The sequence below is a fragment of the Streptomyces piniterrae genome, assembly GCF_005048155.1.
Lineage (GTDB): Bacteria > Actinomycetota > Actinomycetes > Streptomycetales > Streptomycetaceae > Streptomyces > Streptomyces piniterrae.
In genome coordinates, this window is sequence record NZ_SUMB01000004.1 from 575,528 (window position 1) to 631,120 (window position 55,593).

A 55,593-nucleotide genomic window follows, 5' to 3' on the forward strand; every position below is an offset into this window, starting at 1 on the left:
CTCAAGGGCCTGTTTGAGTTCATAACCGTGTGCGGGGCCGCTGGTCAGCAGCGCCAGGAGTGCCAGCCGCACGCTCTCCCTCTCCCTCCCCGCGGTACCCGTCGGTTAACTGAACTCGTCCGGGTGTGACCCGGTTCGCCGTCGTATCTTCCTGAGACATCTAGTATCCCGCATGCCTAACAGGTATACAGGGGTCGGCCGTCGGGCCAGTGTCAAGGTCGACGCCTGTACGAGGAGGAGCCATGCGGTGGAAGCGTGCCGCGGGACGACTCCTGCTCGTCTGCTCGCTGCTGTTCGCCGGCCATGCCGGCACACAGACCGCGCAGCCTACCGCCGACCCGGACGGCAGGGGCCCGATCACCCTGGTGACCGGCGGCGATCTCACCGGCTATCTGCGCGGTGTCCTGGACGGCTGGAACGACAGCCATCCCCGGGAGAAGGTGACCCTGGTCGAGCTGCCGGACGCGGCCGACGAGGTGCGCGCGCAGCTGGTCAGCGAGCTGCGTTCCGGCAGTGACCGCTTCGATGTACTGAACATCGATGTGGCGTGGACGTCGGAGTTCGCGGCCGCGGGCTGGATCACCCCGGTGGACGGCCGACGGTTCCCACTGAACCGCTTCCTGCCTTCCGTGGTGGACACGGCGACCTTCCGTGGCCGGCTCTACGCCGTCCCTTATGTCACCAATGCCGGACTTCTCTACTACCGCAAGGACATCCTCGACCGCGAGGGCGCACGGCCGCCGCGCACCTGGGCCGAGCTGGAGCACCTGGCCAAGACGGTGGCGCCCAAGTACGGCCTGGACGGTTACGCGGGCCAGCTCCTGCCGTACGAGGGACTGACCGCCAACGTCGGCGAGGCCGTCCAGTCGGCGGGCGGCTCGCTGCTCGCGGGCGAGGGCACCCGCGTCACCGCGGACTCCCCCGAGGTGCGCCGCGGCCTGTCGTTCCTCCTCGACGGAGTGCGCGAGGGGTGGATCCCCAAGCGGGCGCTGACCTTCAAGGAGGAGGAGTCCCGCAAGGCCTTCGAGGACGGCCGGCTGCTGTTCCTGCGGAATTGGCCGTACGCCTACAAACTCGCCAACACGCCCCCCTCGAAGGTGGCGGGCAAGTTCGGCGCGGTGCCGCTACCGGGCCCCGACGGGCCGGGTTCCAGCGCGCTCGGCGGCTCCAACCTGGCGGTCAACGCGCACTCGCGGCACCAGAAGTCGGCCGCCGAGCTGATCTCCTACCTGACGAGCAAGTCGGTCCAGCGGCAGGTGCTCACCAAGGGGGGCCTGCCGCCGGTGTGGGCGGACCTGTACGCGGATCCGCGGCTGGTGCGGCAGTTCCCGTACCTCTCGACGCTCAAGCAGAGCCTGCTGACGGCCAGACCGCGCCTCAAGAGCCCGCAGTACGACCAGGTGAGCCTGGCGATCCAGGCCGTCATGCATGACGCGCTCACCCACCGGCGGAGCACCGACGCGACCGTCGCCCGGCTCACCCGAGAGCTCCGGGCCATCGTCGGCCGCGGCTGACCAACCGGCGCCGACCGACATCACTTCACCCTGCGCACTACTTACTTGTTAAGTACAGCCGAGCCTCAAACAGCTTCGCAATACCATACAAATTCGGGCATCTGGCAACCAGTTTCGGCCTTTTCGTTGACACCCAAAAGACACGCCTACTTAACATGCATGCATAACAGCGACCCGCAGGCCGCACGGCATGCCCCAGGTAAGAACGGGATCACGGCAGATGTACATCGCCACCGCAGGAGACGGCCACACGGCCAGCGCCGCGAGCGCCACCTCCCTCCCCTCCAGCCCGGCCTCGGCCATCCCGCCCCGACCGGCACAGCACTGGTGGCGGGACGCGGTCATCTACCAGGTCTACGTCCGCAGCTTCCTCGACAGCACCGGCGACGGCATCGGCGACCTGGCCGGCGTCCGCACCGGACTGCCCTACCTCCGCAAGCTCGGCGTGGATGGCATCTGGCTCAGCCCCTTCTACCCGTCCCCGCAGCACGACCACGGCTACGACGTCGCGGACTACCGCAACGTCGACCCCGTCTACGGCGACCTCGCCGAATTCGACCTCCTGGTGGCCGACGCACACCGACTGGGCCTCAAGGTCCTCCTCGACATCGTGCCCAACCACTGCTCCAGCGATCACCCCTGGTTCCGCGCCGCTCTGGAGGACGTACCGGGCGGCCCGTCCCGGGCGCTGTTCCACTTCGCCGACGGACGCGGCGACAACGGCGAACTGCCGCCCAACAACTGGCGCGCCATGTTCGGCGGCCCCGCCTGGTCCCGGATCAAGGAGGCGGACGGCACCGACGGCCAGTGGTACCTCCACATGTTCACGCCCGAGCAGCCCGACCTGAACTGGCGCAACCCCGCGGTCCCCGCCGACTTCGACAAGGTGCTCCGCTTCTGGCTGGACCGCGGCGTCGACGGCTTCCGCATCGACGTCGCCGCGGGCCTGTACAAGCACCCCGAACTCCCCGACTCCCCCGACCCGACGGCCGACGAGCGCACCCGCGACTCGGTCAACCCGCTGGCCTGGAACCAGCCCGAGGTCCACCAGGTCTGGCGCGACTGGCGGGCGCTGTGCGAGGAGTACACGGCCCGCGACGGCAACGACCGGCTGCTGGTCGGCGAGGTCTCCGTACGCACACCGAGCGAGCAGGCCGCCTACGTACGGCCCGACGAACTGCACCAGGCGTTCTTCTTCCACCTGCTGACCGCCCGCTGGGACGTCGACGTCTTCCGCAAGGTGATCTCCGAGGCGCTGACCGACATCGCGGCCACCGGCTCCACCGTCACCTGGGTGCTCAACAACCACGACCAGGTCAGGACCGTCACCCGGTACGCGTCCGGCCCGCACGGCGAGGGCGGCGGGGTGGGCCCGGCACGCGCCCGCGCCGCCGCGCTGCTGATGCTGGCGCTGCCCGGCGCCGCGTACGTCTACCAGGGCGAGGAGCTGGGCCTGCCCGAGGTCGTCGACCTGCCGGACGAGGTCCTCACCGACCCGATCTTCCACCGCACGGGCAGCCGGCAGCACATCCGCGACGGCTGCCGGGTGCCGCTGCCCTGGTCCGGGCACGCCTCCCCGTTCGGCTTCACACAGGGCACGGACGCGGCGCGGCCCTGGCTGCCGCAGCCCGAGTGGTTCGCCGAACACGCCACGGACCGCGCGCTGACCGACACCCGGTCGTTCTGGCACCTCTACCGCGAGGGGCTGCATCTGCGCCGCAGCCTCCCGCAGCTCGGCGAGGGCGCCCTGCGCTGGCTGGACACCCCGCCGCAGGTGCTCGCCTTCGTCCGCGGCGACGGCCTGGTCTGCGCCGTCAACTTCGGCACCGAACCGGTGCCGGCCCCCGTACCCGGCAGCCCCCTGCTCGCCAGCGGCGACTGCCCCGCCGGGACCCTCCCCGGCTCCACCGCCGCCTGGTGGATGCACGCTGCCGACCCCGGCACCGACCTCCGATAAGCCCCACCGAAGGGATTTCCGCCATGAGACACACCGCACGACACACCAGAATCGCCATATCCGTCGCGGCCGTGGCCGGCCTGGCGCTCACCGCGACCGCATGCGGCGGCGGAGTCTCCGCCGGGGGCGGCAACCAGGAGCTCAACGGCCAGACGATCACCGTCGCCGGCGTCTGGACCGGCGTGGAGCAGCAGAACTTCAAGAAGGTCCTGGACGCGTTCTCCGAGAAGACCGGCGCCAAGGTCACCTTCGCCTCCACCGGCGACAACGTCTCGACCGTCGTCGGCAGCCAGATCGAAGGCGGCAACGCCCCCGACGTGGTGATGGTCCCGCAGGTCGGCGTGCTCCAGCAGTTCGCCGAGAAGGGCTGGCTCGCGCCCCTGTCGAAGGAGATCAACGCCAACGCGAAGGCCAACTTCGCGAAGGTGTGGAAGGACTACGGCACGGTCGGCGGCACCTACTACGGCCTGTACTTCAAGGCGTCCCACAAGTCGACGGTCTGGTACAGCCCGGAAGCCTTCGACCAGGCCGGGGTCCAGCCCGCGAAGACGTACAAGGACCTGCTGAAGAACGGCCGTACGCTCTCCGACTCGGGCGTACCGGCGTTCTCCGTCGCCGGCGAGGCCGGCTGGCCGCTCACCGACTGGTTCGAGAACGTCTACCTCTCCCAGGCGGGCCAGGAGAACTACGACAAGCTCGCCGCCCACAAGATCAAGTGGACCGACCCCACCGTCGTCAAGGCGCTCACTACGCTCGGCGAGCTGTTCGGCGACAAGAACCTGGTGTCCGGCGGCGGCGCCGGCGCACTGCGCACCGACTTCCCCGAGTCCGTCCAGAATGTCTTCGGCCCCGACCCGAAGGCGGCCATGGTCTACGAGGGTGACTTCGTCAGCGCCCTGGTCACCGACGAGCTCCACAAGAAGGTCGGCACGGACGCCAAGTTCTTCCCGTTCCCCACGGTCGACGACGGCAAGGCGCCGGTCGTCAGCGGTGGTGACGCCGCGGTGGTCCTCAAGGCCGGCAAGAACAAGAAGGCCGCGATGGAGCTGGTGAAGTACCTCTCCACGCCCGACGCGTCCGCCGTCTGGGCCAAGGCCGGCGGCTACATCTCGCCGAACAAGAACGTGCCCGCCGGCGCGTACCACGACGAGATCACCCGGGGCGCGGCCAAGTCGCTGACCGACGCCGGGAACTCCGTCCGGTTCGACATGTCCGACCAGGCCCCCGCGGCCTTCGGCGGCACCCAGGGCGCCGGCGAATGGAAGCTGCTGCAGGACTTCCTGCGCGACCCGTCCGACCCGAAGGGCACGGCCGCCAAGCTCGAGGCCGCCGCGGCCAAGGCGTTCACGAAGTAAGGCCTGGCTCTCCCCCACCGCCCACCTCAAGAGGCCCCACTCATGCCTGTGACCACCACCGAGGTGCCGCCCGCGACCGCGGGCGGCACCCCGCCCCCCTCGCCGCCCGGCGCGTCCAGCCGGCCCGGCGACCCCCGGCGGCACGCCGTGAGGCGCCGCCGCCTCATCGCCGCCCTGTTCGCCTTCCCCGCACTGCTGCTGCTGGGCGCGCTCGTCGCGTACCCGATCGTCTTCTCGGTCATCCGCAGCCTCTACGACGCCACCGGCAACACCTTCGTCGGCGCCGACAACTACACCGAGATGTTCCAGGACCCGGCGACGCTCCGGGCCATCCGGAACAGCGCCATCTGGGTCGTCTTCGCCCCCGCACTGCTGACCGGGCTCGGCCTGGTCCTCGCCGTGCTGACCGAGAAGATCCGCTGGAAGACCGCGTTCAAGCTGCTGATGTTCATGCCCATGGCGATCTCCTTCCTCGCCGCCGGCATCATCTTCCGCCTCGCCTACGAGCAGGACCCGCAGCGCGGTGTGCTCAACGCCGTCACCGTCGGCATCCACGACAGCGTCGACGGCGAAGCCACCTCCTACCCGACCGCCAAGTCCCGCATCGGCGACAAGCAGCTCACCAAGGGCAAGGACGGCGGCTATCGCACCGCCGACCTGACCAGCCCGGGGAACACCGCCAACCTCGGCCTGGTCGGCGTCGCCCCCAAGGACATGCCCAAGACGGCCAAGCCCGCCGCGCCGGCCGCCAAGACCCCGGCCGCGAAGGACGAGCTGCGGGGCGTCGTCTACATCGACTTCACGCCCGGCGGTGGCGGCAAGCCCGGCAAGGTGGACCGCACCGAACGCGGCCTGCCGAAGCTCACCGTCGAGGCGGTCGACGCACACGGCAAGGTCGCCGCCAAGGCCACCACCGGACCCGACGGCTCCTACCGCCTGGCCGGTCTGCGCGAAGGCTCGTACGCCGTCCAGCTCCCCGCCAAGGACTTCGCCCCGCCGTACGAGGGCATCTCCTGGCTCGGCCCGGCCCTGATCACCCCCGCCATCATCGGCGCCTACATGTGGATCTGGACCGGCTTCGCCCTCGTCCTCATCGGCGCGGGACTCTCCGCGATGCCCCGGGACGTCCTGGAGGCGGCCCGGATGGACGGCGCGAACGAGTGGCAGGTCTTCCGCCGGATCACCGTGCCGCTGCTCGGGCCCGTCCTGGGCGTGGTGTTCGTGACCATGGTGATCAACGTGATGAAGGTCTTCGACCTCGTCTACATCATCGCCCCCGGCCCCGTGCAGCAGGACGCCAATGTGCTGGCTCTGCAGATGTGGCTGGTCTCCTTCGGAGGCGGCAACAACCAGGGACTGGGCAGCGCCCTCGGTGTCCTGCTGCTGCTCCTGGTGGTCCCGGCCATGGCCTTCAACATCCGACGTTTCCGCAGGAGCCAGTCATGACCACCATTCAGGATGCCGCCGTGTCCCGGAGGCGGGCCAAGCCACGGCCCGGGAAGATACGGCCCGGGAAGATACGGCCCGCGAAGACACCGCCGACCAAGCGGGTCGGCCGCACCGTGATCCAGGCGTTCCTGCTGATCGTCGGCCTGGTCTGGCTCACCCCGGCCGCCGGCCTCTTCCTCTCCTCCCTCCGTACGGAGGAGGCGAACGCGAGCAGCGGCTGGTGGCAGGCGCTCACCGCGCCCGGTCAGCTGTCCTTCGACAACTACACGGCGCTGCTCAAGGATTCCGGCATCACCCAGGCGTTCTGGAACACGGTGCTGATCTCCGTGCCCACCACCATCGCCGTCGTGGTGATCGCCGCCCTGGCCGGATACGCCTTCGCCTGGCTGGAGTTCCCCGGACGGGACTGGATCTTCCTGCTGGTCGTCGCCATGCTGGTGGTCCCGGTCCAGATCGGTCTGCTGCCGGTGGCCAAACTGTTCGGCGCGCTCGGGCTGTTCGGCTCCATCCCCGGCGTGGTGCTCTTCCACACCGCCTACGGCCTGCCGTTCGCCATCTTCCTGCTCCGCAACTACTTCGCGGAGATCCCCAAGGAAATGCTGGAGGCCGCGCGGATGGACGGCGGCGGGGAGTGGCGGATCTTCTCCCAGCTGGTGCTGCCGCTGGGCCGGCCGGCCATCGCGAGCCTGGCCATCTTCCAGTTCCTGTGGGTGTGGAACGACATGCTGGTGGCGCTGCTCTTCGCCGACAACGCGTCACAGCCGCTGACGGTGGCCCTCCAGTCCCAGATGCGGCAGTTCGGCAGCAACATCGGCGTGCTGGCACCCGGGGCGTTTCTGTCCCTCATCGTGCCGCTGATCGTGTTCTTCGCGTTCCAACGGCACTTTGTGCAGGGCGTCATGGCAGGGTCGGTGAAGTAAGGGCAGGGTCGTTGAAGTAACCGGCTCGGTGATCCGGGCGGCGGCGTCCGGACGGGTCCGGTGCCGCCGCCGGTCCGTCAATGGGCGTCGTAGATCCCCCGGTAGTTCCCCAGCGCGGTCTCCCGCACCTTGCGATCGCTCCAGTGGTCGAAGCGCCCGGGAGCCAGCCGGCCGGGGTCCACAACGGGCTCGCCGGCCTCCAGGAGCAGGTGCGCCAGATGCCGGCCCACGCCGGCGGCGTGCGTGACCCAGCCGGCCTCCGCCAGCCACAGCCCCGGCAGACCGGCCGCCGGGCCCACCAGCGGCAGCTCGTCCGGGGTCAGCGCGAAGACACCGTTGAGCCGGCGCCCCTGCGGAGCCTCCCGGAAGGCCGGTACGAGCTGCCGAGCCTCGCCGAGAGCGGTACCGAAATCCCCTTCGCAGTAAGGGAGTTCGGCCCCTCCGAGGGCGGCGGACGGCTCCAGCGGCAGCGGGCTGTGCGCATAGCTGCCCAGGCCGTAACGGCGACCGTGCCGGCGGGTGTACACGGTGTGGTCGGGGTAGCGCACGATCGGCATGTCGATGGGCGTGTCGTCGAGTTCGGGCCGCTCGTCGGTGAAGAGATACGGATGCTGGACGTCCACCATGGGCAGCCGCACGCCGGCAGCGGCGGCCAGCACCGGACCCCAGATCCCGGTGGCGAGCACCACCCGGCCCGCCCGCACCAGTTCTCCCGCCCCGTCTCCCGCTCCCGCCGTCCGCACCCCGATGACCCGGCCGCGGTCCACTTCCAGTGCCTGCACGGGCGTACGCCAGCGGAATCGGGCGCCGGCCCCGCTCCGCGGCGGCCACCAGGGCGCCGGTCAGCCGCACCGGGTCGGCGGCGCCGTCGGAGGGGATGTGCAGCGCGCCCAGCGCCCGTTCGCCGTCGACCAGCGCGGGGGCCAGCGCGGCCGCGGCCGCCGCATCGATCACCCGCGCCTCGATGCCGAGCCCACGGCCGTGCCCGACATCCGCATGGGCCTGCTCCACACGCGCCTGAGTGGTGGCCACTTCGAGACAGCCCACCTGCCAGAAGGCCGGCTCGTCCGCGGCATCGGAGAGCTGCCCCGACAACCAGCACCTCATCCGTAGCCATACGTCTCCCCCACTCGTCCGGCCCGCTGGATCCACTGAATGCCCTGAGTGCCCTGGACCCCCTGGATCCACGTCACCGTAACGTCCGCCGGTCCACGGCATCGTGACGTCCCGGAATGCGAGCAGGCATGTAACGCTGTGACACATGGCCGAAGAGACCCCTTACGACGACTGCCGCGCCAAATACTCACGGCGGGGGCTGACCCGCCTCGTTCTCAGCGACCACGCCGCCGGCGGCAGTTCGTGGGCCGACATGGCGCAGTATCCGGGCATCGACGCCGCCCAGGCCGAGGAACGCTTCGGCCCCGACATCGACCGCCGGCACACGGCGTTCGAGGTCCCGTACCGCCTCGACGAGACCGGCCGCAAACGCATTCACCAACTGCCCACCGCCGCATACCACCCCTGCTCGGCGGCCCGACGTCTGGACCGCTGGGCCAATAGCCACGTCACCCTGCTCGACGACGACCACCCCGTGAGCGGGCACCTGACGGTCGAGGAGAGCACATGACCACACCGCCACGGCTCGTCTGGTACGCGGCCTACGGCTCCAACATGCATCTCGACCGGCTGGACTACTACCTCGCCGGGGGCCGTCCGCCCGGCGGCCGGCGCGCCTACCCCGGCTGCCGGGACTCCCGCCGGCCCGCGCGCTCGGTGCCGTTCATGCTGCCGGGGCTGATGTACTTCGCCACCGAGTCGCAGGTGTGGACGGGCGGCAGAGCCTTCTACGACCCGGACGGCGAGGGCCAACTTCCCGCCCGCGCCCATCTCTTGACGCTCGGTCAGTTCTCCGACATCACGGCGCAGGAGATGTACCGGGAGCCGGGAGAAGACCTCGACCTGACGGAGGTACTCGCGCACGGACGGGCCCGGTTGGGGCCGGGACGGTACGAGACCCTGGTGTACGCCGGGCGGCTGGACGGCCATCCGGTACTGACGTTCACGGCCCCCTGGCGCAGGGAGGACGTCCCGGTCAACCCGCCCGCCGCGGCCTATCTACGGCACTTCCTCGCGGGAATCGTCGCGGCACACGGATGGAGCACCCTGCGGGCCGCCGAATATCTGGCCTCCTGCCCGGGCGCCGAGGGCCATTGGACACCAACGGAAATCGCGGGCCTGGCCGCCGACTAGGCGCAATTGGCCACCTGGCCTGAGACCAGCTGCGCTGGGAGTTCAGCCGCATCAGCTGCATAACCTGCATGAGCTGCATGAGCTGCATCAACCCGCCTGCCCACATGAGGCCGGCTCTCGGCCCTGAGTCCTAGTTCCGCTGACGGATGTGGTGCAGTGCCTCACGCCATAACCTCGTTCCATGACGTCAGTTGATCCTCCACACGGTCCCCGCAGCCCGGAGCAGCGCAAGCGCGAGGCGCTGGAACGACTCGCACGGGACAACGATGTGTGGGTCGCCACGGCCGACGCCGCCGGCGAGCCGTGCCTCGTTCCGCTTGCCTTCTGGTGGGACGGCGAGGCCGTGTGGCTGGCCACCCGCGTCACCAACCCGACCGGGCGCAACCTGTCCGCCACAGGACGGGTCCGCCTGAGCTTCGGCCACACCAGGGACGTGGTCTCGGTACACGGCACCGCGCGCATGCTGACCCGCGAGGAACTTCCGGCCGAGGTGGGCGATGCCTTCGCGGCCAAGGACGGCTGGGATCCTCGGAAGGATCACCCCTCTTATGTCTTCTTCCAGGTCATCCCGGAGTTTCTGCAGGCGTGGGGAACGGTTCCCGAGATGAAGGGACGGACTCTTATGCGTGAGGGGAAGTGGCTGGTTTAAATGGTCCGCACTGTGGCCGTGGCAGCGACGACGGCGTGATGCCGCCGGGACCGAGCACCTTTCTGGTGGGTCTGGCACTGATCGGTGGCGCTGCGCTCACTCTCATGGTCAATGAGTTCATCCCGGGGATCGGCCCGGGATGGCTGCGGTTGGTGGGGATGTACGGCCTGGCCGTGGTTCTGCTCGCCCGTGGCCTGGGTGGGTACTTCATGAACTCCGGAGCCGCCCCCGAATTCCAGCGACTGAACACTTTCCTGTACTCGCCGTTGTGTGTGGCACTCGCCGCCCTCAGCGGCATCGTCGCCGTAGCCGCGAGCAGGCGTTAGGGGGCTGTTTCGATCACCCCCCTCCCCCTCGTTCCAGAAGCGCCGGGAGGTCGGCGAAGGAGTCGAGCACGTGGTCGGGGGTGCCGGTGGCCGCGTCCAGCGCCTCGGGGAGGAATTTGCCGGTCTTGACGAGTACGCCGGTGATACCGCAGCGCTGGGCCGCCAACACATCGGATTCGATGTCGTCGCCGACCATCAGCGTTTCGGCGGGCGTGGCGTCGAGCTGCGCGAGCGCGCCGGCGAAGAACGCCTCCGCGGGCTTGCCGGTGATTTCCGCTTCGACGCGGGCGGCCCGTTCCAGTCCCAGGAGGAAGGCCCCGGTGTCGAGGTCGAGGCCGCCCGCGGTACGCCAGTACAGATTGCGGTGCATGGCGACCAGCGGGACACCGCGTTGCAGATGGCGGAAGGCGGCGTTGAGCGCCGGGTAGCCGAAGGCGTCGCCCGCGCCGCCGAAGACGATCACGTCCGGTGCGGCGGCGTCACCGTCCGCGGCCGTCTCCGCCACGTCCACGAGCGTGACGCCGGTCAGGTCGTCGCCGACGTCGCCGGTGTTGAGCAGCAGACAGCGCGCCCCCGGGTAGTGCTCGCGCAGATACGCGGCGGTGGCGGCCGGCGCGGTGAGGATGTCGTCGACACCTACGGGGAAGCCGGACGCGGCCAGTTTCGCGGCGATCGAGGCGCGGGTGCGTGAGGTGGTGTTGGTGACCAGCAGCAGCGGGAGTCCCTTGGCGCGCAGCCGTTCCATGGCCTCCACGGCGCCGGGCAGGGGTTTCCAGGACACCGTGAGCACGCCGTCGATATCGATGAGCACCGCTCCGATTCGTCCCATCCGCCGCTCCTTATCGGTTCCTCCGACGCTCCACAGGATCGACGGTAGACATGTCGCACGGCGGCCGCTCCGTGCCTCGTGGAGCACTTGCAAAATGCTCGCAAATGGGGTTGTTTCGAAGTAGGTGTGGACGTGGTCTCCGTCTCCCCTGGGTAGGGGGTGCTGCACGTGCTGTTCACTGATCGCACGGATGCGGGGCGCCATCTCGCCGAGGCGCTCCGGCACCTCAAGGCGGAAGATCCCATCGTGCTGGGCCTGCCTCGCGGCGGGGTCCCGGTGGCTTTCCAGGTCGCGCGGGCGCTCGGCGCTCCGCTCGATGTGATCGTGGTCCGCAAGCTCGGCGTCCCCTACCACCGTGAGCTGGGGTTCGGCGCCATCGGCGAGGGCGGCGTACGGGTGATCAGCGACGACATCGTCCGCCGCGGCCGGGTCAGCCGGCAGGACGTGGCCACCGTCGAGCACACCGAGGAGGCGGAACTCGCTCGGCAGGCGCGGCGGTTCCGCGGCGACCGGTTGCGGCTGCCGCTCAACGGGCGGACCGCGATCGTGGTCGACGACGGCATCGCGACCGGTGCCACGGCGGCGGCCGCGTGCGAGGTCGTACGGGCGCAGGGCGCGGCGCGCGTGGTGCTCGCCGTGCCGGTGGCGCCGCCCGACGCCGTGGACTGGCTGCGCACCAAGGCGGACGAGGTGGTGTGCCTGTCCACGCCGGCCGGGTTCTCGGCCGTCGGCGAGTGGTACCGCGACTTCTCCCAGACCCCTGACGAGGACGTCATCGCCCTGCTGGAGGAGGCCGGGGCCGACCCCCCGCCCCGCCGGTCGGCGCCGGCCACCGAGGCCGCGGTGGAGGTGGACGCGGGCGGGCTCCCGCTGGCCGGGGATCTCGTACTGCCGGCGGACGCCGGGGCGGTCGTGATGTTCGCGCACGGCTCGGGCAGCAGCCGGCACAGCCCGCGCAACCGGATGGTGGCGGCGGCCCTCAACCGGGCGGGCCTGGGCACTCTCCTCTTCGACCTGCTCATGCCGGTGGAGGAGGCCGACCGGGCGAACGTCTTCGACATCGGGACGCTGGCGCAGCGGCTGGCGGACGCCACCGACTGGCTGCGCGGCCAGGTGTCCGTCCCGATCGGCTATTTCGGGGCGAGCACCGGCGCCGCCGCGGCACTGCGGGCCGCCGCCTCCCCCAACTCGCGGGTGGGCGCCGTGGTCTCCCGGGGCGGGCGGCCCGACCTCGCCGGACGGGGGCTCGGCGACGTACGGGCGCCGACGCTGCTGATCGTGGGCGGTGACGACACGCTGGTGCTGGATCTCAACCGGGAGGCCCAGGCGCAGCTGCGCTGCGAGAACAAGCTGGAGATCGTCCCGGGTGCGACGCATCTCTTCGAGGAACCGGGGGCTCTGGACGAGGTCGCCGGGCTGGCCCGGGACTGGTTCACCCGGCACCTGGTGGCCCAGGCCGAGTGAGTGGCGGGGCGGGGCGGGGGGCTGCGTAGCCGGAGGGTCATACGGCGGTCAGTCATGCGGCGGAAGGTGTCCGAGCTGGTGGTCGGCGACGCTGAGGGCCTCCTCGACCAGGCGGCGGAGGTGACCGTGCCGCAGTGCGTAGATCACCCGGCGGCCTTCCTTGCGGCTGGTGACGAGTCCGGCCAGCCGGAGGCGGCTCAGATGCTGGCTGACGGAGGGCCGCGCCGCGCCGCACGCGCCGGTGAGGGTGGTGACATCCGCCTCGCCCTCGGCCAGGCGTTGGAGGAGGGCCAGCCGGGTGCGGTCGGCGAGCATGCCGAGGACTTCGGCGGCCACGGTCAGCCGCGCGCCCGCGTCTCGCTCCTGCGACCGGTGTGCATCTGATAGGTGCATGCGTGCGCTCATAAGCACATAATGGGGAGGGCAGCCGGCCGCTGTCCACCGGCCTGTCGTATTCGTATCGCGGTGAACCTGTCACCTGTCCCTCGACGGAAGGCGTGAGCTGCCGTGAGTGAGATGCGCGAGAACCCCCCGGCCAACGAGCCACACCGCCCGCATGCATCCCACGAACCGCATGCATCCCATGAACCGGACGGGCACCACCACGGGCCGGGCCGCCGGGCTCGCTTCACCCACCGGCTCACGCATCTGCTCACCCCGCACAGCCACCAGGCGTCGGACAAGGTCGACCAGGCGATGGAAGCCTCGGCGGAAGGCATGCGCACCCTGTGGATCTCGCTCGCCGTACTGGGTGTCACCACCGTGGTGCAGGCCCTGGTCGTCGCGCTGTCCGGCTCCGTGGCGCTGCTGGGCGACACCCTGCACAACGGTGCCGACGCGCTGACCGCCGTCCCCCTCGGCGTCGCGTTCCTCCTCGGGCGCCGGGCCGCGACCCGGCGGTTCACCTACGGGTACGGCCGCGCCGAGGACCTGGCGGGCATCGTCATCGTGCTCACCATCGCCGCGTCCGCCGTGCTCGCCGCCTGGACCGCGGTCGACCGGCTGCTGGACCCGCGCGAGATCAGCCACCTGCCCGCGGTCGCCGCGGCCGCGCTCACCGGCTTCGTCGGCAACGAATGGGTGGCCCGCTACCGCATCCGCACCGGCCGCAGGATCGGCTCAGCCGCGCTGGTCGCCGACGGGCTGCACGCCCGCACCGACGGCTTCACCTCACTGGCCGTTCTGCTCGGCGCGGGCGGGGCGGCGCTCGGCTGGCGCCTCGCGGACCCCGTCGTCGGCCTGCTGATCACCGTCGCGATCCTGCTGGTGCTGGGCGGCGCGGCCAGGGAGGTCTTCCGCCGGCTGATGGACTCCGTCGACCCCGCTCTGGTCGACACCGCGGAACGCACCCTGCGCGGGGTGCCGGGGGTGCTGTCGGTGGGCGAGCTGCGGATGCGGTGGATCGGCCACCAGCTGCGCGCCGAGGCGGCCGTCGTCATAGACGGCGCCCTGGACCTGTTCTCCGCCCACCAGGTGGCCGTCGAGGCCGAGCACGCTCTGCTGCACGCCGTCCCGCGGCTGACCGACGCGCTGATCCACCCCGATCCCACGCCCGGTGCCGGCGGTCTGGACCCGCATGCCGCACTGGCCCACCACCGGCGTCCGGCCCGCGCGGGATAGCCCGCGGACGCCGCGTGAGCCGGACGCGCCGGCTCACTCCACCGGCCCCGCCACGACCCAGTTGGAGGGAAGTTCGAGCCGGGTGCCGTCCGGTCGGCACTCGGTGGTCGCCAGCGGCAGCTGCCCCTCCTCGGCCACCCGCAGCCCGTTCTCCCGCAGCAGTTCGGGGACCGCGGAATCGGCCATCTCTCCAGGTGCGATGCCATGCGCGAAGACGGCGGCCAGCTTGGCGGGCGGCGCTCCGTCCGTGTGCAGTACGGACATCAGGACCTCTTTGGCCGTCTCGGCCGGCTCGACCGCGAAGATCCGGCCGCGCTCGCCCAGGAGACCGGCGGCATTGGCCACGATCAGCGCGCGGTCCTCAGGGGCGCACTGGTGCAGCACACCGCGCAAATAGATGTTGGCGTCGCCGAGTTCGTCGTGCAGGGCCCGCATCGCGGCGTCGTCGGCGGCGTCCAGCCGACGGTATTCGACCGTGCCCGTCTCGTCGTCGGCCCGCGCATGCCCGACCGCCGCCGCGGCGAAATCGATGCCGAGGACCCGGGCGTAGCGGCCTGCCAGGAAGCGGGTCTGGGTGCCGTTTCCGCAGCCCAGGTCGACGAGCGGCAGCTCGGCGTCGAAGTGCCCGTCGAAGCAGGGCAGATGGAGGCCCGCCGTCAGTGCCGGGTCCGAGTCCCATAAGGCCTCGCCCTCGCCGCCCACGGCATCGCCCCAGAAGCCTTCCCAGGCCTGCAGATTTCGGCTCGAAGCGCTCATGGCCCAATTGCTACGCCCGTGCGTGATCGCCCCGCAAGAGCGCCACCCACTTTTCTGACGACCTTTCACATGGCGTTCGAGCCCCGTACCTGCCGCACCTGCCGAGACTGCGGCAGGGCCTGCTCGAACCACACCGTCTTCCCGGTGGATGTCCGGCTCGTCCCCCACTCCCGGGCCAGCCGGCTCACCACCCGCAGCCCCCGCCCGTACTCGTCGTCGGGGCCCGCGCTCAGCAACTGCGGCAGTGCGTGGTCGTCGTCCGAGACCTCGCACAGCAGGGCGTCGGTGCGCACCAGCCGCAGCACCACATGCCGAGTGTGCGCATGGCGTACGGCGTTGGTGACGACCTCGCTGACCATCAGCTGCGCCGTCTCGGCGGACGAGCCCAGCCCCCAGTCGGCGAGCTGACGGCCGGTCAGGCGTCTGGCCCGGCTGACTTCCCGGGGGTCGATGGCGAGCCGCCATTCGGCGACCGCGTCCGGTGTGATGCCGTTGAGCCGGGCCATCAGCAGCGCCACATCGTCCTTGCGGTCGCCGGTGACGTTCAGCGCCCGGATGATCGCGTCGCAGGCGTCGTCCATGGAGGCGGCGGGATGCGCGGCGGACTCGGCGAGCGCGGCCAGCCCCACCCCGATGTCCTCGCCCCGCACCTCCACCAGACCGTCCGTGCACAGCACCAGGCGGTCCCCCGGCGCGACCGGTACGGTCACGGCCTCGAAGGCCACCCCGCCGACGCCGATCGGCGCGCCCGTCGGAAGCCGGAGGAGTTCGCTGCGGCCGTCCACGGCGCGCACCAGGACGGGCGGGATATGCCCGGCGTTGGCCAGCGTCAGCCGCTGCCCGATCGGGTCGTAGACCGCGTACAGGCAGGTGGCGAGGTAGTTGTCGCCGAGCCGCTGGGCAAGGTCGTCCAGGCCGCGCAGCAGTTGCGCGGGGTGCATGTCGATGGCCGCCATGGTCTGTACGGCGGTCCGCAACTGGCCCATCATCGCTGCCGAGTTCAGCCCGTGGCCCATCACATCGCCCACGACGAGGGCGGTCCTGGACCCGGGCAGCTTGATGGTGTCGAACCAGTCGCCGCCGACCCGGCCGAGGCGGGTGCCGGGCAGATAGCGGGTGGCGGTGTCGCAGCCGGCCATCCGTGGGGCGATCTGCGGCAGCATGCTGTCCTGGAGCGTCTCGGCGACGTTCTCCTGGAAGGTGTACATCCGGGCGTTGTCGAGCACGAGCCCGGCGCGGGCGGCGAGTTCCGCGCCCGTCACCCGGTCCATGTCATGGAACTCCGTACGCTCCGGATGCCGCAGCAGGATCATGAAGCCGAGCACGACATTGCGCGCCTTGAGCGGGACGACCAGCAGCGACCGCCCGTTGATCAGCGGGCTGATGTCGCGCTTCTCGAACTGCGCCGCGATGGCGTTGCCCATCTCGTCGCTGATCCGCGGTACGAGGACCGGCTGCCCCGTGGTCATGCACTGGAAGAACGGCGTCTGCACGGGGAAGGTCATCGACTCGCCGACGGGCACGACGTCGTCCCAGCGGCCCGGTTCGTCGTTGTGCTCGACGGCGACGCGGTGCCACATGGTCATCGCGTCGGGCGGCCCGTCGGGGAAGCCCTCGCCGGCGACGACCTGTTCGCGCAGATAGGTGCCGGCGACATCGGTGAAGCGGGGGACGACGGCCTCGCTGACCTCCTGGATGGTGCGGGCCAGGTCCAGTGAGGAGCCGATCCGGCCGCTGACCTCGTTGAGGAACTCCAGCCGCTCGCGGACCGCGGCGTATTCGAGGTCGGACTCCAGCTCGGCGGCGGCAGCGGCGGCGGCCTGCGGATCGTCCGCCACGGCGCGTGCCGCGCGCAGCAGTCTGGTGCGCCGCTCGACGCGGCGCGGCACACCCCAGTCCGGGGTCACGGGGAAGCGCTCCTGCTGGCTGATCTCCAGCACCGGATAGCCCAGCTCCAGCACCTGGGAGACGATCCGGGCACTCTCCTGGGGGCTCATGCTCGGCAGGATCTCCGGCAGTCGGCGGGCCAGGTCGGCGGAGCCGGGAAAGTCGGTGTGCAGCGCGAAGGCGGGCACGAATCGTTCGTCGCTCCCCTGCCCGCGGTGCACCTGGGCGGCGTCCGCGGCGAGTACGAGCAGCCGCTCGGCGCCGGGCCCGACGAGCGGGTACGCCCACCAGAGCACGTCCAGCGCGGCGGTCCCGGTGTCGGCCATCCGGGCGCGGCCCGCCGTCGGGTAGGACGTGGCGCCGACCAACGACGCCTCCAGGCCGGGCCCGTGGCCCTCCTCGGGGCCGTCTTCGCGCCCGTCCCACTCCTTGGTGCCCAGCGCTCCGGTGACCGGCATCAGATCGACGGCGCAGGCGCCGACGGCCTCCTCGCGGGTGGGTCCGAAGAGCCGGCGCGCGCCGCTGCTCCAGTGGGAGATCCGCCCGTCCGCCCCGACCACCACGACGGCAAGCGGAATCCGCCCGGGAACGGGGTCCCGTGGAGCGGGCACCCAGGGGGCCGCACCCACCGTGTCGTCACCGTGCGACTGGCCACGCTCCATGGGCGGTTGCTCCTTCGTACACCGATCTTGCACCACCACAACCACGGTACGGCTGCCGGGCGATGCGGCGGGCGGCATTCCACGAAGAGGTGGCGCGTGGGCGTGTGCACACACCACCTTCGGACCGGCGCTAGTCCGAGTGCCCCAACTGGAGGTCGCGTTCGGTGCGTCCGCCGCCCGCGACCTGGAGGACGGTGGCGATCGGCGGGTATCCGGCGGCGATCACGGTGTACTCGCCGGCCGACAGGTCGACGAAGCGGAACAGGCCGTCGGGTCCGGTCGTGGTGGTGTCGACGACGTTTCCTGCCGCGTCCATGAGCGTGACCCGGGCGTCCTCGACGGGGCGGCCGCCGCCGGCCCGTACGGTCCCGCGCAGTACCGCGCCGCCGGCGAGTTCGATGTCCTGCCGGGTCTCGCGGGACGCCTGGACGGTCACCGGGAGGGCGGTGGGCCGGAAGGCCGGGGCGCTGGAGGCCAGGGTGTATTCGCCTGCCACCAAGTCGCCGATGACATAGCCGCCTTCGCGCCCGCTGCGGGTGGTCGCGACCACGTCGCCGCGTACGTCGGTGAGGGTGACCATGGCATCGCGGACGGGCGTGCCGTCGGCGGTGGTGACGGAGCCGGCGAGACGTCCGGCGCCGCCGAGCACCACATCCAGCTCGACCGGCCGCTCGCCGACGGTGACGCTGACCGCCTGCGGCTGGTGGCCGCCCGCGGCCGCGATCAGCACATACGCGCCGGCGCCCGGCGTGCTCAGCGCGTACCGTCCGTCCTCGCCGGTGGCGCCGCGGCCGATCTGCCGGCCGGCGACGTCGATGAGGGTGAGTGCGGCGCGCGGCACGATCGTGCCGTCGTGGTGCTGGACGGTTCCGCATACCGGGGTTCCGGCCGTGGCCGGGGCGTGCCCCGCGGTGTAGGGGCGGGCGTAAGTCGCCACGGATCCATAGGAGTTGGCGGGCGAGGCATACGAGGCGGACGCAGCGGATGCGGTGGCCGGTTCGGCGGAGCGTGCCGGTGGCACGGTGGCGGAGGTCTCCGGGTCGCCGTACGGCGCGTGCGGGGGCTGCGGGGCCTGCGAAGCGTGAGAGGCGTGGGACACCAGGGGGTTCTCTTTCAGGAAGAGGGCGAACAGGAAGCCCAGGACGAGCACCGGCACGAGGTAGAGGAAGAGCCGCGGCATGCTCAGCACATGCGCGGTGACGTAGTTGTCACGGACCGCGTCGGGCAGTGCGCGCACCAGCAGCGGAGTGATCGACTCCGGTGCCGGCGGTCGCACGTGCCCGGCCGGTGCGGGGGCGTACTGGGCGGCCACGCGGTTGGCGAAGAAGGCGCAGAAGAGAACCGCGCCGACGCTGCCGCCGACCTGCCGGAAGCAGCTGTGGGCGGCGCCGCCGAGGCCGGCCCGGCGTACGGAGTTCTGCACGGCGAGCACCAGCACCGGCAGGACGAAGCCGATACCGAGGCCGAGAATGCCCGCCCAGAGGCTGTAGACCTCGCGTGAGGTGTCCCGCGCCATCTGGGACAGCAGCCACATCCCCTCGCCGGCCACCGCGCAGCCGAGGATCGGGAAGACCCGGTAGTGGCCGGTGCGGCTGATGATCCGCCCGGAGACGGTCGCTGCGGTCACCAGCCCGACCGTCATGGGCAGCATCAGCAGCCCGGCCGCCACGGCCGTGCCGCCGCCGACCATGCGCGGGAAGGCCGGCAGATAGCTGCCGGCGCCGAAGAGCGCGAGACCGACGGCGGCACCGACGAGCCCGGTGACGTTGAAGAACGCGTCGCGGAACAGCCGGAGCGGGAGCAGCGGTTCGGCGGCGAAGTACTCGACGGACAGGAACATCAGGGCGGTGCCGAGCCCTCCGATGACGAGCCCGAGAATGATCCGCGAGTTCCAGGCGTACTCCGTACCGCCCCAACCGGTCAGCAGCACCAGGCAGGCGACGAACGCGACGAGCAGCAGCGCACCGGCGATGTCCAGCCGGGGGCGGCGGACGAGCCTGGGCAGCCTGAGGGCGAACGCGATCAGGAGGACCGTCAGCAGCCCGAACGGGACATTGAGGTAGAAGGCCCAGCGCCATGAGGCGTGTTGGACGCAGAGGCCGCCGGCCAGCGGCCCGGCCGCGAGGGCGAGTCCGAAGGCGGTGCCGATCAGCCCCGTGCAGCGGCCGCGCACCCACGGCGGCACGATGGCGACGACGATCGCCTGGGCGCCGATCAGGACTCCGCCGGCGCCCGCGCCCTGGACGACCCGGAAGATGATCAGCTCATCCATGGAGCGGGACCAGCCGGTCAGCGCCGAGCCGGCGAGGAAGACCAGGACCGCGGAGAGAAAGAGGGCCTTGCGGCCGAAGAGGTCGCCGAGCTTCCCGAAGACCGGCAGACCGACGGCCGTGGCCAGCAGATAGCCCGTCACGGGCCAGGACATCGTGTCCCGTCCGTGCAGCTCACCGGCGATTCTCGGGAGCGCGGTGGCGAGGAGGGTCTGGTCGAGGGCCGCGAGCAGCAGCGTCAGCAGCAGGCCCGCGAAGACGGTACGGACACGGGCCGGGCTCAGCGGGAAGTCCGCGGCACCGCCCGGGTCCTGCCAGGGGTCCGTATCGGGCACCGGGCCTCGGGCGGGCGACCCGGGCCGTGCGCCGCGTTTCCTCAGGGTGGTCCCGCCCACGTACTGCTCCCCTCGTCACGCCTGCTGTCGGCGCCCATTTCTCGCATCGGGCAACAACAGCGATCAAGCGGGACGATTCGAGCGTGCGGGGCGGGAACTGACGTCAAGTACGTTGCCCGGGGTGCCTATTGGGCGCCCATCAGGGGTTTCCGTGCCGCGACCGCCCGGCGGACCGGGCAGCGCGGCGCGGCGGAAACCACCCGAACCGGTGAGCGCCACGAGACCCCGAGAGAGGGGGTTGCGGAGCGAAGGCGCCGCTCACTTCTCCATCTCGGTGGCGAGGTTGGCGAGGATCGCGTCGTAGATCCGGCCGAGGCCCTTGGGCGCGAAGGTCCGCTCGAAGAAGCCGCCGATACCGCTCGCGCCCTGCCAGGTGGTGGTGACGACGACATTGGCGCGCTTGTCGCCGGTCGGCGTGACGACCCAGGTGGTCACCATCGAGGAGTTGCGGTCCTTCTCCACCAGCTGGCCGTCGGTCGGCTCGTCGACCTCCAGCAGACAGTCACGCACCCGCTTGCTCGTGGCCTGGAGCTTCCAGTGGACGAGGGTGCCCTTGCCGTCGCCGCCCTCGCGGACCTCGTACTCGCTGAAGTGCTCGGGCAGCAGCTTCTGGCGCGTGCCGCTGTAGTCGGCGAGCGCGTCGAACACGTCCTCCGGGTCCGCCGCGATCTCGCGCTGCGTGGTGGCCTCGACCTGACCCATGTGTGTCTTCCTCCAGTAGTCGGCTGCCGGTCTACGGTGCGCCGCCAAGCCAACCACCACTGGGGGGCCCGCCCAAAATCGGGTTGACAGACACTAAGGGAACACGTGTTCTATTATCGAGTCGGGGGGCTCGCCCGAATTCACGACCGGAGCCACGACCGGTCGCGACACGAATCCCTGCACGACCTCGGCAGGACCACTGCACGATCTCGGCAGGACGCAGAAGGAGGCCCGATGCGCTGGGACAATCTGGGCGACGGCGGCTCCGCGCTGTTCGGCACCGACGTCGTCAGCCGGACGATCGACACCCCCGAATTTCGCGGCATCACCTTCCACGAGGTGCGCGCACGCTCGATCGTGAACCGCGTGCCGGGCGCCTCCCGCATGCCGTTCGAATGGACCGTGAACCCCTACCGGGGTTGCAGCCACGCCTGCGTCTACTGCTTCGCGCGCAAGACACACAGCTATCTCGACCTGGACACCGGCCTCGGCTTCGACTCGCAGATCGTGGTGAAGGTCAACGCCCCCGAACTGCTGCGCCGCGAGCTGACCGCGCGCCGCTGGCGCGGTGACCACATAGCCATGGGCACGAACGTCGACTGCTACCAGAGGGCGGAGGGACGGTACGGCCTGATGCCCGGCATCATCACGGCGCTGCGCGACCACGCCAACCCCTTCTCGATCCTCACCAAGGGCACCCTCATCCTCCGCGATCTGGATCTCCTGCGACAGGCCGCCGAGGTCACCGACGTCGGCATCTCCGTCTCCGTGGGCTTCCTGGACCGCGAGCTGTGGCGCACGGTCGAGCCCGGCACCCCCGCCCCGGAGCGCCGCCTGGACGTGGTGCGCACGCTCACCGCGCACGGCATCCCCTGCGGCGTACTGATGGCACCGGTGATCCCCTTCCTGGGCGACGCACCGGACCAGCTGCGCGCCACGGTCCGGGCCGTCGCGGAGGCCGGCGCCGGCTCGGTGACCCCGCTCGTACTGCATCTGCGGCCGGGCGCCCGCGAGTGGTTCATGGCGTGGCTCGGCCACCACCACCCCCCTCTGGTGCGCCGCTACGAGCGGATGTACGCGGACGGCGCCTACGCCCCCAAGTGGTACCAGCGCCGAATAACCCGCCAGGTCCACGAACTCGCCACGGAATACGGCATCGGCCCGTACCGCCCCGGTGAACACCGGGGCATCACCGCGCGCCCCGAAGAGCCCGCCGGACTTCCGGACCCCACCGCTTCCTCCGGCTCCCCCGCCTCTTCCGCCGCCGCCAACTCCCCTTCGGAACCCACCCAGTTGACGTTGCTCTGACGGGAGAGGAGGGCTCCTCGGGCGGGAATACCTCCCCCTGCCCCCGCGTTCGGGAATACCTCCCCCTCCCCCCGCGTTGTGGACCCGCAGGGGGCCCTCCCAACCCTTAGGGGATCTGTTCGAACATCCCCTAAGGGACAACCACCCCAACCGGGCCCGGAAAGCGGCGAGCCCGGCCCCCTACGTAGCGGCCGGAACCTCCGCCAGCGCCCGCGCGAGCCGGTTCCGCGCCTCCATCTGGGCGGCGATCCGCTCGTCGATGGCGGCGAGCCGCTCGCGGGCGATACGCAGCCCCTCGGGCGACGGCGGGCCGCTGGTCATATCGCCGTCCAGACAGTCCGTGAAGCAGCGGACGTCGGCGAGCGTGAGCCCGGCGTCCAGAAGGTGGCGGATGTTGCGGACGCGTACGACCGCGCGCCCGTCGTAGACGCGGTAGCCGTTCGCCGCCCGCTCCGAGCCGATCAGCCCCTCGCGCTCGTAGTTGCGCAGCGCGCGCGGCGACGCCCCCGTGATCTGCGCCAGCTCCCCGATCCGCACCGGACCACCTTCCCTCCGGAGCCGTTTCTACCAGGTGCCGACGGGCCGCCCCCGCGCCCCGGTCCGCTCAGCCGACCACCGCTCCCCCGTCGACCGGAAGGATCACCCCCGTCACAAAGGACGCGGACGGCGCAGCGAGCTGTGTGACGGCCCAGGCCACTTCCTCGGGGCGGCCGACCCGCCCCATGGGCGTGTGCTCGATCTGCCACTTCCGTATGGCCGCCCGCTGCTCCGGCGACCAGCCCTGGTGCAGGGCGATCGGGGTCTCGATCGCCCCGGGTGCGACGGCGACGACCCGGATGCCGCGCGGTGCGAGCTCCACCGCCCAGCTGCGGGTGAGGAGTTCGAGCCCGGTCTTGGTCGCGGCATAGACCGAGTTGCCCGGCCAGCCCCGCTGCCCGACCGAGGTACTGAGGTTCACCACGACCCCGCCGGTCCGCTCCAGATGCGGCACGGCCTCCTGGGTGAGCAGCACCGGCGCGACGAGATTGGTCGCCAGCAGCGGAGCCAGCTGCTCCTTGGTGTAGGCGCCGAGCGCGCCGTCACCCACCACGGCGGCGTTGTTGACCAGTACGTCCACCCGCCCGTACGTCTCGGCGACCTGCCGTACGAGATCCTCCGGTGCGCCGTCCGCGGTGATGTCGGCCGGGTACGGGACGATCTCGCCGCTCCCGGCGGCTGCCGCCGTCTCCGCCAGCGGTTCGGCCCGGCGGCCCACCGCCACCACCCGCGCGCCCTCCGCCGCGAAGGCACGCGCGGTGGCCCGCCCGATTCCCGTACCGGCTCCGGTGACGATCACGACCCTGCTCTGTGCTGCGGGCACACCGGGCCCGGCACTCGTTGCGTGTTCCATGGCGGGAGTGTCGAACGTTGCCCTTGGGGTCAAGGTCAAGCGGGCCCGCCGGCCGGACCGCCGGCCTCCTCTCCGTCGCCCTTCTCGGCGCCGTCCGCCCGCACCCCGACCTCCTCGTGGACCCCCAGCCGCGCCAGCGACGCCGCGGCCGCGGCCGCCAGGCGGGGGTGGGCGACGGCGGCGGTGAGGGTGGGGACGGCGCGGCGGTCTCCCAGGGCACCGAGGCCCTCGACGCAGGCGAGGGCCACCCGCCAGTACGGGGTGTGCGGGGTGAGCAATCGTTCCAGCGTGGCGATCAGGGCCGGTACGGACTGCGGGGCGCGGAGTTCGGCGAGCAGGCGTACGGGGTGCAGGGCGTACGCGGTGCGCAGCGGGTTGGTGGCGAGTGCGGCGGCGGCGCGGGCGGTGCGCGGGTCGCCGAGCCGCCCCAGCGCGTGGGCGGCGGTGGCGCAGCGCACCGGTTCCCGGTAGTTCAGCAGCAGGACGAGCGTTTCGAAGGCCCGTTTGTCGCCGGCACAGCCGAGGACGAAGGCGGCGATCTCCCTGGCCCACAGGGGCCGCTCGACGGCGACCAGCATCCGGGCCAGTTCCTCCCGCCCGGCCGGGGTGTTCTTGCGGGCGAGTCCCAGCAGCCGCTCGTAGGCGACCAGATCCTGCGGTGAGCGGAGCTCGGTCCGCACCCGGTCCGTCAACTCGTGGAATTGGTCTTCCATTTGCTGCACCCCTCCCGTCGGGCCACCACGGATCGCGCGACGTGGCCTGCGCCACAGCCTAATGACGGCCACTACCCCTGGCGCTCTGGTTACCCACCGGTTAACCTGCTGGAACGAGCAGCACCCCTGCTCGGGCGGCCTGGTGACGCAGCCGCCAAGAGTGAAGTCGGTTCGGCACAGCACGACACTTTTACGGAGTACACGGCACGGCCCCGGGACAGGGCTTGCCGGTCTCCGGCACCGCCGGCGCTGCCCGCAGCGCTGCGGCCTTCAGCGGTTCACCGCCGCATCCCGCCGCCGCGTTCTGCTTCTCGCCGCGTCCGCGCGCACACCCCTCAGTCGTCACCTTCTCCCCTGCCCTCAGGGGAACACCCTCTGGAGTCTCGCGATGGGCCCTCAGTCCACCCCAGACCTCTCAACTGAAGTCTCCCCCCTGTCCCTTTCCACAGTGGCCGTCGTCGGTCTCGGCACCATGGGCACCGGTATCGCCGAGGTGCTGACCCGGGCCGGCCGTGAGGTCATCGGCATCGACACCGACGAGACCGCGGCCCGCAACGCCGTCGCGTCCCTGGAGGCCGCCACCGCCCGCGCCGTGCAGCGCGAGCGGATCACGGAGCGGGAGCGGCAGGACGTCCTGGCCCGCTTCCGTACCTTCTCCGATCTCCAGGCCGCCTCGGACGCCGATCTCGTCATCGAGGTGGTCCCGGAGGACTACGAGCTCAAGCGGCAGGTCGTCACCGCGCTGGACGGCATCGTCCGCCCGGAGACGATCATCGCGACCGGCACCAACGCGCTGTCGGTGACCCGGCTGGCCGCCGACTCGCAGCGCCCGGAGCGGGTGCTCGGCCTGCACTTCTTCAACCCCGCGCCGGCCATGAAGCTGGTCGAGGTGGTCTCCTCGGTGCTGACCGCGCCGGCCGCGGTCGCCGCCGTCACCGAGCTCGCCCGCGACCTGGGCAAGGACCCGATCGCGGTCGGCGACCGGCCCGGATTCGTCGCCGACGGCCTGCTGTTCGGCTACCTGAACCAGGCCGCCGCGATGTACGAGTCGAAGTACGCGACCCGTGAGGACATCGACGCCGCCATGCGGCTGGGCTGCGGGCTGCCGATGGGCCCGCTGGCGCTGCTCGACCTGATCGGGGTGGACACCGCCCGTACGGTCCTGGAGGCGATGTACGCCGACTCCCGCGACCGGCTGCACGCCCCCGCGCCGATCCTGGGCCAGCTGGCCGAGGCCGGGCTGACCGGCCGCAAGGCGGGCCGCGGCTTCTACACCTACGAGGCGCCGGGCAGCGCCACGGTCGTGCCGGACGCGGAGACCCCCGCGGCCGCCGACGGGCAGGCGTCGGGCCGTGAGGTCCGCAGCGTCGGCGTCGCCGGTTCCGGGACGATGGCGAGCGGTATCGCGGAGGTCTTCGCCAAGGCGGGCTTCCAGGTCGTGCTGGCCGCCCGCAGCCTGGAGAAGGCGGAGAAGGCTAAGGCCAGGATCACCAAGTCGCTGGGCCGCTCGGTCGACAAGGGCCGGCTCACCGCCGAGGCACGGGATGCCGCGCTTGCGGCGATCACCCCGGCCGGTTCGCTGGACGCCTTCGCCGAGGTGGACCTGGCCGTCGAGGCGGTCGCCGAGGACCTGGAGATCAAGCAGCAGCTCTTCGCGACCCTGGACAAGGTCTGCAAGCCGGGCGCGGTGCTCGCCACCACCACCTCCTCGCTGCCGGTCGTGGCCTGCGCCCGCGCCACCTCGCGCCCGCAGGACGTCATCGGGATGCACTTCTTCAACCCGGCGCCCGCCATGAAGCTGGTGGAGATCGTCCGTACCGTGCTGACCGCCGACGACGTGCACGCCACCGTGCGCGCGGTCTGCGCGAAGGTCCGCAAGCACCCGGTGGACTGCGGCGACCGGGCCGGCTTCATCGTCAACGCGCTCCTGTTCCCGTACCTGAACAACGCGATCAAGATGGTCCAGGAGCACTACGCCTCGCTGGACGACATCGACGCCGCCATGAAGCTCGGCGGCGGCTACCCGATGGGGCCGTTCGAACTCCTCGACGTCGTCGGCCTGGATGTCTCCCTGGCCATCGAGAAGGTGCTGCACGCCGAGTTCCGCGACCCCGGGCTCGCCCCGGCGCCGCTGCTGGAGCACCTCGTCGCCGCGGGCTGCCTCGGCCGCAAGACCGGCCGCGGCTTCCGTGAGTACGCCAGGCGCTGACGGGTCGGGGCACCCCCGGCCGAAAGCCGGGGCGGCGTGGGGCGGACTGCTGGCACCAGCCGGCAGTCCGCCCCAGGTCAGGGGGGCGGAGCTGGCACCGAATGCCACAGCCGGCAGCAATATGCAGTACCGTCCCCACATGTCCCAGCCCGTTCGCGCCCAGTCGTCCGACGCAACCGAAACCAGCACTCCCGGCACCCGCCGCGCGGCCGCCCAACGGCTCAAAATGCGCCGCGAACTGTCGGCGGCGGCGATGGAGCTGTTCGCGACCAAGGGATACGAGGCGACGACGGTCGACGAGATCGCGGCCGCCGCGGGCGTCGCCCGGCGCACCTTCTTCCGCCACTTCCGGTCCAAGGAAGAGGCGATCTTCCCCGACCACGACGACACCCTCGTCCGCGCCGAGGCGGTGCTGGACGCCGCACCGCAGCACGAGAACCCGCTCGACACGGTCTGCCGCGGCATCAAGGAAGTCATGCGGATGTACGCGGCCTCGCCGGCCGTGTCCGTGGCCCGTTACCGCCTCACCCGTGAGGTGCCCACCCTGCGCGAGGCCGAGATCGCCTCGGTCGCCCGTTACGAACGCCTCTTCACCCGCTATCTGTTGGGCCACTTCGACGAGGGCGCGCACCGCGAGGGCGACGACGATCCGCTGCTCGCCGAGGTCGCCGCGTCCGCCGTGGTCACCGCGCACAACCACGTACTGCGCCGCTGGTTGCGGGCCGGCGCGCAGGGCGACGTAGAGGCACAGCTGGACCACGCCTTCGAGATCGTCCGGGAAACCTTCGGGACCGGCATCGGCGCGGGCCGCGCGCTCACCGGCGAGACCCCGCCGGCCGCCGTCTCGCGCGAGGGCGAGGTGCTGGTCACGGTGGCCCGCACGGACGCGCCGCTGGACGAGGTCATGCGCACCATCGAGAGGGCGCTGAAGAAGCGCTGACGGGCGCCGTTTGAATTTTCCCAGCCGCCCACCCCTCCGGGGGCGGGCGGCTTTGGTGATGCGGTTTTGAGTGCCACATGAACGATCATCGCTCGTTTGTGACCCCCAGGTTTCAACTGAGAGAAATTCATGGCACTCAGTGTCTTGCCGCATGGCACGCGGTGTCATACCTTGAGGGTGTCCGGGCGGCCGGCGCATGGCGAACACCTCGTGCGCCGGCTGTCCCAGCAAAGCCATTCGTGGCCGCCCGCCCGGACGCCTGCGTCACAGGCACCTTCCCGCGCTCACCCGCGCTGCCAGGCACAGTGACCGCCGCTTCTGCGACCAGCGCAGACGTGGCGGACGCCGAGCCACCCCGGCCGAACCGACGGCACCACCTCCGCAACACCCCCGACGTTCCCTCGAGCCGTTCCCTCAACGCGCTTCGCCGGAGGCACACCGTGAAGAACATCCTGGACGCGATCCTCGCGCCCGACAGCAAGAGCGAAGACTTCGCCAACCTGACCATCCCCGAGTCCTACCGCGCGGTGACCGTGCACAAGGACGAGGCCGACATGTTCGACGGCCTCACCAGCAGGGAGAAGGACCCGCGCAAGTCGCTGCACGTCGAGGACGTGCCGGTGCCGGAGCTGGGCCCGGGTGAGGCGCTGGTGGCCGTGATGGCCTCCTCCGTCAACTACAACTCCGTGTGGACCTCGATCTTCGAGCCGATGTCCACGTTCGGGTTCCTGGAGCGCTACGGCCGCGTTTCCGAGCTCACCAAGCGCCACGACCTGCCGTACCACGTCATCGGCTCCGACCTGGCCGGCGTCGTGCTGCGCACCGGCCCCGGCGTCAACGCCTGGGGCCCCGGTGACGAGGTCGTCGCGCACTGTCTGTCCGTCGAGCTGGAGTCCTCCGACGGGCACAACGACACCATGCTCGACCCCGAGCAGCGGATCTGGGGCTTCGAGACCAACTTCGGCGGCCTCGCCGAGATCGCGCTCGTCAAGTCCAACCAGCTGATGCCCAAGCCCCAGCACCTGAGCTGGGAGGAGGCGGCGGCGCCCGGTCTGGTCAACTCGACCGCGTACCGCCAGCTGGTCTCCCGCAACGGCGCCGGCATGAAGCAGGGCGACAACGTCCTCATCTGGGGCGCCAGCGGCGGCCTCGGCTCGTACGCCACCCAGTTCGCGCTGGCCGGCGGCGCCAACCCGATCTGTGTCGTCTCGTCCGACCAGAAGGCGGAGATCTGCCGCAAGATGGGCGCCGAGGCGATCATCGACCGCAACGCCGAGGGCTACAAGTTCTGGAAGGACGAGCAGACCCAGGACCCGAAGGAGTGGAAGCGCTTCGGCAAGCGCATCCGCGAGCTCACCGGCGGCGAGGACATCGACATCGTCTTCGAGCACCCCGGCCGCGAGACCTTCGGTGCGAGCGTCTTCGTCACCCGCAAGGGCGGCACCATCACCACCTGCGCCTCGACCTCGGGCTACATGCACGAGTACGACAACCGCTACCTGTGGATGTCGCTGAAGCGGATCATCGGCTCACACTTCGCGAACTACCGCGAGGCGTGGGAGGCCAACCGCCTGATCGCCAAGGGCAAGATCCACCCGACCCTGTCGAAGACGTACTCCCTGGAGGACACCGGGCAGGCGGCGTACGACGTGCACCGCAATCTGCACCAGGGCAAGGTCGGCGTGCTGGCGCTCGCGCCCGAGGAGGGGATGGGCGTGCGCGACGAGGAGATGCGCGCCAAGCACCTCGACGCCATCAACCGCTTCCGCGACGTGTAGGCGGAGCGGAGCGATCAAGGGCAGCCGGAACGTCTGAAGCCCCAGGCGTTCCCACCACGAAGATACGGGTCACACATGACTGAGCGTCAGAAGGATCGTCCGTGGCTGATGCGGACCTACGCCGGGCACTCCACCGCCGAGGCGTCCAATGAGCTGTACCGGCGCAACCTCGCCAAGGGCCAGACCGGCCTGTCGGTCGCGTTCGACCTCCCGACGCAGACCGGTTATGACCCCGACCACATCCTCGCCCGCGGCGAGGTCGGCCGGGTCGGGGTCCCGGTGTCCCATCTCGGTGACATGCGGCGGCTGTTCCAGGACATCCCGCTGGACCAGATGAACACCTCGATGACCATCAACGCCACGGCCATGTGGCTGCTGGCGATGTACCAGGTGGTCGCCGAGGAGCAGGGCGCCGACATCTCCAAGCTGGCGGGGACGACGCAGAACGACATCGTCAAGGAATACCTCTCGCGCGGGACGCATGTGTTCCCGCCGGGGCCGTCGCTGCGCCTGACCACCGACATGATCACGTACACGGTGGCCAACATCCCCAAGTGGAACCCGATCAACATCTGCAGCTACCACCTGCAGGAGGCCGGGGCCACACCGGTGCAGGAGATCGCGTACGCCATGTCCACCGCCATCGCGGTGCTGGACGCGGTGCGCGACTCCGGGCAGGTGCCGCCGGAGAAGTTCGGTGATGTCGTGGCCCGTATCTCGTTCTTCGTGAACGCGGGCGTCCGGTTCGTCGAGGAGATGTGCAAGATGCGCGCCTTCGGCCGCATCTGGGACCAGATCACCCGCGACCGCTACGGCATCGAGAACGCCAAGCAGCGCCGCTTCCGCTACGGCGTCCAGGTCAACTCGCTCGGTCTGACCGAGGCGCAGCCGGAGAACAACGTCCAGCGGATCGTGCTGGAAATGCTAGCCGTCACGCTCTCCAAGGACGCCCGCGCTCGGGCCGTCCAACTCCCGGCCTGGAACGAGGCGTTGGGGCTGCCCCGCCCGTGGGACCAGCAGTGGTCGCTGCGTATCCAGCAGGTCCTGGCGCACGAGAGCGATCTGCTGGAGTACGAGGACATCTTCGCCGGTTCGCATGTCATCGAGGCCAAGGTCGACGGCCTGGTCGAGGACTGCCTGGCCGAGATCGCCCGGATCCAGGAGATGGGCGGCGCGATGGCGGCCGTGGAGTCCGGCTACCTCAAGTCGCAGCTGGTCTCCGCGCACGCCGAGCGGCGGGCCCGGATCGAGGCCGGCGAGGAGAAGATCGTCGGCGTGAACTGCTTCGAGGGCACCGAGCCCAATCCGCTCACCGCGGATCTGGACACGGCGATCATGACCGTCGACCCGGCGAACGAGGCCCGTGTCGTGCAGGCGCTGCACGAGTGGCGGGACAACCGGGACGAGGGGCGCGCACAGGAGGCGCTGTCGGTTCTGAAGAAGACCGCGGCCGGCGACTCCAACCTCTTCGCGGCCACTCTGGAGTGCGCCCGTGCCGGTGTGACGACCGGCGAGTGGGCCTGGGCGCTGCGGGACGTCTTCGGCGAGTTCCGGGCGCCTACGGGTGTCTCCAGCGCGCCGGTGGCGGTCACCGCCGAGGCGGGCACCCCGCTCGCGGTGGTCCGCGAGAAGGTGGCGCGGACCGCGGCCGACCTCGGCGGCGGCAAGCTGCGGCTGCTGGTCGGCAAGCCCGGCCTGGACGGGCACAGCAACGGCGCCGAGCAGATCGCGGTGCGCGCCAGGGACGCCGGCTTCGAGGTGGTCTACCAGGGCATCAGGCTCACCCCCGAGCAGATCGTCTCGGCGGCCGTCGCCGAGGATGTGCACTGCGTCGGCCTGTCGATCCTGTCCGGTTCGCATGCCGAGCTGGTGCCGGACGTGCTGGCCAGGCTGCGGCGTACGGGCATCGACGACATGCCCGTCATCGTCGGCGGAATCATCCCCTCCGCCGATGCCGTCGCACTTCGGGAAGCCGGAGTGGCGGCGGTCTTCACACCCAAGGACTTCGGTATCACGGAGATCATCGGCCGTATCGTCGACGAGATCCGGAAAGCGAACAAGCTCGACCCTCTGGAGGTCCCCGCATGACCGCGTCCCCCGTCAACCGCCTTCGCCCGCGGCGTTCCTGCCTCGCGGTTCCGGGCAGCAACCCGCGCTTCCTGGAGAAGGCCCAGGGCCTCCCGGCCGACCAGGTCTTCCTGGACCTGGAGGACGCCTGCGCGCCGCTCGCCAAGGAGGGCGCCCGGCACAACATCGTCGACGCGCTGAACAACGGCGACTGGACCGGCAAGACGCGTGTCGTGCGGGTCAACGACTGGACCACCCACTGGACGTACCGGGACGTCATCACGGTCGTCGAGGGCGCGGGCCCCAACCTCGACTGCATCATGCTGCCGAAGGTGCAGGACGCGCAGCAGATCGTGGCACTGGACCTGCTGCTCACGCAGATCGAGAAGACCATGGGCTTCGAGGTCGGCAAGATCGGCATCGAGGCGCAGATCGAGAACGCCAAGGGCCTGGTGAACGTCGACGACATCGCCGCCGCCTCGCAGCGCCTGGAGACCATCATCTTCGGCCCGGCCGACTTCATGGCGTCCATCAACATGAAGTCCCTGGTGGTCGGCGAGCAGCCTCCGGGCTACCCGGCGGACGCCTACCACTACATTCTGATGCGCATCCTGATGGCCGCGCGCACCCACGATCTGCAGGCCATTGACGGTCCGTACCTTCAGATCAAGAACGTCGACGGCTACCGCGAGGTCGCAGGCCGCGCCGCCGCGCTGGGCTTCGACGGCAAGTGGGTGCTGCACCCGGGCCAGGTCGACGCGGCGAACGAGGTCTTCTCGCCCTCCCAGGAGGACTACGACCACGCCGAGCTGATCCTGGACGCCTACGAGTGGTGCACCTCCGAGGCGGGCGGCAAGAAGGGCTCCGCGATGCTCGGTGACGAGATGATCGACGAGGCGAGCCGCAAGATGGCGCTGGTCATCGCCGGCAAGGGCCGGGCCGCCGGCATGACCCGTACGTCCAAGTTCGAGGCCCCGGAGGCGTAAGCGCGATGCAGTTCGGCCGTACCTACGAAGAGTTCATCGTCGGCGACGTGTACAAGCACTGGCCGGGGAAAACCGTCACGGAATACGACGACCACCTCTTCTGTCTGCTCACCATGAATCACCACCCGCTCCACATGGACACGAACTACGCCGAGAAGACGACGGACTTCGGCAAGAACGTGGTGGTCGGGAATTACATCTACTCCCTGCTGCTGGGCATGTCGGTGCCGGATGTCTCCGGAAAGGCGATCGCCAACCTGGAGATCGAGTCGCTGCGGCATGTGGCGCCGACCTTCCACGGCGACACGATCTACGGCGAGACGACGGTGCTCGACAAGACCCCGTCGAAGTCCAAGTCGGACCGCGGCATCGTGTACGTCGAGACCAAGGGCTACAAGCAGGACGGCACCCTGGTCTGCGTCTTCCGCCGCAAGGTGATGGTCCCCACCGCCACGTACATCAAGGAGCGCGGCGGCGAGCAGCCCGGCCGCCCGGAGCTGCAGGCCCCTCCGGCCAAGAAGGAGAAGTAGCCATGGCGCGCCTCGCACAGACCGAGGGTCTGACCGACATCCAGCAGGAAATCCTCTCCACCGTCCGCGATTTCGTGGACAAGGAGATCATTCCGGTCGCAACGGAGCTGGAGCACAAGGACGAATACCCGACGCAGATCGTCGAGGGCCTGAAGGAACTCGGCGTCTTCGGCCTGATGATTCCCGAGGAATACGGCGGCCTCGGCGAGTCGCTGCTCACCTACGCGCTGACGGTCGAGGAGATCGCCCGCGGCTGGATGAGCGTCTCGGGCATCATCAACACCCACTTCATCGTGGCGTACATGCTCAAGCAGCACGGCACGCAGGAGCAGAAGGACTACTTCCTGCCGAAGATGGCGGCCGGTGAAATCCGGGGCGCCTTCTCGATGTCGGAGCCGGCGCTGGGCTCCGATGTGTCGGCCATTTCCTCCAAGGGCGTCAAGGACGGCGACGATTACGTCCTCAACGGCCAGAAGATGTGGCTCACCAACGGTGGTTCGTCCACGCTCGTGGCCGTGCTCTGCCGTACGGACGAGGGCCACCCGGAGGGCACCGCTCCGCACAAGTCGATGACGACCTTCCTCGTCGAGAAGGAGGCCGGCTTCGGTGAGGTGCGCCCCGGACTGACCATTCCGGGCAAGATCGACAAGATGGGCTACAAGGGTGTCGACACCACTGAGCTGATCATGGACGGCCTGCGAATTCCGGCCGACCGTGTGCTCGGCGGCGAGACCGGACGTGGCTTCTATCACATGATGGACGGCGTCGAGGTCGGCCGGGTCAATGTGGCCGCACGTGGCTGCGGTGTCGCCCAGCGCGCCTTCGAGCTGGGAGTTTCGTACGCGCAGCAGCGTCACACCTTCGGCAAGCCGATCGCTCAGCACCAGGCCATCCAGTTCAAACTGGCCGAAATGGCGACAAAGGTCGAAGCGGCCCATGCAATGATGGTTAATGCCGCTCGCAAAAAGGACTCGGGACAGCGAAACGACCTTGAGGCGGGCATGGCGAAGTACCTGGCCTCCGAGTACTGCAAGGAGGTGGTCGAAGACGCTTTCCGTATCCATGGCGGATACGGCTTCTCCAAGGAGTACGAGATCGAGCGTCTCTACCGTGAGGCCCCGATGCTCCTGATCGGTGAAGGTACCGCCGAGATCCAGAAAATGATCATTGGGCGCCGGCTACTCGAGGAGTACCGAATCCAGGGGTGAACGTCCCGTTTGGGGCGTTTTCATCTAGACGAAGATCACACCCTGTCATCGTACTTCGGCCACGGATTGGCTCTGGCTCTTGGCCAGTTGCCGCTCGCAACCGATAGCATCCATGGAAAGCCGCCGTCCCCCGTGTCCATACGCGGCATCCTCCGCTACGAAGGTCATCCATGCCCCACAGCCAATCCTCTGCACAACGCGGTCGCGTCCGCCTCGCGCGCGGAGCGTCGCCGTGGCTCCTCCCGACCGTGGCAACGGCAGCGGTCAGCCTGGCCCGTTCCCGTCGCTCGGGACGCTGGGCTGCCGTCGCCGTGCCCACCACCGCACTCGCGGCGGGCATGCTGTGGTTCTTCCGCGACCCCGAGCGAGAGATCGCTCAGGGACGCGTCATCTCTCCGGCCGACGGCGTGGTGCAGAGCATCATGCCGTGGAAGGACGGACGTACCCGCGTCGCGATCTTCATGAGCCCGCTGAACGTTCACGTCAACCGCGCCCCGCTGGCCGGCACGGTGACTTCCGTCGAGCACATCCCCGGCGGATTCGTTCCCGCGTTCAACAAGGAGAGCGAAAACAACGAGCGGGTCGTCTGGCACTTCGACACCGAGCTCGGCGATATCGAGATGGTGCAGATCGCCGGCGCGGTGGCTCGCCGCATCGTCCCCTACGTGCCCCAGGGCACCAAGGTCGAGCAGGGCGAGCGCATCGGCCTGATCCGCTTCGGCTCGCGCGTCGACGTCTACCTCCCGGAGGGCGTCGAGGCCGCGGTCGAGGTCGGCCAGGCCACCACCGCGGGGGTGACTCGCCTTGACCGTGATTGATCCTGAGACACAGGCGGGCTGGGCGCCCGAGACGGAAGAGGACGAGGATGACATGCCGCTGTCCACGCGGCTGTCAATAGCGGACACCCTCACCCTCGGCAACGCGATCTGCGGCTTCATGGCGGTGTACTTCACCACCACCGGCGTCCTCATCCCGCACCTGACGGGCACCGAGGACGGCGGCATGGCCCGGCACAGCGCCGCGATGGCCGTGATCCTGATGCTGCTCGCATCGGTCTTCGACCTCTTCGACGGACTGGTCGCGCGCAAGCTGCGAGCCTCGGCGATGGGGGCCGAGCTCGACAACCTCTCCGACCTGATCAGCTTCGGCCTCGCACCTGCGTACTTCGTGGTGACCTGGGGCATGGTCGCCCAGGGCGCCAACGACGCCAACCAGCGGGTGTCGGTGGTCGCGGCCGTCGTGGTGCTGCTGGCCGTGGTGCTCCGGCTCGCCCGGTTCTCCTGCGTCACGCTGCGCGACGGCATCTTCCAGGGCATGCCGAGCCCGTTCGGCGCCCTGACCGTCGTCGCCATCGTGCTGCTGGAGCTGCCGTTCCTGCCGACGCTGCTGGCGATCATCGGGGTGGCCTGGCTGATGGTGAGCCGCGTCGAGTACCCCAAGCCGCGGGGCCGGCTCGCGGTGGCGATGCTCAGCTGGATCGTGCTCAGCATGGGCATGCTCGCCGCCTGGGCCCTGGACGCCCCCGGCGGCCAGCTGCTGCTCCAGACCGGCTGCTCCCTTCAGATCGTCATGGGCGCGATGATCCCGCTGTTCGCGACGGCCCGGAGGGTCAACACCATCCGCGACAACCGCCGCGAGTCGCGGGCCGAGGCCCGCGCCGCACAGCTTCCGTAGCGGCCGCGCACCACAGACCGCAACACGCCGAGAGCCCCGAGCGATCACTCGCTCGGGGCTCTCGGCGTTCTCCGGCCGGACCGGCCGCTCAGGCCAGGAAGTCGCGGGCCAGGTTCTCCGCCGCGCGCTCCAGCAGCGGGCCCGCCTCGGCCATGCAGCGGGCCGGGTCGGACTCCAGGTCCGTCAGGGCGTAGGCGCGCTGGATGCCGGCGGCGGCGAGCGCCTCGTCGGGCAGCGCGAGCCGGCCGCAGACCGCGACCACGTCGATGCCCGCCGTACGGGCCGCGGCGGCCACGCCTGCCGGTGCCTTGCCGTGCAGCGTCTGCTCGTCCAGCGAGCCCTCGCCGGTGATCACGAAGGTGGCGCGCGCCAGCGCCGGCGCGAACCCCAGCACATCCAGCATCACGTCGATACCCGGCCGGAACGCCGCGTCCAGGCCGACCAGCGCGCCGTAGCCGATACCGCCCGCGGCACCCGCACCCGGGGCCAGCGCGTGCTCCGCGGCCTTGGCGCCGACGGCGGCCTCCAGCACCTCGGCGTAGTGCGCGAGGGCGGCGTCCAGCGTGGCGACGTCCGCCTCACTGGCGCCCTTCTGCGGGCCGTAGACGGCGGGCGCGCCCTTCGGGCCGGTCAGCGGATTGTCGACGTCGCTGGCGAGCACGATGTCCGTATGGGCCAGCCGGGGGTCGAGGCCCGACAGGTCGGCCGTCGCCAGGTCCGCCAGCGGGCCGCCGCCCGGGCTGATCGCTTTCCCGTCCGCGTCCAGAAACTGCGCGCCCAGGGCCGCGAGCATGCCCGCGCCGCCGTCGGTCGTGGCGCTGCCGCCGACGCCGAAGACGATGGACGTGGCTCCCGCGTCCAGCGCCGCGAGCAGCAGCTCACCGGTGCCGTACGTGGACGCCGTCAGGGGCGCGAAGACGCCCTCCGGGAGGTGCTGGAGGCCGGACGCCTCCGCCATCTCCACCACCGCCGTACCGTCCCGGCGCAGCGCGAAGGTGGCCGTCACCGGCACGCCGGTGGGGCCGCTGACCCGCGCCTCATGGCGGGTGAAACCGGCCGCCAGCGCGGCCGCGACCGTGCCGTCGCCGCCGTCCGCGACCGGGATGGCCGCCACGTCCAGGTCGGGGACCACGCGCCGCAGACCGGCGGTGACATGCTCGGCGACCTCGACGGCCGTGAGCGAACCCTTGAACTTGTCCGCGGCGATCAGCACATGTGCTGTGTTCGTCCTTGCTGCGTCCGCCACCGTGTGTTTCCCCTTGCTTTCGAGCTGGCAGTCGCACCCGCTGCGACCTTATCCGGCGAGAGGGCCCGGCGAACAGGGCACACGGTTCGGGAAGGGTGACGGAAGGGTGACGAAGGGGAGATCCGAGGGAGATCACGGCTGATTCTCCAAGATTTCGGGATATCCGGAACCGGTCCGGGCGTCGGCGTGGCCGGTGCGGGCGGGGCGGCCCGGCCCCGACGCACCCGGCGCTCCCTGCCCCGACGCTCCCGTCGCGGACCGTGCGAGCTCTGGCGTCCGCTTCGCGAGCCGCTGACCAGCCCCTAGGCTCACGAATGTGACGACCATGGATTACGCCGCTTACATCGCCAGTCTGCCGCGCGTCCTCGCGGGCGCGGGCGCCATCTTCCGTGACGCCGAGGACCGCATTCTGCTCGTCGAGCCCAACTACCGCGACACCTGGATCCTGCCCGGCGGCACCGTCGAGTCGGACGCCGGCGAATCGCCCCGGCAGGCCGCCCGCCGTGAGACGGCCGAGGAGATCGGCCTCGACGTCGAGCTGGGCGCGCTGCTGGCCGTCGACTGGGTGCGCGGGGAGGGACGGCCGCCGCTGGTGTCGTATCTGTACGACGGCGGGGTGCTGGACGCGGCGCAGCTCGCGGCGATCCGGCTGCAGGAGGAGGAGCTGCTGTCCTGGCGGCTGGTGCACTGGGCCGAGGCCGAGAAACTGCTGAACCCGGAGATGGTGCTGCGTGTCCGCGCCGCGCTGGACGCCCTCGCGGACGGCCGCGGGCCCGTGGAACTGGAGGACGGCCTGCCGCAGGGGAAGGCCGCCGGCCGGCAGTAGTGCCCCAGCCGGGACCCATGTCTGATCAGCGGCCGGTCAGCGGCTGATGCCGACCGCGTGGGCGTGGGTCTTCGGGTCGGGGATGAAGTCCAGCATGGCTCGGGCGACGTCGGAGCGGGTGATGACGCTGCCGGCCGGGCCGGCTTCGATGGCGTGGCGGTAGCGGCCCTCGCCCGGCTTGTCGAGGAGGCGGGGCGGGCGTACGACGGTCCAGTCGAGGTCGCTCGCGCGCAGTACCGCCTCCATCCGCTCCAGGTCGGTGTAGAGCTCCTTGAGGACCGCCCACAGCAGGGGCCCGAACACCCGGTGGGCGAGCATCGGCTGGCCCGCTCCGGTGCGGTTCAGGGGGCCAGCGCTGACGACGAGGAGGCGCCGTACGCCGGTCGCGTTCATCGCGTCGACCACGGCGCGGGCCGAGGTGGAGGCGGGCCGGAGCGGGTCGTGCCGACCGGCCTGGCCCATGCCGGAGAGCACGGCGTCGGCGCCGTCGATCGCGGTTTCGACGGAGGCGGCGTCGAGCGCGTCCGTGCGGACGATCTTCAGGCGGTCATGGCGTTCGGTCAGTTTCTCCGGGCTGCGGAGAGCGGCGGTCACGTCGTGCCCGTCGGCCAGGGCGTGTGTGACGAGTTGGCGGCCGACACCGCCCGAGGCGCCGAGGATGGTGAGTTTCATGGCTTCTCCCGAGGTTGGCGTGGGGAGCTGGACGGTGAATGAGGACGACGCAGCAGAGGGGTGAGTGAGTGCTTACCCACCAGTGTGGGTGAGTGTTCACTCACCTGTCAATGTAGGGTTGCGGCATGAGCCGAGACGCCGCCGCCCCGCTGACCGGGGGCGCCCTGACGCGCTCCCGGATCCTCGACGCCGCCGCCCTGCTGATGACCACCGTGGGACTGACCCGTACGACCACCAAGCAGATCGCCAGGGAGGCCGGCTGCTCGGAGGCCGCGCTCTACAAGCACTTCCGCAACAAGGAGGAGATCTTCGTCCGGGTGCTGCACGAGCGCGTACCGCAGTTCTCCGACGCCTTGGCGCGGCTGCCGGACCAGGCCGGTGACGAGCGCGGCCCGGCCGGGCACCTCCAGGAGGTCACGCTGGCCGCGGTCCGTTTCTATCGGCGGGCGTTCCCCATGGCGGCGTCCCTGTTCGCCAGCCCCGAACTGCTGGCCACGCACCGCCGCAAGCTCGACGAGCTGGGCACCGTGGGGCCGCAGACCGCCACCCAGCATCTGGCCGCGTATCTGAAGGCGGAGCAGGCGCTGGGCAGGATCTCGGCCGGCCTCGATCCGCATGCGGCGGCCGGGCTGCTCATCGGGGCCTGTTTCCACCGGGCCTTTCTGGATCTCTTCTTCGGTGCGGAGGCGCCTGAGGGGGCGCTGCGGCCCGAGGGCGAGGAGGAGTTCGCGGCGGAGACCGTCCGGGCGCTGCTGGCGGGCCTCACCCCGCCGGCCGGGCGGTAACGGCGCCGCGTCCCCGCCCGCCCGCTGTCAGCCCCACGCCTCCGCCGGGAACAGGGCACTGTCCGTACGCTCGAAGGCGAGCAGGCGGCGTTTGCGGTCGAGGCCGCCGCCGTAGCCGGTGAGGCTGCCGTCGGCGCCCACGACGCGATGGCAGGGGACGATGATGCCGACCGGATTCCGCCCGTTGGCCAGGCCGACGGCGCGGGCGGCTGAGGGCGCGCCGAGTCGTTCGGCGAGCTGCCCGTAGCTGGTGGTCTCGCCGTACGGGATGGTGCGCAGGGCCGCCCAGACGCGGCGCTGGAACGGTGTGCCGCGGAGGGCGAGCGGCACGTCGAAGGTGGTCAACTCGCCGCGGAAATAGGCCCGGAGCTGGGTGATGGTTTCGCCGAACGGGGTGTCTTCGGGGTCTGCCGGGTGTCCGAACGTCTCCTGTGGTGGGCGGTGGCGCTGGTCCGTCATGTAGAGCCCGGTGAGGGCGTCGTCGGCGGCGACGAGGGTGAGCGGGCCCACCGGGGTGTCGTCGAGGACGGTGTGGGTGATGACGGCGTCCGGGTCGGGTGTGTGAACGGTCATGGCGGCGGGCTCAGTTCGTCGGGAGGTGGTTGATTCGGAGATGGGTGGTTCAGTTCGTCGGGAGGTGGTTGATGGGGTGGTCGCCGGTCGCCCAGAGGTACTGGACGGCATACGCGCGCCAGGGGCGCCAGAGCGCGGAGTGCCGGATGAGGGCGGCGGGGGTGGCGGGCATACCGAGTTCGGCGGCGGCGCGGCGCAGGCCGAGGTCGGTGGGGGTGAAGGCGTCGGGGTCGCCGAGGGCGCGCATGGCGACGCATTCGACGGTCCAGGGGCCGATGCCCGGCAGGGAGACGAGTTGGGCGCGGGCCGCTTCCCGGTCGCTGCCGACGCCGAGTTGCAGCGCGCCGGAGGCGAGGGCGGCGACCAGTCCGGTGAGGGTGGCGCGGCGGGTGCGGGGCATGGCCAGGGACTCGGGGTCGAGTTCGGCGAGTGCGGCGGCGGGCGGGAAGAGGTGGGTCAGGCCGCCGCCCGGGTCGTCGATCTTCTCGCCGTGCGCGAGGACCAGCCGTCCGGCGTGGGTGCGGGCGGCCGCGGTGGAGACCTGCTGGCCGAGTACGGCGCGGACGGCGAATTCGTCGGCGTCGACGGTGCGTGGGACGCGGCGGCCGGGTGCCTTGTCGACGAGCGGGGCCAGTTGCGGGTCGTCGCGGAGCAGTCCGTCGACGGCCTCCGGGTCCGCGTCGAGGTCGAGCATCCGTCGGCAGCGGGCGATGGCGCCGGCCAGGTCGCGCAGGTCGGTGAGGGACAGGCGGCAGTCGATGTGGTCGGGGCGCGGGGAGAGGGCGACGATGCCGTGTCCGTAGGGGAGGTCGAGGGTGCGGCGGTAGGCGCCGTCCCGCCATTCCTCGACGCCGGGGACGGCGGTGGCGGCGAGGTGCCCGAAGAGGTTGTCGGGGTTGAGCGGGCGGCGGAAGGGCAGCCGCAGGGCGAGTGTGCCGGGTGCCGCGCGCAGGCCGGGCTGGGCGCGTTTGCGCAGGTCGGTCGGGGAGAGCGCGAAGACCTCCCGTACCGTCTCGTTGAAGGTGCGGATGCTGGCGAATCCGGCGGCGAACGCGACGTCGGCCATCGGCAGGGCCGTGGTCTCCACCAGGAGGCGGGCGGTCTGGGCGCGTTGGGCGCGGGCCAGGGCGAGCGGGCCGGCGCCGAGTTCCGCCAGCAGCTGGCGTTCGATCTGGCGGGTGCTGTAGCCGAGGCGGGCGGCCAGGCCCGGGACGCCTTCGCGGTCGACGATGCCGTCGCCGATCAGACGCATGGCGCGGGCGACGAGGTCGGCGCGCTCGTCCCACTGCGGGGAGCCGGGGCTGGCGTCGGGGCGGCACCGTTTGCAGGCCCGGAATCCGGCCTGCTGCGCGGCTGCGGCGCTCCCGTAGAAGCGCATGTTCTCGGGCTTGGGCGGCACCACCGGGCAGCTGGGACGGCAGTAGATACGGGTGGTGAGCACGGCGGTGTAGAACCAGCCGTCGAAACGGGCGTCCTTGGACTGCACGGCGCGGAGACAGCGCTCGGTGTCGGTGTGCATGGCGTCAAGGATTCCTCAGCCGACGGGTCGCGGCTGGCGAGAATCCGACATCAAGGTGGGGGGCCAGGGGGCGGGGGCCTCATGGCGCACCGGCCGAGCCGAAGCGGTCGAGTGCGTTGATCACCTCGGTGCGGGTCGAGTCGCTGCCCTTGTGCCCGGCGTCCTGGATCAGGATCAGCCGGGCGTCCGGCCAGGCGCGGGCCAGTTCCCAGGCGGTGTGCGGCGGGCCGCTCAGGTCGTGGCGGCCGTGGATGAGGACGCCGGGGATGCCGGCGAGGCGGCCGGCGTCGCGCAGCAGGGCGCCTTCTTCCAGCCATGCGCCGTGCGAGAAGTAGTGCGCGCAGATCCGGACCAGGGCCTGGCGCGCCGCCGAGGGCCGGTCCCCGAAGGGGTTGGGGGCGCCGTGCGGCTCCAGGGAGAGCACCGCGTCCTCCCAGGCGCACCAGTCGGCGGTGGCCTTCTCCCGTACGGCGGGGTCGGGGTCCTCCATCAGGCGGGCGTAGGCCGCGACGATGTCGCCGTCCCTGCCGACCCCGGGGGCACCGGCGAGGAAGCGCTCCCACTCCTCGGGGAAGAACCGGCCGACGCCCCGGTAGAGCCAGTCGGTCTCCGAGCGCCGGGTCGTGGTGACGCTGGGGATGACGATCTCCGACACCCGGTCCGGGTGGCGTTCCGCGTAGGCGAGGATCAGGGTCGAGCCCCACGAGCCGCCGAACAACAGCCAGCGGTCGATGCCGAGATGCACGCGCAGCCGTTCCATGTCGGCGAGCAGATGCTCGGTCGTGTTGTGGCGCATGTCGGTGGCGGGGTCGCCGGCGTGCGGGGTGCTGCGGCCGCAGCCGCGCTGGTCGAAGAGGACGACCCGGTAGCGGGCGGGGTCGAAGATCCGTCGTGGGCCTGCCGTGCAGCCCGAGCCGGGGCCGCCGTGGACGACGAGCGCGGGCTTGCCGTCCGGGTTGCCGCAGACTTCCCAGTAGACGAGGTTGCCGTCGCCGACGTCGAGCATCCCGTTGTCGTACGGCTCGATCGGCGGATAGGGCTCCCGCGTACGAGCCGGCTCACCCGACATGTTTGGTGTACACCGGGCCGAGGTCGATCACGTCCACCGATGCGTGCACCACCGTGTCGGGTACATCTGCCGTGTGGGTGCGGACCAGTTCGAGTACGGCGCGGCTCAGCGCGGCCTTGGCTTCCGTCGTACGGCCGGGCAGGATCGCGAAATCTATGTGGATCAGGGCCTGGCCGTGTTCGCCGTTGGCGATGACGGTCTCGTCGACGCGCCGGAAGCGGGTCTTGCAGCTCTCGACGGTGATGCCGTCGACCGTTTTGGCCGCCAGGGAGTGGAGTTCGAGGGCGAAGCGGCGGCGGTCGAGGACGTCGTCCAGCGGCTTGTCGTAGTCGATGGTGATGTGCGGCATGTACCTCTCCGGGTTGCGTCCTTCTCGGTTGCGTCGTTCTCTTCGGGTGGTCCAACCGTCGCGCGGGCTCCGTCATTCCCGAAAGCGCGGATCGGGACTCGGTTGTTCGCGCGCTGTGCGCCCTGCTAGTGGACCGCCCAGCCCCTGTCCCGCAGGGCGTCGGTCAGCGGGCGGGCGGCGTCCGGGGCGACCAGCAGCTCGACCGAGTCGAGCGGGGCGGCCGTCGTGTCCGGCAACAGCATGTCCTCCAGGTCCACTCGCGCCGCGCTCACGTCGTCGAGCAGCCGCTCCAGCCGTCGGTCCGGGTCGGCCATGGAGACCGAGACCATGGTGTGGCCGCCCGGCCCTGCGACGCCGTATGTGGTGGCGATACGGGCCCGGCCCTCGCTGCCGCGCCGCAGTAGGTCGGTCAGGTCCGCGAGGGCGGTTTCCTGCTGGTCCGTCGGCCCCTCGGTCAGCCGGGCCAGTGCGTCGGCGGTCCGCTCCAGGTCCCGGGTGAGTTCGGCGAGCAGCGGGACGAGCGCAGCGGCGTTGGCGGCGAGGATGTCCGTCCACAGCGCGGCGTCACCGGCGGCGATCCGGGTGACGTCCCGTATGCCGCGGCCGGCCAGCCGTACCGCGTGGTCCTCGCCCTCCAGCAGCCGGGCCGCGGTGAGGCTCGCCACCAGGTGGGGCAGATGGGAGACCAGTGCCACCGCACGGTCGTGGTCCGGTGGTTCGAGCAGTACCGGAACGGCGCCGCACAGCGACACCAGTTCCAGGGCGCGGTTGAGGGCGGTTTCGCTGGTTTCCGGGGTCGGGGTGAGCACCCAGTGGCGGTCCTTGAAGAGGTCGGCGCGGGCGGACAGCGGCCCGGAGCGCTCCCGTCCGGCCAGCGGGTGCCCGCCCACCAGGGCGCTGGTGTCGCATCCGAGGGCCAGGCACTCGGCGTGCGGCAGCGCCTTGACGCTCGACACGTCCGTGTACACCGTGGCGAGTTTGTCCTTCTGGTGGTCGGCGATGGTCCTGGCGACGACCGAGGGCGGGACGCAGATGACGGCGATGTCCACGGGTGCCGAGGGCGGTTGGGGCGTGCCCGCGCCGCGTGCGGCGGCCAGCCGCACGCTGTGGGGGTCGCGGTCGATCAGGTGGGTGGTCACTCCCCGGCTGGTGAGGGCCAGGGCGATCGACGTGCCGATGAGTCCGGTGCCGACGACTGCAGCGGTATGCAAGGTGTCGCTCCTCGACCGTGGTGAGTGGGGGCGGCGCGTCCGTTCCGGCACGTCCGTTACTGCGCGTCCGTCCGGCCCGTCCGGGGGACGGACGGGCCCGGACGGGCGTCGGGAACGGGCTACCGGTCGGCCGCGCTCGGGGCCGCCGGTTCCGCGGGGGCCGCCGGCGCCGCGGGGAACCGGTTGCCGGTCAGGCGCCGTAGCAGCGCGGGGTTGGTCAGCATCACGGCGTTGCCGACCAGGATCAGGAACACGCCCGCCAGGTCCCGTGCCGTCCAGTGGAATTCCTCGAACACCGTGGACAGCAGCAGCGCGACGATCGGGAAGAGCACCATCGCGTAGGCGGCGCGTTCTCCGCCGATCCTGCCGAGCAGGGTGAGATAGGCGCCGAACCCGATGACCGAGCCGAAGACCGCGAGGTAGACCAGCGAGCCGGTGTACGTGAGGGAGGGGTCGAACGGCGCTCCCCCGCCGTAGAACGCGGCGAACGGGGCCATCAGCAGCGCCCCGTAGCCCATGGCGTAGCCGGTGCCCTGGATCACCGGGATGCCCGCGGCCTGGGTCTTGCCGGAGACCACGTTGCCCAGGCAGAACACCAGCGTGCCGAGGGCGGAGAGCACGATGCCCTGCCCGGATCCCGAGGAGAGGCCGAAGTTCTGGAACTCCGGCCAGAACACCGTGGCGATCCCCAGCAGTCCTATGCCGCCGCCGACGAGCATCTTGGCGGTGATCGCGCGCTTGAAGAAGATGCGGGCGAACGCCATGTTCACCACCAGCGACATCGCGAAGATGATCGAGACGAGGCCGGTGGTCAGATGCTGTTCGGCGAAGTAGAAGCAGACGAAGTTGGTGGAGAACATCAGCCCGCCCATGAGGACGAACTGCCCGTGCACCCGGGGCGGATAGCGCAGCGGCAGTCCGCGCAGCCGCGCCCAGGCCAGCAGGATCACAGCCGCCAGGGCGAACCGGTAGGCGACCGACACGGTGGGGTGGACGTCCCCGAGCTGGCCTTTGATCGCCAGCCAGGTGGAGCCCCAGATCAGCACCGTCACCACGTAGAGGACGGCGTTCATACGCAGCTCCGTTCCAGGAGGCCCACCAGCCGGCGTGCACCCTCGGCGACTTGATCCGGCGTCAGGTAACTGAGGGACAGCCGCATCTGGTTCTGGCCGCCGCTGTCCTCCGGATAGAAGTACCGCATGGGCGTCCAGATCACTCCGTGCTCACGGGCGGACTCCTCCAGGAGCGCGTTGTCCGCGGGGACCGGGAGGGTCAGGGTGAGGAAGAAGCCGCCCTCGGGGGCGTTCCAGTGGATCCCGGCCGCCTCGCGCTTCTCCGGGGGCAGCAGCCGGTCGAGGGAGTCGAGCAGGACCGCCAGGTTCTCCTGGTAGAAGTCGGCGGCCGGCTTGTTGGCCTCCCGGAGACGGAAGTCGTGGGAGATCAGCATGCCCCCGATGACGGCCTGGCTGATCGCCGGGGTGTTCACCGTCACCATGCCCTTGATCTTGGACAGTTCGTCCGCCAGGAGCGTGCGGCTGCCGTCCGAGGCCTGGACGTGCTGGTCGGCGACCACATAGCCGACCCGGGCGCCGGGGAAGCAGGTCTTGGCGAACGAGCCGAGGTAGATCACCCGCCGCCGGGTGTCCAACGACTTGAGCGTGGGCAGCCCGCTGCCGGTGCGGGTGAAGAACCCGTACGGGTTGTCCTCCAGGAGGAGCAGGTCCTCCGCCTCGGCGAGCTCCAGCAGCCGGTGCCGGGCCGGGAGCGGCAGGCAGGTGCCGGTCGGGTTGGAGAAGTCCGGCACCAGGTAGAGCGCGCGCGGCCGCTTCCCGGCCGCACGCAGCTCGGCGACGGTCCGTTGCAGCACGTCCGGGTCGACGCCGTTCTCGCCCTCGGGCACATGCACGGTCTCGATGTCCAGCAGCCGGGCCGCTCCCGTGATCCCGACGTAGCAGGGCGAGGAGACTAGCAGCACGTCCGAGGGGTCGCGGAACAGTGCGCGCAGGGCGATGAACATGCCCTCCTGGCAGCCCACGGTGACCACCAGGGACTGCGGGTCGGCCTCGATGCCCTCGTCGTTGCGCAGGGCGCGGGCCACCAGTTCATGGATCTGGCCGTTGGTCCGCCCGTACTGGAAGAGCAGGGTGCGGACCTCGTCGGGGGTCCGGCCCAGCTCCTCGGAGAGATGGCGTTGGTACGCGTCGAGGTAGTAGCCGATCCGCTCGACCTCGAACAGCCCCTCGTAGGGGCGGCCGGGGCCGAACGAGATCGCCTGGGGGTGGCGGGAGGTGACCTCGTTGAGGAAGTTCATCACCTCCATCAGCGGGTCGGCGAGCGAGCCGTGCAGTTCGTCGGCGCGCAGCACAGTGGTGGGGGAACCGTCACTCACCGGCGGTCCTCCCACAGGACCGGGCAGAAGTCCGCGTCGGTGTAGTCGGGGTTGCCGTGCTCGTCCTTGCCGACGAGTACGTCGTTGTTGTAGACGACGAGGTCGCCGGAGGACAGCTCGAAGGGCCGCCACTGGTTGGTGCGGTCCTGGAGGTGCAGGGAGATCGCCCGGCGGGGGCGGTCGCTGACGTTGTATCCGCTGCCGTGGTAGGTGCGGCAGTGGTGGAAGCTGATGTGTCCCTTGGGGATGTTCACGGGGACCTTGCGCACCTCGGCGTTGTTGAACGCGGCGTTCTCCTCGAGCATCTCGTCCAGCTCCGACCGGTCGCGGTCGGCGAAGTGACGGCTGGTGGAGTCGTCGCTGCCGGTCTCCTTCCAGCGGTGGCTGCCGTCGACCATCGTGATCGTCCCCATCTCCTCGTCACAGTCGTGGAAGGGGATGAAGGCGGTGAGCATCTCGTCGGAGGAGCAGGTCTGCCAGTAGTGGCGGTCGAAGTGCCACGGCACGATGTTGCGGGCGTCGTCCGCACGCGGCGGCTTGTGGATCAGGGTGCTGTTCCACAGCCGTATCTGGCTGGTCTCCGCGATACGCGCCGCGACCGCCGCGATCAGCGGCTTGGCCAGGATGCTGCGGATGGTGTCGTCCTCGTAGAAGATGTAGTCGTTGTGCCGGTGCACATCACCCTGCTCGGGCTCCCAGTACGCCAGGCGCGGCGGCCGCTGCGGCAGGGTGCGGTCCCGGTGGCCGCCGTAGAAGCGGTCGGCCGCGGAGTTGAGGAGATCGACCTCCTCGTCGGTCAGCAGCTTCTTCGACAGATACCAGCCGTGCTCCTGGTAGAACTGCACCTCTTCGTCGGACGGCAGCAGCTCCTGCTCGGCGGCGGTCAGCGCGAAACGGGTGTCATTCGACGTCGTGTCGGTCATGCCATTTCCTTGTCGTTCGAAGCGGGGTGGTACGGGAAGGGGGCGGAGCGGTGGAGCAGGTCGCGGGCGATGGTGTCGAGGCGGGGCCGGCCGGTCAGCGCCATGGCCTCGGCCAGCTCCGCCCGGAGCGTGTCCAGGACCCGTTCGACGCCGTCGGCGCCGTCGGCGGCCAGGCCCCACAGGACGGGGCGGCCGACCAGTACCGCGCGGGCCCCCAGCGCCAGTGCCTTGAGGACGTCGGTGCCGCGCCGGATGCCGCCGTCGACGAGGACCTCGCACTCGTCCGGCACCGCCTCGACGACTTCCGGCAGTGCGTCCAACGCCGGTATGGCGCCGTCGAGTTGGCGGCCGCCGTGGGTGGAGACGACCAGTCCCGCCACACCGAGCTCGGCCGCCCGCCGGGCGTCCTGTGCGGTGAGGACGCCCTTGAGCACCAGCGGCAGGCTGGTCAGCGAGCGCAACCAGGCCAGGTCCTCCCAGGTGAACGCGGCGTCGTGGTGCCGTTCGGCGTGGTCGGCGAGCGTGGAGCCGCCGGCTCGGGCGCGATGCAGTCCGGCCCGGTGGCCGTCGTCGAAGTTGGCAGGACGGACATGCGGCGGCAGCCCGAAGCCATTGCGCAGATCGCGCTCCCGCCGCGCCATGCGGGGAGTGTCGACGGTGATCACCAGGGCCCGGTAGCCGGCGGCTTCGGCCCGGCGTACCAGGGACTCGGTGACCTTGCGGTCGTGGAACACATAGACCTGGAGCCACAGCGGGCCGGTCGCGGCCCTGGCGGTCTCCTCCAGCGTCTTGCTGGCGAAGGTGCTGGTGATGGTGAGCGCGCCGACCGCACCGGCCGCGCGGACGGTGGCCGTCTCACCGTCCGCGTGGACCAGCCGGTGGTAGGCCATGGGGGCGATGCCGACGGGCAACGCCACCGGCCTGCCGAGCAGTGTGGTGCTCAGCTCGCAGTGCGACACGTCGACGAGGACACGGGGACGCAGCCGGTAGCGGTCGTATGCCGCCCGGTCCTCGCGCAGGGTCACCTCGTCGCCGCTGCCGCCCGCGATGTAGTCCCACACGGCCCGGTCCAGCTTGGCCCGCGCCACCGCCGCGTACTCCCGCGGGGACGGGGGCACCTCCCGCTCCCCGCGGTCGGCGTGGCCGGCGCGCCCGGTCATGCGCCGGCCTTCGCCGCCGCGCCGACCGGTACGGCGGCGTCCGGGGCCTCCGCGCGCTCGCGCTCCACCGCCTCGTAGAGCGCCTTGATGTTGCCGCTGCCGAAGGTGCGGGCGTCGAGCCGCTGGATCAGCTCGAAGAAGACCGTGCGGCGGGCGTACGGGGAGCGGGTGAACACCTGCACCAGGTGGCCCCACTCGTCCCGGTCGGCCAGCAGCCCCAGCTCCTGGAGCACCGTGGTGTCGATGTCCACCTCGATGCCGCGCTCGGCCAGCGCGTCGTAGTAGCCGGCCGGGGTCGACAGCAACTCCACGCCGGACTCGCGCAGTTCGCGGGCCGCTCGGACGATGTCGTCGGTGCCGTAAGCCACATGCTGCACGCCGGGGCCGTCGAAACCGTCGAGGAAGTCGTTGAGCTGGCCGCGGGCGGCGGTGGGGTCCGGCTCCACCATGGTGAAGGTGACGCCCCTGGTCTCGTCCTGGACGACCTTCGAGGCCATCGCCTGGCCGCCGACGACTATGTACTCGTCGTAGGTGTGCTTCAGCCCCAGCGCCCGCTGGTAGAAGTCGACCATGGTCTCCAGCGAGCCGGCGCGCAGGCACAGGGCCAGGTGGTCGACGGAGCGCAGCAGGTCGGGGCCCGGCTCGACGTCCTCGGGCAGGGCCCGGTACCGGCCCGGCAGGAAGGGACCTGACGGGTCGTCACGCTGGATGAGGGTGTGGACCAGGTCGTTGGTCGCGGCGATGGTGGCCCGGGTGACCCGGCCGGTGGCGTCCTCGAAGGTCTCAGGGCCGGAGACGGCTTCGGCACCGGCGGCCAGCGCCCGTTCGAAGTCGCCGGCCGCGTCGTCGGTGCGGAGCGCCACGTCGCGTACCCCGTCGCCGTGTCTGCGGACGAACCGCGAGGCGGCGTGGTCGGCGTGCAGGGCGGAGGTCAGCACCAGGCGGACGCCGCCGTGCGCCAGCACCAGCGAGCGGGCGCCGGCCAGCCCGCTGAGCGGTCCGGCCTCGGCCACGACCCGGAATCCGTAGGTACCGCAGTAGTAGTGGGCGGCCTGGTTGACATCGCCTACGTAGAACTCGACATGGTCGACGGAATGGACAGTCACGTTGATCCCATCACTCGTTCAGAAAGCCTGAGAAAACGTCAGGAAGGCGGTAGCTCGTAGAAATCAGGGAACGTCGGGAAGCTGAGGGCTCACCGGAGAGCGACGTCCCTGTTCGAGGGGGAAGAGGGGTAAAGGGGTGGAGGGGGGTGGAGACGGCTTACGGGTGCATCCGGTGGGGCGACCGCGGTGGTTACACCGCTGCCGCCACCTCGGCGAGGGCGCGGAAGACATAGGCGGTCGAGGTCGCGCCCGGGTCCTGGTGGCCGATGCTGCGCAGCCCCAGGTACGACGCCCGGCCCTTTCTGGCCTGCATCGGGACGGTGGCCCGCATACCGGCTTCGGCCGCGTCGGCGGCGGCGCGTGCGGCGGTACAGAAGTCGGCGCCGGACTGCGCCGCATCGCGGAAGGCACTGACGGCCGGGGCGTACGCGTCGACCATGGTCTTGTCGCCGGGCACCGCCGCGCCCAGTTGCTGAAGCTTGTCCAGCGCCGCGGCGAGGGCCGCCGCGAACCGCCGGGCGTCGATCTCGGCGCCGGGTCCCGAGTCCTCGCCGAGGGCCTCGCCGAGGGCCCGGAACGCGCTGCCGAACAGCGGCCCCGAGGCGCCGCCGACGACGGACACCAGGGTCTTTCCCGTCGTCACAAGGATTTCGTCGACCGAGGTGGCGGCCGGTGACGCGGCGTCGAGGCGGGTGCGCGCCGCACCGAAGCCACGGGCCATGTTGGCCCCGTGGTCGCCGTCCCCGATGGCGGAATCCAGCGCGGTGAGGTGGTCCTGGTTCCGGCTCATGGCCGAGGCGATGTTCTGCACCCAGTCGCGGGTGAGCGAAACATCCACCGGTACTCCTTCGGTTGGAACTCCAACTGGGCTGTGCAACCAGGGCTGTCGACGGTGTTGACGCGCGCCGGGGGTGCGCGCCGGAATCGCCTCGGGCGGCGCCGGACACGAAGCCGGGGACCCGGGTAACTTGACGGGCTTCTTCGCAGTCTTCCGCATGGCAGGCGCTCCTTCGCTCCCCCGTGATCGCAGCCTTGAGCGGTGAGTCGAACCACTGGCGCGTTCCGAAAGCTGTTCGGCATTACCGAATGACCACGGGAAGCAAAACCCACCGACCCCGGCCCCGTCAAGAGCTTGCCGCACAGTGGACCCACAGTCGGCAGATCTTGGCGAAAGCCACATCACCACATGGCGAGTTGATGAACCCTCAATGACGCCGCGAGGCCCTGCGGGAGACGTCAGCCACTGGCCCGCAGACCCGCGTTACGCGGCGCGCCGAGGTCCCTCGACAGACTGCGGGCGACCTCGCGGACCGCGATCGCACACTCCTGACGTGCACTGTCGACGAGCAGCCGCTCGACAGGGCCTACCAGTCCGATACCGCCCACCACATCGCCGGTGCGGTCGAAGACGGGCGCCGCGATACCGCCGTCGCCCAGGGTCAACTCCTGGTCGTCCAGGGCGTATCCGATCTCGCGGACGTTCTCCAGCTGGGTCGCGAGCCGCTCCGGATCGTCGATGCTGGCGCCGGTGACCCGGAGCAGCTCGCCCGCCAGCAGTTCCTTACGGCGTTCGGTGGGGAGGAAGGCCGCGATGGCCTTCCCCAGGGCGCAGGTGTTCCAGGGCAGACTGGCTCCCGTCTCCAGCACCTGCACCGATCCGCCGGGGCGGAAGGCATGGTGGACGACGAGGATGCGGCGGTCCGTGAGGACCCCCACCCACACTGCGGCGCCGGTCTGGTTGGCGAGCAGATCGGCCCAGGTCACCGCGCGGGTGCGCAGCTCGTGCGAGTCCAGATAGGCGTTGCCCAGCACCACCAGGCCCGGACCCAGCTGGTAGCGGCCGGTCTCCCGGTCCTGGACGACCATGCCCTCCGCCTCAAGGGTGCGCAGCAGGGCGTGCACGGTCGGCTTGGCGACCCCGATGCGGTCCGCGAGTTCGGTGACGCCCAGCCGCGGCGCCGCCGTGGCGAGCTCCCGGAGAACGTGGATCGCCCTGTGCACGGCCTGGACCATGAAACAACTCCCTGTTCGGTATTGATGAACGGCGTTCCGACTCGTAGAGTCCTCGTTCATGACACCGTTGGTTGGCATCGTACTTGTGTCGCACAGTGCGGAGATCGCCCACGGCGTGCAGTCCCTGGTCGAGCAGTTGACCTCGGGCCGCGTCGTGATCGCCACCGCCGGCGGCACCGACGACGGCGGCCTGGGGACGAGTTACGCCCGCATCCTCGACGCGCTGCGCACCGCCGATTCCGGCGCCGGCGTGCTGGTCCTGCCGGACCTGGGCAGCTCCGTCCTCACCGCACGCCTCGTCCTGGAGGACCATCCGGACTCCCAGGCCGTCCTCGCCGATGCCCCGTTCGTGGAGGGCGCCGTCGCGGGCGCGTTGGCGGCCGCGTGCGGCGCCGAACTGTCCGCCGTCGTCAAAGAGGCCGAGGAGGCCCGCCATATCGGCAAATTCTGACGCCACTTGAGGCACACGAGCGGCCGGACCGGCCACGAGGGCTTGTGCACCTTCCCTCTCCCCCCTCCCCGTCCCTCTTCCCCGCCCCTCCCCTCAGTCTTCGGCGAGCGCCGCCTCGTACGCCCGGCGGGCATGGTCGTCGAAGACCACGAAACGGATCTCGTCGAACGCGTCGGGCGTCGCCTCGATCTGCGCACGGACGGTGTCGACGGCGGTGCGGGCGCCGTCCGCGATCGGCCAGCGGTAGACGCCGGTGGAGATGGCCGGGAAGGCGACGGTACGGGCACCCAGCTCGGCGGCCACCCGCAGCGACTGCTCGTAGCAGGAGACCAGCAGATGCGTACGGTCCTCGTCCGCGGACCATACGGGCCCGACGGTGTGCACCACCCAGCGCGCGGGCAGCCGGCCGGCGGTGGTCGCGACGGCGGCACCGGTGGGCAGACCACGGCCGTACTTCGAGGCGCGCAGATCGCGGCACTCGTCGAGGATCTCCGGACCACCGCGCCGATGGATCGCGCCGTCCACTCCCCCGCCGCCCAGGAGGGAGGAGTTGGCGGCATTGACCACCGCGTCCACGGCCTGCTCGGTGATATCGCCCTGGACGAGGGTGAGGGTGGTCGCGGAGTCGGACCGGGAAGCGCTCATGGTGCCCGAGCCTAGGCAGGGTTGGGCAGGTCAGCCAGTTGGCCGGCGGCGGGTCGCGAACACAAGGGTGAGCGGTTCGCCCGTACGGCCAGGGACCCGGCAGCGCCCCACCAGGGCTGGAATGCGGCCACGCGCACGCATGCCGGCGGCGGAATGCGGCGAGGCGCACCCATGCGAGAGCCGGAATGCAGCCGCGCCCTGGCGCCGAAGCAGGAATACGGTCCGCGCCCCCGCGCGGAAGCAGGAATGCAGTCCGGGCTCCCCGGCGGAGCGGGAATGCAACCCGCAGCCCGCGCGCCGGGGTGTGAGCGGGAATACCAGCCACATCCCGCCCCCCCCCCGCGCAAGGGCCCGAATACCCCCGCCCCCCGCTCCAGGACCCGAATACCCCCGCGCCCCGCGCGCCCGGACGGGAATACCACCCCGCACGCTCTGCGTTGTGGCCTGCAAGGGGGCCTCGCGACCCTTAGGGGATCCGTTCGACCGCCCCCTAAGGGTCGGCGCCAGGCAGCCAGTTGCCCAGGGCCTTTCCGCCCCGACCCATCGGCGGCCAGGCCCTACCGGCGGGCGAAACGCAGCCGCCGCCAGACCGCCTTGGCGGCGTAGTGGCCCGACATGCCGTGCACGCCGGGGCCGGGCGGGGTGGCTTGGGAGCAGAGGAAGACCGCGGGGTGGGCGGTTTCGTACGGGACGCGGGTGAGCTTGGGGCGGATGAGCAGTCGCAGGCCGGCCGCGGAGCCGGTGGCGGTGTCGCCGCCGACGTAATTGGCGTTGCGGGCGGCGAGTTGGGGCGGTCCGGCGACCGCGCGGGCCAGGACGAGGTCCCGGAAGCCGGGGGCGAAGCGCTCGATCTGCCGCTCGACGAGGTCGGTCGCGTCGCCCTCCCAGCCGTTGGGGACATGGCCGTACGCCCAGAAGACATGCTTGCCCTCGGGGGCGCGGCTGTCGTCGATCAGGCTGGGCTGAGCGGTGATCAGGAAGGGTACGGACGGGTCCTGTCCGTGTGTGGCGGCGTCCAGCGCGGCGGCGATCTCGCCGCTGGTGGGCCCGATATGGACGGTGCCGGCCCGGCGGGCCTCCTCGGCCGTCCACGGGACCGGGCCCGACAGCGCGTAATCGATCTTGAAGGTGCCGGGGCCGTACTTCACGTCCCGGTAGGCGTTGCCCAGGCCGGCGATCCGGGCGAGCGCGGTCGGTGAGGTGTCGAAGACATAGGCGCGTGCCGGCGGCAGATCGTCCAGCCGCTTGACCTCGAAGTCGGTGTGGACCGCGCCACCGTGGGCGCGCAGCAGCCCGGCGAGCGCGTCGGAGATCGCCTGGGAGCCGCCGCGCGGTACCGGCCAGCCGTTGGCGTGCGCGGCGAGCGCGAACATCAGGGCGAGGCCGGTGGTGCCGAAGCCGCCGAGCGGAGCGATGGCGTGCGCCGCGAGGCCGGCCATCAGCGCGCGGGCCTTCTCGTCCTGGAAGCGGCTGTTGAGGAGGGTGACCGGCTGCATCGCGACCAGGCCGAAGCGGGCGTAGGTCAGGGGGTCGCCGGGCAGGCCGAGCCACTGGGTGCGCAGGAAGTCACGGGCCAGGGCGTCCCACTTGCCGATGAACGGCGCGACGAGCCGGCGGTAGGTGCCGGCGTCGTGCGCGCCGAACGACATCGCGGTCTGGCCGACGGAGTGGGCGAGCACCGCGGCCGTGCCGTCCGGGAACGGGTGCGCCATCGGGAGCTCGGGGTGCAGCCACTCCAGGCCGTACCGCGCCAGGGGCATGGCCTGGAACGCGGGCGAGCCCGCGCCGAGGGGGTGCACCGCCGAGCAGGGGTCATGGCGGAAGCCGGGGAGGGTCAGTTCCTCGGTGCGGGCTCCGCCGCCGATGGTGTCCCGGGCCTCGAAGACCTCGACGGACATACCGCGGCGGGCCAGTTCGACGGCGGCCGTCAGACCGTTGGGCCCCGCCCCGACCACCACGGCATCGAGCATCCTCGGCACCTGCGCCACTCCCCTCACGTCCGACCCTCGTCGTTGAGGATCAGTTGGCGGCTGCCAGCAGTCCGAGGATACGCCGCGCCGTTTCCGCGTCCCGCGCTGCGGTGAACGGCAGTGCGTTGCCGCCTCCGATGCGGAACGGCTGCCCGGCGAGCGTGCCGCTCGCGCCGCCCGCCTCGTGCACCAGGAGCAGCCCGGCGGCGTGGTCCCAGGCGTTTTCCCAGCTGAACGCGATGGCGTCGATCTCGCCGCGGGCTATGTGCAGATATTCCAGGCCCGCCGAGCCGCAGGGGCGCGGGGCGACGCCGTTGGTGTCCAGGGCGGCCAGCACCCGCTTCTCGTCGTCGCTGGTGAAGTCGAAGTGGGAGATGGCGACGTCGAGGACCGCGTCGGCGGCGGGGCTGCCCGTGTGCAGCGGTACGCCGTTCAGCTCGGCGCCGGCGCCGCGGCGGGCGACGGCCATCAGGTCGAGGGCCGGTGCGTACGTCCAGGAGGCCAGCACCTCGCCGTGGTGGGCGAGCGCTACGAGGGTGGCGAATCCGGGGTCGCCGTGCACGAACTGGCGGGTGCCGTCGACCGGGTCGACTATCCAGACGGGGGCATCGCCGTGCAGCGCGTCCAGCACCTTCGGGTCGGCGTGCACCGCTTCCTCGCCGACCACCTTGGAGCCGGGCAGCAGGGCCGTCAGCGCGGCGGTGAGGTGCTCCTCGGCGAGCCGGTCGGCGACCGTGACGAGGTCGTGCGGGCCGTTCTTCTGGACTATGTCCTCGGCAGCGAGCTGCTGGAAGCGCGGCATGATCTCGTCGGCGGCAGCCTTGCGGACGGCGGCTTCGACGGCGGCCAGGTCCAGCACGGAGAGATCCAGCAGGGAG

52 protein-coding genes (2 of these 52 only partly in view) are annotated in these 55,593 nt (G+C 70.9%); 24 read left to right on the forward strand and 28 right to left on the reverse strand.

The window, feature by feature from the left end; all coding sequences use genetic code 11:
* Nucleotides 1–72, reverse strand: partial view of a PadR family transcriptional regulator gene (locus FCH28_RS15105; RefSeq protein WP_136740375.1) — the 5' end (the start) only. Its footprint begins 435 nt before the window's first position; only the first 72 of its 507 coding nucleotides appear in the window; the start codon lies at nt 70–72; its stop codon lies beyond the left edge, outside the window.
* Nucleotides 73–242: 170 nt separating this feature from the next.
* On the opposite strand from FCH28_RS15105, the gene FCH28_RS15110 reads away from it, so the two are divergent.
* From FCH28_RS15110 to FCH28_RS15130, 5 genes are all read left to right on the forward strand, one after another.
* A complete protein-coding gene (locus FCH28_RS15110; RefSeq protein WP_136740376.1) occupies nt 243–1,514 on the forward strand; it encodes an ABC transporter substrate-binding protein in 1,272 nt (423 codons plus the stop codon).
* Nucleotides 1,515–1,734: 220 nt separating this feature from the next.
* Nucleotides 1,735–3,471 (forward strand): glycoside hydrolase family 13 protein, encoded by a 1,737-nt coding sequence (locus FCH28_RS15115; protein ID WP_136740377.1) that lies wholly within the window; start codon nt 1,735–1,737, stop codon nt 3,469–3,471.
* Nucleotides 3,472–3,494: 23 nt separating this feature from the next.
* A complete protein-coding gene (locus FCH28_RS15120; RefSeq protein WP_136740378.1) occupies nt 3,495–4,826 on the forward strand; it encodes an ABC transporter substrate-binding protein in 1,332 nt (443 codons plus the stop codon).
* 42 nt (nt 4,827–4,868) lie between these two features.
* Nucleotides 4,869–6,272 (forward strand): ABC transporter permease subunit, encoded by a 1,404-nt coding sequence (locus FCH28_RS15125; RefSeq protein WP_136740379.1) that lies wholly within the window; start codon nt 4,869–4,871, stop codon nt 6,270–6,272.
* Nucleotides 6,269–7,195 (forward strand): carbohydrate ABC transporter permease, encoded by a 927-nt coding sequence (locus tag FCH28_RS15130; protein ID WP_136740380.1) that lies wholly within the window; start codon nt 6,269–6,271, stop codon nt 7,193–7,195. Before FCH28_RS15125 ends, FCH28_RS15130 begins: the two co-directional genes overlap by 4 nt.
* A 77-nt stretch (nt 7,196–7,272) precedes the next feature.
* Here FCH28_RS15130 and FCH28_RS39195 read toward each other — a convergent pair whose 3' ends face one another.
* Complete coding sequence (locus tag FCH28_RS39195) at nt 7,273–7,977, reverse strand: NAD(P)/FAD-dependent oxidoreductase (protein ID WP_246102864.1); 705 nt, start codon at nt 7,975–7,977, stop codon at nt 7,273–7,275.
* 479 nt (nt 7,978–8,456) lie between these two features.
* On the opposite strand from FCH28_RS39195, the gene FCH28_RS15140 reads away from it, so the two are divergent.
* The 4 genes from FCH28_RS15140 (at nt 8,457) to FCH28_RS15155 (ending at nt 10,420) form a co-directional block, all read left to right on the forward strand.
* A complete protein-coding gene (locus FCH28_RS15140; protein WP_136740381.1) occupies nt 8,457–8,822 on the forward strand; it encodes a hypothetical protein in 366 nt (121 codons plus the stop codon).
* Nucleotides 8,819–9,445, forward strand: a complete 627-nt coding sequence (locus FCH28_RS15145) for a histone deacetylase (RefSeq protein ID WP_136740382.1) — start codon at nt 8,819–8,821, stop codon at nt 9,443–9,445. Before FCH28_RS15140 ends, FCH28_RS15145 begins: the two co-directional genes overlap by 4 nt.
* A 181-nt stretch (nt 9,446–9,626) precedes the next feature.
* Complete coding sequence (locus tag FCH28_RS15150) at nt 9,627–10,094, forward strand: pyridoxamine 5'-phosphate oxidase family protein (RefSeq protein WP_136740383.1); 468 nt, start codon at nt 9,627–9,629, stop codon at nt 10,092–10,094.
* 38 nt (nt 10,095–10,132) lie between these two features.
* On the forward strand, nt 10,133–10,420 hold the full coding sequence (locus FCH28_RS15155) for a DUF3995 domain-containing protein (protein WP_136740384.1): 288 nt from the start codon (nt 10,133–10,135) through the stop codon (nt 10,418–10,420).
* Nucleotides 10,421–10,433: 13 nt separating this feature from the next.
* Here FCH28_RS15155 and FCH28_RS15160 read toward each other — a convergent pair whose 3' ends face one another.
* The gene (locus FCH28_RS15160; protein WP_136740385.1) at nt 10,434–11,249 is read right to left on the reverse strand and encodes an HAD-IIA family hydrolase; all 816 of its coding nucleotides are present in this window, start codon (nt 11,247–11,249) and stop codon (nt 10,434–10,436) included.
* 168 nt (nt 11,250–11,417) lie between these two features.
* Between FCH28_RS15160 and FCH28_RS15165 the strand changes: the two genes are divergently transcribed.
* A complete protein-coding gene (locus tag FCH28_RS15165) occupies nt 11,418–12,713 on the forward strand; it encodes a phosphoribosyltransferase family protein (protein WP_136740386.1) in 1,296 nt (431 codons plus the stop codon).
* Nucleotides 12,714–12,761: 48 nt separating this feature from the next.
* Here the strand turns inward: FCH28_RS15165 and FCH28_RS15170 are convergent, their stop codons facing one another.
* The gene (locus FCH28_RS15170; RefSeq protein WP_136740387.1) at nt 12,762–13,118 is read right to left on the reverse strand and encodes an ArsR/SmtB family transcription factor; all 357 of its coding nucleotides are present in this window, start codon (nt 13,116–13,118) and stop codon (nt 12,762–12,764) included.
* 111 nt (nt 13,119–13,229) lie between these two features.
* Between FCH28_RS15170 and FCH28_RS15175 the strand changes: the two genes are divergently transcribed.
* On the forward strand, nt 13,230–14,333 hold the full coding sequence (locus tag FCH28_RS15175; RefSeq protein ID WP_136740693.1) for a cation diffusion facilitator family transporter: 1,104 nt from the start codon (nt 13,230–13,232) through the stop codon (nt 14,331–14,333).
* A 33-nt stretch (nt 14,334–14,366) separates the two neighbouring features.
* On the opposite strand, the gene FCH28_RS15180 is transcribed toward FCH28_RS15175, so the two are convergent.
* From FCH28_RS15180 to FCH28_RS15195, 4 genes are all read right to left on the reverse strand, one after another.
* Nucleotides 14,367–15,089 (reverse strand): class I SAM-dependent methyltransferase, encoded by a 723-nt coding sequence (locus FCH28_RS15180; RefSeq protein WP_136740388.1) that lies wholly within the window; start codon nt 15,087–15,089, stop codon nt 14,367–14,369.
* A 65-nt stretch (nt 15,090–15,154) separates the two neighbouring features.
* Complete coding sequence (locus FCH28_RS15185) at nt 15,155–17,638, reverse strand: SpoIIE family protein phosphatase (protein WP_169314163.1); 2,484 nt, start codon at nt 17,636–17,638, stop codon at nt 15,155–15,157.
* 130 nt (nt 17,639–17,768) lie between these two features.
* Nucleotides 17,769–20,303: an MFS transporter gene (locus tag FCH28_RS15190; RefSeq protein ID WP_136740390.1), complete on the reverse strand. Its 2,535-nt coding sequence runs from the start codon at nt 20,301–20,303 to the stop codon at nt 17,769–17,771.
* A gap of 258 nt (nt 20,304–20,561) precedes the next feature.
* Entirely contained in the window at nt 20,562–21,005 is a 444-nt protein-coding gene (locus FCH28_RS15195) for an SRPBCC family protein (RefSeq protein WP_136740391.1), read from the reverse strand.
* A gap of 234 nt (nt 21,006–21,239) precedes the next feature.
* On the opposite strand from FCH28_RS15195, the gene FCH28_RS15200 reads away from it, so the two are divergent.
* Complete coding sequence (locus FCH28_RS15200; protein WP_246102866.1) at nt 21,240–22,313, forward strand: Rv2578c family radical SAM protein; 1,074 nt, start codon at nt 21,240–21,242, stop codon at nt 22,311–22,313.
* A 180-nt stretch (nt 22,314–22,493) separates the two neighbouring features.
* Here FCH28_RS15200 and FCH28_RS15205 read toward each other — a convergent pair whose 3' ends face one another.
* The 3 genes from FCH28_RS15205 to FCH28_RS15215 form a co-directional block, all read right to left on the reverse strand.
* Nucleotides 22,494–22,850, reverse strand: a complete 357-nt coding sequence (locus FCH28_RS15205; RefSeq protein WP_136740392.1) for a MerR family transcriptional regulator — start codon at nt 22,848–22,850, stop codon at nt 22,494–22,496.
* Nucleotides 22,851–22,917: 67 nt separating this feature from the next.
* Nucleotides 22,918–23,703, reverse strand: a complete 786-nt coding sequence (locus tag FCH28_RS15210; protein WP_136740393.1) for an SDR family NAD(P)-dependent oxidoreductase — start codon at nt 23,701–23,703, stop codon at nt 22,918–22,920.
* Nucleotides 23,704–23,738: 35 nt separating this feature from the next.
* Nucleotides 23,739–24,416 carry a HEAT repeat domain-containing protein gene (locus FCH28_RS15215; RefSeq protein ID WP_136740394.1) on the reverse strand — a complete coding sequence of 226 codons (678 nt, stop codon included), beginning with the start codon at nt 24,414–24,416 and terminating at the stop codon, nt 23,739–23,741.
* 388 nt (nt 24,417–24,804) lie between these two features.
* Here FCH28_RS15215 and FCH28_RS15220 point away from each other — a divergent pair, with 388 nt between their 5' ends.
* The 9 genes from FCH28_RS15220 (at nt 24,805) to pssA (ending at nt 35,808) form a co-directional block, all read left to right on the forward strand.
* The gene (locus tag FCH28_RS15220; protein WP_136740395.1) at nt 24,805–26,625 is read left to right on the forward strand and encodes a 3-hydroxyacyl-CoA dehydrogenase family protein; all 1,821 of its coding nucleotides are present in this window, start codon (nt 24,805–24,807) and stop codon (nt 26,623–26,625) included.
* Nucleotides 26,626–26,764: 139 nt separating this feature from the next.
* On the forward strand, nt 26,765–27,565 hold the full coding sequence (locus FCH28_RS15225; protein ID WP_187363836.1) for a TetR family transcriptional regulator: 801 nt from the start codon (nt 26,765–26,767) through the stop codon (nt 27,563–27,565).
* Between the two features lie 440 nt (nt 27,566–28,005).
* A complete protein-coding gene (gene ccrA, locus FCH28_RS15230) occupies nt 28,006–29,343 on the forward strand; it encodes a crotonyl-CoA carboxylase/reductase (protein WP_136740397.1) in 1,338 nt (445 codons plus the stop codon).
* Between the two features lie 75 nt (nt 29,344–29,418).
* Nucleotides 29,419–31,431, forward strand: a complete 2,013-nt coding sequence (locus FCH28_RS15235) for a protein meaA (RefSeq protein WP_136740398.1) — start codon at nt 29,419–29,421, stop codon at nt 31,429–31,431.
* On the forward strand, nt 31,428–32,396 hold the full coding sequence (locus FCH28_RS15240; protein ID WP_136740399.1) for an HpcH/HpaI aldolase/citrate lyase family protein: 969 nt from the start codon (nt 31,428–31,430) through the stop codon (nt 32,394–32,396). The genes FCH28_RS15235 and FCH28_RS15240 overlap by 4 nt, the downstream gene beginning before the upstream one ends.
* Nucleotides 32,397–32,401: 5 nt before the next feature.
* The gene (locus FCH28_RS15245; RefSeq protein WP_136740400.1) at nt 32,402–32,926 is read left to right on the forward strand and encodes a MaoC family dehydratase; all 525 of its coding nucleotides are present in this window, start codon (nt 32,402–32,404) and stop codon (nt 32,924–32,926) included.
* A gap of 2 nt (nt 32,927–32,928) precedes the next feature.
* The gene (locus tag FCH28_RS15250) at nt 32,929–34,134 is read left to right on the forward strand and encodes an acyl-CoA dehydrogenase family protein (protein WP_136740401.1); all 1,206 of its coding nucleotides are present in this window, start codon (nt 32,929–32,931) and stop codon (nt 34,132–34,134) included.
* 170 nt (nt 34,135–34,304) lie between these two features.
* The gene (locus FCH28_RS15255) at nt 34,305–34,952 is read left to right on the forward strand and encodes a phosphatidylserine decarboxylase (RefSeq protein WP_042161276.1); all 648 of its coding nucleotides are present in this window, start codon (nt 34,305–34,307) and stop codon (nt 34,950–34,952) included.
* Nucleotides 34,939–35,808: a CDP-diacylglycerol--serine O-phosphatidyltransferase gene (gene pssA, locus FCH28_RS15260; RefSeq protein ID WP_187363837.1), complete on the forward strand. Its 870-nt coding sequence runs from the start codon at nt 34,939–34,941 to the stop codon at nt 35,806–35,808. Before FCH28_RS15255 ends, pssA begins: the two co-directional genes overlap by 14 nt.
* An 88-nt stretch (nt 35,809–35,896) precedes the next feature.
* Here the strand turns inward: pssA and FCH28_RS15265 are convergent, their stop codons facing one another.
* Complete coding sequence (locus tag FCH28_RS15265; protein ID WP_136740697.1) at nt 35,897–37,021, reverse strand: glycerate kinase; 1,125 nt, start codon at nt 37,019–37,021, stop codon at nt 35,897–35,899.
* Between the two features lie 349 nt (nt 37,022–37,370).
* On the opposite strand from FCH28_RS15265, the gene FCH28_RS15270 reads away from it, so the two are divergent.
* The gene (locus FCH28_RS15270) at nt 37,371–37,880 is read left to right on the forward strand and encodes an NUDIX domain-containing protein (protein ID WP_136740402.1); all 510 of its coding nucleotides are present in this window, start codon (nt 37,371–37,373) and stop codon (nt 37,878–37,880) included.
* A 36-nt stretch (nt 37,881–37,916) separates the two neighbouring features.
* Here FCH28_RS15270 and FCH28_RS15275 read toward each other — a convergent pair whose 3' ends face one another.
* Nucleotides 37,917–38,552, reverse strand: a complete 636-nt coding sequence (locus FCH28_RS15275) for an NAD(P)-dependent oxidoreductase (RefSeq protein WP_136740403.1) — start codon at nt 38,550–38,552, stop codon at nt 37,917–37,919.
* A 125-nt stretch (nt 38,553–38,677) separates the two neighbouring features.
* Between FCH28_RS15275 and FCH28_RS15280 the strand changes: the two genes are divergently transcribed.
* Nucleotides 38,678–39,337 (forward strand): TetR/AcrR family transcriptional regulator, encoded by a 660-nt coding sequence (locus FCH28_RS15280; RefSeq protein ID WP_136740404.1) that lies wholly within the window; start codon nt 38,678–38,680, stop codon nt 39,335–39,337.
* Nucleotides 39,338–39,364: 27 nt separating this feature from the next.
* Here the strand turns inward: FCH28_RS15280 and FCH28_RS15285 are convergent, their stop codons facing one another.
* The 12 genes from FCH28_RS15285 to FCH28_RS15340 form a co-directional block, all read right to left on the reverse strand.
* Nucleotides 39,365–39,910: a methylated-DNA--[protein]-cysteine S-methyltransferase gene (locus FCH28_RS15285; protein WP_136740405.1), complete on the reverse strand. Its 546-nt coding sequence runs from the start codon at nt 39,908–39,910 to the stop codon at nt 39,365–39,367.
* Between the two features lie 49 nt (nt 39,911–39,959).
* The gene (locus tag FCH28_RS15290) at nt 39,960–41,429 is read right to left on the reverse strand and encodes a DNA-3-methyladenine glycosylase 2 (protein ID WP_136740406.1); all 1,470 of its coding nucleotides are present in this window, start codon (nt 41,427–41,429) and stop codon (nt 39,960–39,962) included.
* Between the two features lie 79 nt (nt 41,430–41,508).
* Nucleotides 41,509–42,498 (reverse strand): prolyl aminopeptidase, encoded by a 990-nt coding sequence (gene pip / locus FCH28_RS15295; protein WP_136740407.1) that lies wholly within the window; start codon nt 42,496–42,498, stop codon nt 41,509–41,511.
* Nucleotides 42,488–42,847, reverse strand: a complete 360-nt coding sequence (locus FCH28_RS15300) for a 5-carboxymethyl-2-hydroxymuconate Delta-isomerase (RefSeq protein ID WP_136740408.1) — start codon at nt 42,845–42,847, stop codon at nt 42,488–42,490. The genes pip and FCH28_RS15300 overlap by 11 nt, the downstream gene beginning before the upstream one ends.
* A 125-nt stretch (nt 42,848–42,972) precedes the next feature.
* Nucleotides 42,973–44,058 carry a prephenate dehydrogenase gene (locus FCH28_RS15305; RefSeq protein ID WP_136740409.1) on the reverse strand — a complete coding sequence of 362 codons (1,086 nt, stop codon included), beginning with the start codon at nt 44,056–44,058 and terminating at the stop codon, nt 42,973–42,975.
* Nucleotides 44,059–44,177: 119 nt separating this feature from the next.
* On the reverse strand, nt 44,178–45,131 hold the full coding sequence (locus FCH28_RS15310; RefSeq protein WP_136740410.1) for a DMT family transporter: 954 nt from the start codon (nt 45,129–45,131) through the stop codon (nt 44,178–44,180).
* Nucleotides 45,128–46,378 (reverse strand): aminotransferase-like domain-containing protein, encoded by a 1,251-nt coding sequence (locus tag FCH28_RS15315; RefSeq protein WP_136740699.1) that lies wholly within the window; start codon nt 46,376–46,378, stop codon nt 45,128–45,130. Before FCH28_RS15315 ends, FCH28_RS15310 begins: the two co-directional genes overlap by 4 nt.
* A gap of 65 nt (nt 46,379–46,443) precedes the next feature.
* Nucleotides 46,444–47,370: a phytanoyl-CoA dioxygenase family protein gene (locus FCH28_RS15320; protein ID WP_136740411.1), complete on the reverse strand. Its 927-nt coding sequence runs from the start codon at nt 47,368–47,370 to the stop codon at nt 46,444–46,446.
* Complete coding sequence (locus FCH28_RS15325) at nt 47,367–48,530, reverse strand: alpha-hydroxy acid oxidase (protein WP_136740412.1); 1,164 nt, start codon at nt 48,528–48,530, stop codon at nt 47,367–47,369. The genes FCH28_RS15320 and FCH28_RS15325 overlap by 4 nt, the downstream gene beginning before the upstream one ends.
* Nucleotides 48,527–49,636: a 4-hydroxyphenylpyruvate dioxygenase gene (gene hppD / locus FCH28_RS15330; RefSeq protein WP_136740413.1), complete on the reverse strand. Its 1,110-nt coding sequence runs from the start codon at nt 49,634–49,636 to the stop codon at nt 48,527–48,529. Before hppD ends, FCH28_RS15325 begins: the two co-directional genes overlap by 4 nt.
* A gap of 190 nt (nt 49,637–49,826) precedes the next feature.
* A complete protein-coding gene (gene dhaL, locus FCH28_RS15335) occupies nt 49,827–50,426 on the reverse strand; it encodes a dihydroxyacetone kinase subunit DhaL (protein WP_246102917.1) in 600 nt (199 codons plus the stop codon).
* A gap of 446 nt (nt 50,427–50,872) precedes the next feature.
* Entirely contained in the window at nt 50,873–51,649 is a 777-nt protein-coding gene (locus FCH28_RS15340) for an IclR family transcriptional regulator (protein ID WP_136740415.1), read from the reverse strand.
* Between the two features lie 58 nt (nt 51,650–51,707).
* Here FCH28_RS15340 and dhaM point away from each other — a divergent pair, with 58 nt between their 5' ends.
* Complete coding sequence (dhaM, locus tag FCH28_RS15345; RefSeq protein ID WP_136740416.1) at nt 51,708–52,100, forward strand: dihydroxyacetone kinase phosphoryl donor subunit DhaM; 393 nt, start codon at nt 51,708–51,710, stop codon at nt 52,098–52,100.
* A 93-nt stretch (nt 52,101–52,193) separates the two neighbouring features.
* Here the strand turns inward: dhaM and FCH28_RS15350 are convergent, their stop codons facing one another.
* The 3 genes from FCH28_RS15350 to FCH28_RS15360 all read right to left on the reverse strand — a co-directional run.
* Nucleotides 52,194–52,745: an O-acetyl-ADP-ribose deacetylase gene (locus tag FCH28_RS15350; RefSeq protein ID WP_136740417.1), complete on the reverse strand. Its 552-nt coding sequence runs from the start codon at nt 52,743–52,745 to the stop codon at nt 52,194–52,196.
* 557 nt (nt 52,746–53,302) lie between these two features.
* On the reverse strand, nt 53,303–54,724 hold the full coding sequence (locus FCH28_RS15355; RefSeq protein WP_136740418.1) for a phytoene desaturase family protein: 1,422 nt from the start codon (nt 54,722–54,724) through the stop codon (nt 53,303–53,305).
* 40 nt (nt 54,725–54,764) lie between these two features.
* Nucleotides 54,765–55,593, reverse strand: partial view of an inositol monophosphatase family protein gene (locus FCH28_RS15360; protein WP_136740419.1) — the 3' portion only. It continues 149 nt past the right edge of the window; only the last 829 of its 978 coding nucleotides appear in the window; its start codon lies off the right edge, out of view; its stop codon occupies nt 54,765–54,767.

What these genes read in the sequence shown, in the direction of transcription:
- FCH28_RS15175 (WP_136740693.1), top strand. Translation starts at nt 13,230, where the DNA reads ATGCGCGAGAACCCCCCGGCCAACGAGCCACACCGCCCGCATGCATCC.
- FCH28_RS15210 (WP_136740393.1), bottom strand. Translation starts at nt 23,703, where the DNA reads ATGGAACACGCAACGAGTGCCGGGCCCGGTGTGCCCGCAGCACAGAGC.
- FCH28_RS15115 (WP_136740377.1), top strand. Translation starts at nt 1,735, where the DNA reads ATGTACATCGCCACCGCAGGAGACGGCCACACGGCCAGCGCCGCGAGC.
- FCH28_RS15315 (WP_136740699.1), bottom strand. Translation starts at nt 46,378, where the DNA reads ATGGAGGTGATGAACTTCCTCAACGAGGTCACCTCCCGCCACCCCCAG.
- FCH28_RS15240 (WP_136740399.1), top strand. Translation starts at nt 31,428, where the DNA reads ATGACCGCGTCCCCCGTCAACCGCCTTCGCCCGCGGCGTTCCTGCCTC.
- FCH28_RS15140 (WP_136740381.1), top strand. Translation starts at nt 8,457, where the DNA reads ATGGCCGAAGAGACCCCTTACGACGACTGCCGCGCCAAATACTCACGG.
- FCH28_RS15340 (WP_136740415.1), bottom strand. Translation starts at nt 51,649, where the DNA reads ATGGTCCAGGCCGTGCACAGGGCGATCCACGTTCTCCGGGAGCTCGCC.
- FCH28_RS15120 (WP_136740378.1), top strand. Translation starts at nt 3,495, where the DNA reads ATGAGACACACCGCACGACACACCAGAATCGCCATATCCGTCGCGGCC.
- FCH28_RS15215 (WP_136740394.1), bottom strand. Translation starts at nt 24,416, where the DNA reads ATGGAAGACCAATTCCACGAGTTGACGGACCGGGTGCGGACCGAGCTC.
- FCH28_RS15245 (WP_136740400.1), top strand. Translation starts at nt 32,402, where the DNA reads ATGCAGTTCGGCCGTACCTACGAAGAGTTCATCGTCGGCGACGTGTAC.
- FCH28_RS15275 (WP_136740403.1), bottom strand. Translation starts at nt 38,552, where the DNA reads ATGAAACTCACCATCCTCGGCGCCTCGGGCGGTGTCGGCCGCCAACTC.
- FCH28_RS15320 (WP_136740411.1), bottom strand. Translation starts at nt 47,370, where the DNA reads ATGACCGACACGACGTCGAATGACACCCGTTTCGCGCTGACCGCCGCC.
- FCH28_RS15200 (WP_246102866.1), top strand. Translation starts at nt 21,240, where the DNA reads ATGCGCTGGGACAATCTGGGCGACGGCGGCTCCGCGCTGTTCGGCACC.
- FCH28_RS15150 (WP_136740383.1), top strand. Translation starts at nt 9,627, where the DNA reads ATGACGTCAGTTGATCCTCCACACGGTCCCCGCAGCCCGGAGCAGCGC.
- FCH28_RS15310 (WP_136740410.1), bottom strand. Translation starts at nt 45,131, where the DNA reads ATGAACGCCGTCCTCTACGTGGTGACGGTGCTGATCTGGGGCTCCACC.
- FCH28_RS15110 (WP_136740376.1), top strand. Translation starts at nt 243, where the DNA reads ATGCGGTGGAAGCGTGCCGCGGGACGACTCCTGCTCGTCTGCTCGCTG.
- FCH28_RS15235 (WP_136740398.1), top strand. Translation starts at nt 29,419, where the DNA reads ATGACTGAGCGTCAGAAGGATCGTCCGTGGCTGATGCGGACCTACGCC.
- FCH28_RS15170 (WP_136740387.1), bottom strand. Translation starts at nt 13,118, where the DNA reads ATGAGCGCACGCATGCACCTATCAGATGCACACCGGTCGCAGGAGCGA.
- dhaL (WP_246102917.1), bottom strand. Translation starts at nt 50,426, where the DNA reads ATGAGCCGGAACCAGGACCACCTCACCGCGCTGGATTCCGCCATCGGG.
- FCH28_RS15185 (WP_169314163.1), bottom strand. Translation starts at nt 17,638, where the DNA reads ATGGAGCGTGGCCAGTCGCACGGTGACGACACGGTGGGTGCGGCCCCC.
- FCH28_RS15250 (WP_136740401.1), top strand. Translation starts at nt 32,929, where the DNA reads ATGGCGCGCCTCGCACAGACCGAGGGTCTGACCGACATCCAGCAGGAA.
- FCH28_RS15220 (WP_136740395.1), top strand. Translation starts at nt 24,805, where the DNA reads ATGGGCCCTCAGTCCACCCCAGACCTCTCAACTGAAGTCTCCCCCCTG.
- FCH28_RS15300 (WP_136740408.1), bottom strand. Translation starts at nt 42,847, where the DNA reads ATGCCGCACATCACCATCGACTACGACAAGCCGCTGGACGACGTCCTC.
- FCH28_RS15255 (WP_042161276.1), top strand. Translation starts at nt 34,305, where the DNA reads ATGCCCCACAGCCAATCCTCTGCACAACGCGGTCGCGTCCGCCTCGCG.
- FCH28_RS15130 (WP_136740380.1), top strand. Translation starts at nt 6,269, where the DNA reads ATGACCACCATTCAGGATGCCGCCGTGTCCCGGAGGCGGGCCAAGCCA.
- FCH28_RS15225 (WP_187363836.1), top strand. Translation starts at nt 26,765, where the DNA reads ATGTCCCAGCCCGTTCGCGCCCAGTCGTCCGACGCAACCGAAACCAGC.
- FCH28_RS15180 (WP_136740388.1), bottom strand. Translation starts at nt 15,089, where the DNA reads ATGAGCGCTTCGAGCCGAAATCTGCAGGCCTGGGAAGGCTTCTGGGGC.
- pip (WP_136740407.1), bottom strand. Translation starts at nt 42,498, where the DNA reads ATGTCGGGTGAGCCGGCTCGTACGCGGGAGCCCTATCCGCCGATCGAG.
- FCH28_RS15160 (WP_136740385.1), bottom strand. Translation starts at nt 11,249, where the DNA reads ATGGGACGAATCGGAGCGGTGCTCATCGATATCGACGGCGTGCTCACG.
- FCH28_RS15145 (WP_136740382.1), top strand. Translation starts at nt 8,819, where the DNA reads ATGACCACACCGCCACGGCTCGTCTGGTACGCGGCCTACGGCTCCAAC.
- FCH28_RS15195 (WP_136740391.1), bottom strand. Translation starts at nt 21,005, where the DNA reads ATGGGTCAGGTCGAGGCCACCACGCAGCGCGAGATCGCGGCGGACCCG.
- FCH28_RS15290 (WP_136740406.1), bottom strand. Translation starts at nt 41,429, where the DNA reads ATGCACACCGACACCGAGCGCTGTCTCCGCGCCGTGCAGTCCAAGGAC.
- FCH28_RS15125 (WP_136740379.1), top strand. Translation starts at nt 4,869, where the DNA reads ATGCCTGTGACCACCACCGAGGTGCCGCCCGCGACCGCGGGCGGCACC.
- FCH28_RS15155 (WP_136740384.1), top strand. Translation starts at nt 10,133, where the DNA reads ATGCCGCCGGGACCGAGCACCTTTCTGGTGGGTCTGGCACTGATCGGT.
- FCH28_RS15285 (WP_136740405.1), bottom strand. Translation starts at nt 39,910, where the DNA reads ATGACCGTTCACACACCCGACCCGGACGCCGTCATCACCCACACCGTC.
- FCH28_RS15280 (WP_136740404.1), top strand. Translation starts at nt 38,678, where the DNA reads ATGAGCCGAGACGCCGCCGCCCCGCTGACCGGGGGCGCCCTGACGCGC.
- dhaM (WP_136740416.1), top strand. Translation starts at nt 51,708, where the DNA reads ATGACACCGTTGGTTGGCATCGTACTTGTGTCGCACAGTGCGGAGATC.
- FCH28_RS15325 (WP_136740412.1), bottom strand. Translation starts at nt 48,530, where the DNA reads ATGACCGGGCGCGCCGGCCACGCCGACCGCGGGGAGCGGGAGGTGCCC.
- FCH28_RS15350 (WP_136740417.1), bottom strand. Translation starts at nt 52,745, where the DNA reads ATGAGCGCTTCCCGGTCCGACTCCGCGACCACCCTCACCCTCGTCCAG.